This is a genomic window from Pollutibacter soli, from assembly GCA_029269725.1.
In the GTDB taxonomy this organism is placed as follows: Bacteria; Bacteroidota; Bacteroidia; order Chitinophagales; family Chitinophagaceae; genus Pollutibacter; species Pollutibacter soli.
This window is the reverse complement of the sequence record JARJHS010000002.1, coordinates 57672-115342: the sequence shown is the minus strand read 5'-3', so window position 1 is coordinate 115342 and position 57671 is coordinate 57672. Positions and strand designations below refer to the sequence as shown.

Genomic DNA, 57671 nt, shown 5'->3' with positions numbered 1-57671 from the left:
GGAGTTGAAAAAAATTAGTGAAGATCACCTGAAAGAATTAACCGCCGGACTTGAACGGGTTAATCCCGGAACACAGGAGATAACATCAGTTTGCGCACAGGGTATGGTAAATGAAGAATTGGAAGCCGCTGTATCAGATATACATCCTTTCGCTGTTGTAATGGGAACCCGCGGCTCCGGAGGATTAGAAAGAGTTTTCCTGGGAAGTAATACACTAAGCGCTATAAAAACATTGCGATGCCCTGTTATTGTTGTACCTCCCGGTGCGAAATACAGGAAGATAGAAAAAATTGGCCTGGCTGTTGACCTCAAATCTGTAAAAGAAACGCTGCCGGTAAATTATGTAAAAGAAATTTGTACCGTCTTTGGAGCAAAACTATTTGTATTAAATATTGATAAAGAGGAAAAGAATTTTAAACCAGAGACGCTCTCAGAGAATTTTCATCTCCACCAGGCACTTGATCAATTGAATCCTGAATATCATTTTATAGATAATGCCGATTTTGAAAAAGGCATCCATGATTTCGCGGAAAAAAACAACCTGGACCTGATAATTAATATTCCCAAAAAGCATTCTCTCCTGGAAACACTTTTTCAGAAAAGCCATACGGCAGACCTGGTGTTTCACTCACATATACCGATCTGTTCGATTCACGGTTAAATCAGAATTCTGCTTGTTTCGGTGCGCGGGGGAACGCAATTACATCGCGGATATTTGTCATGCCCGTAACAAATTGCACCATACGTTCGAAGCCCAGACCAAAACCAGCGTGCGGTACCGTACCAAATCTGCGCGTATCGAGATACCACCAAAGTTCATCGGCAGGAACGTGCATCTGTTCCATACGTTCCACCAGCTTATCCATACGCTCCTCACGTTGTGAACCACCAACGATCTCTCCGATACCGGGTGCAAGTATATCCATCGCAGCGACGGTTTTTCCGTCATCATTCTGGCGCATATAAAATGCCTTGATATCCTTCGGATAATTTGTAACTATTACTGGCTTCTTAAAATGTTTTTCAACGAGGTAACGTTCATGTTCACTCTGCAAGTCGATACCCCACTTTACTTCATACTGGAATTTTTTCTTTTTATACGCCGGAGAATTGAGGAGAATATCCACGGCTTCTGTATAAGTGATGCGCTCAAAAACATTATCATTTACAAATGCCAGTTTCTCAAGCAAGGTCATCTCGCTTCTTTTATCCTGCGGCAATTGTTTTTCTTCTTCAGTAAGACGCTGAGATAAAAATTCAAGATCCTGGGGATTATTCTTCATTACATAGCTGATCAGGTAATGAATAAATTCCTCTGCAAGATTCATGTTGTCTTCCAGATCAAAAAAAGCCATCTCGGGTTCAATCATCCAGAATTCAGCCAGGTGGCGGGAGGTGTTACTATTCTCTGCACGGAAAGTTGGTCCGAACGTATAAATTTCTCCCAGCGCCGTTGCGCCAAGCTCTCCCTCAAGCTGGCCACTCACCGTAAGGTTGGTGCTCTTGCCAAAAAAATCTTCGGTAAAATTTACTGTTCCGTCTTCATTGCGCGGGGGGTTGTCAAACGGAAGCGTAGTAACCCTGAACATTTCTCCTGCACCTTCGGCATCACTTGCTGTGATGATGGGCGTATGCAGGTACACAAACCCTTTATCATTAAAAAACTGGTGGACGGCAAAGGCAAGAGAATGACGAATGCGAAATACCGAACTGAATGTATTTGTCCTGAATCTGAGGTGAGCTATCTCTCGCAAAAATTCCAGGCTATGTTTTTTAGGTTGCAACGGATATGCTTCACCGTCAGAATCACCCAGCACTTCAATATGATCAGCCTTCAGCTCCATCACTTGTCCCTTACCCAGCGAAGCAACCAGGTGACCCTGTATTTTTAATGATGCACTGGTGGTAAAACGCTTCAATAACTGGTCATCAAATTTTCCTAATTCAGCAAACACCTGAAGGTTCTGATTGGTAGAACCATCATTCAACGCAATGAACTGGTTATTTCTGAATGAGCGAACCCAACCCATGACGGTAACTTCCTGGCCATCTGGCGTCCAGCTAAGTAAATCCTTAATCTTTGTGCGTTTGTTAAACATATCCCGATCTTAAAAAGACCGCAAATATAAACTATCAGGCAGAAATCAGCTGGTTAAACGGCTTTATACACTAATTTGACCATATGAAAATTGCATTCTTCTCCACGCAACCCTATGATCGGCAATATTTTGATAAATACAACCAGAATCATCAACTGGTCTATTTCGACGTATCACTTCAGCCCGATACCGCGGAACTAGCCTCAGGCTCAGACGCAATATGTGTATTTGTAAATGACCAGGTGAACGCCACTGTTGTGCACAAGCTGGAGCGGCTCGGTATAAAACTACTGCTGCTACGTTGTGCCGGATTTAATAACGTAGACATTGCAGCGGCAAATGCTGCAGGTATAAAAACGGCAAGAGTACCCGAGTATTCGCCGTATGCAGTTGCAGAACATACCGTCGCGCTGATCCTTACCTTAAACAGGAAAACGCACAAGGCTTATAACCGTGTCCGTGACGGGAACTTTTCCCTCGTGAATCTTCTCGGCTTCGATCTGCACGGCAAAACAGTCGGCGTTGTGGGTATGGGTAAAATCGGTCAATGTTTTGCAAAAAATATGTTGGGTTTCGGGTGCAGGATTCTTGCATTTGATCTGATAGCAAACCCTGAACTGGAAAATGCTGATCTGAAATTTGTGCCCCTGGATGAGCTGTTTTCTAATTCAGATATTATTTCCCTCCATTGTCCTCTTAACGAAAAAACAAAACACCTGGTCAACAAAGAAAGCATCAAAACAATGAAAACAGGTGTGATGATTGTAAACACCGGGCGCGGTGCGTTAATTGATACTTCCGCAGTTATAGAAGGTTTGAAGAGCGGGCATATTGGCAACCTGGCACTCGATGTTTACGAGCAGGAGGATAAACTTTTTTTCCGTGACCTGTCTGCAGACATCATTTCGGATGATCAGATCATGCGCCTGATGTCCTTTCCAAATGTATTAATCACAGCACACCAGGCCTTTTTTACAGACGAAGCCCTGACGAAAATTGCGCAGGTCACCTTTCAGAATATTGCAGACTATGAAGCAGGGCGCCTTGGTCCGACACTGGTGCAGTAAGGATTATCAGGGCGCAACGCCTCAAAATACAGGTTGGCTGCGGGTTTCAGGCAAAAAATTTTGCTTATTGAAAAAACAAGTATTAATATTGTGACGGAATTTAACTGATAGATCTAAACTCTATTTCCCCAGGCTCATCAGTAACACCCGATTCCAATCAATCTTTAATCAAATTCAAATTTCATTTTTCAAGGCCGTTTCCACTATTGTTGCCTTAACACTTAAGTGATTTTATGTACGACATCCTACAATTGAACGACATGCTCGTTCCCGAACTGCTGGATATTGCTGAACAGCTCAAAATTCCCCATGCTAAGAAATCTGACAAACAGGAGCTCATTTACAAAATCCTCGATAAGCAAGCCCTGATGAACAGCGAAACAGCAGCAGGTAAAAAAGACGAAAAAACCCCGAGAAAAAGGATAGTAAAAACTACTACTTCCAATTCTACAGAAGAAGCTATTGTTGAAGCCGAACCGTCAAGAGAAAAGAAGGGGGCAGTAAAAAAGAAAGCGGCAGTAGCTGAACCGGAGCCAGAAAAAAAACCAGAGCGTAAAATTATTCGCAAGGGCCGTGGAACCGACGAGTTCACTGCCCCTCCTCCGGTTATCGAAGAAAATTATAATGAACAGCCCGAACAGAATTTCAGTGATGAAACAATTGTTTCCGAACCTGCAGTAGCTGTATCCGTTCCACAGGAAATGGAATCAGAGGCAAGCCCCAGGCAATTTCAAAACAGGAAGGAACAATTTTTTAATATCGAATTTGATGGCGTTATCCTTAGCGAAGGCGTTCTGGAAATGATGCCTGACGGGTATGGATTTTTACGCAGCAGTGATTATAACTATCTTTCTTCTCCTGATGATGTTTATGTTTCTCCCTCACAGATAAAACTTTTTGGTTTAAAAACCGGTGACACAGTATACGGTGCAGTGAGGCCTCCCAAAGAAGGTGAAAAGTATTTTGCGCTACTTAAAGTGGAGACCATCAATAACAGGTCTCCGGAAGAAGTTCGTGATCGTGTTCCTTTCGACTACCTGACACCGTTATTTCCATTCGAGAAACTGAATCTTTTTACAAGATCGGACAACTACAGCACAAGGCTTATTGATTTATTTACGCCTATCGGCAAGGGTCAGCGTGGTCTTATCGTAGCGCAGCCTAAAGTTGGTAAGACAATGTTGCTGAAAGAAGTGGCTAATGCGATTGCGGAAAACCATCCTGATTGCTACCTGATGGTTGTACTCATCGATGAGCGTCCTGAAGAGGTTACCGATATGGAAAGAAGCGTTCGCGCAGAAGTAATCGCATCCACATTTGATGAGCCTGCAGAGAAACACGTAAAAGTTTCTTCCATTGCATTGCAGAAAGCAAAGCGCCTCGTAGAATGTGGTCACGATGTAATTATATTGCTTGATTCTATTACACGTCTTGCACGCGCGCATAATACAGTTGCCCCTTCTTCCGGTAAGGTGTTGTCAGGCGGTGTTGAAGCTAACGCGCTACTTAAACCAAAACAGTTCTTTGGTGCTGCCCGTAAAATTGAAAACGGAGGTTCACTGACCATCCTTGCCACGGCCCTTATTGAAACAGGAAGCAAAATGGATGAAGTAATCTTCGAAGAATTTAAAGGTACCGGTAACATGGAGCTTGTACTTGACAGGCGCCTGGCCAACAGACGTATTTTCCCTGCTATCGACCTTACGGGCTCGTCTACCCGCCGCGAAGACCTTTTACTTGAAAAAGAAGTATTGCAGCGTCTTTGGGTACTGCGAAACCATCTTGCTGATATGAACAGCGAAGAAGCACTCAACCTGATCCTGAAACAAATGAGAGGAACAAAAGACAATTATGAGTTCCTGACGAATATGAACAGATAGTAGTAAGTAGGGAGTAGTGAGTAGGAACAGCCCTAAAAGGTAAATCCTGTAAATAAAACCAAATCCCACATTAGCTGGTATAAACTTCTACTGTGGGATTTTTAATATCTGGAACGTTTTAAATCCGGAAATGGGAGAGTATAAAATATTCTGTGTAAATCGAATGAGTAACTGTATCAAAGTCTGCAGCGGTTTTCAAAGATAGTTACAAACTGATGGAGAATGAGACCCCAGTTTTGAGGGATCTGGCTCCATTTTTTTTCGATGTTGGTAATGGCCAGATATACTGCTTTTTGAGCTGCGATGTCATCGGTGAACTGTACTTTGGTTTTGATGTATTTTCTGATTCCGCGATTGAGGTTTTCGATGGTATTGGTAGTGTAAATTATCTTTCTGATCTCCAGGGGAAAATCAAAATAACTGGTGAGATTTTCCCAGTTGTTACGCCAGGATTGAATAGCATGTTTGTATTTTGATCCCCAAGTCAGTTCGAGTTGCTGGAGAGCATCTTCTGCTGTATGGCGATTAACAGCACCGTACATCATCTTCAGATCTGCGCAGAAAGCTTTTCTATCTTTCCATACGACGTATTTGCAGGAGTTGCGGATCTGGTGAACAATGCAAAGTTGTGTGATCGTATCAGGGAAAATGCCCTTAATGCCATCAGTAAATCCTTTGAGATTGTCTGTACATGCAATCAGGATATCTTCCACACCTCTGGCTTTAAGATCTGTGAGCACACTCATCCAGAAAGAAGCAGACTCTGACTCTGCGACCCACATGCCCAACACTTCTTTTAACCCATCATTTTTAAGGCCGATGACCAGATAAATGCATTTGTTGATGTACTTGCCATTCTGCTTTATTTTAAGCACAATGCCATCCATCCACACCGTCAGGTACACTGGTTCCAGCGGACGGTTTTGCCATTCTTTGATATGTTCTACAATCCGGTGGGTGACATTGGATATGGTGCCTTCACTGACTTCAGTCCCATAAATTTCTTTCACGTGATCACAGATATCCGCAGTCGTCATACCGCGACTATACATGCTGATGATGGCCTCTTCGAGCTTGTCGCTCATGCGTGAGCCTTTAGGGATCAGCTGCGGTTCAAAATCACTATTGCGGTCCCTGGGGATGTTTAATACCAGATCACCGAGTGATTCTGTCTTCACCTTTTTGGAATAAGATCCATTGCGGCTGTTGCCTGTGTTGTGCCCTTCTTTACTGTGCTTCTCATACCCCAGGTGTTCATCAAGCTCTGCCTTAAGCATCTCTTCGACACCCTGTTTGTAGAGTTCACTGAAAAATGATTGAAAGTCTTCCTTGCTTTTAAACTTCTTGAAAAAATCTTTCGGGAGATGTGATTGTTGTTCGTCCATAAAACTGTATTTAAAGTTAATAAAAACGGAGGGCAAAATTTGCCGCCGTACCCGTTCAGGTTCCGCTGCGTTCGGCTCCGCTACGCTCCGCCTCACTTCGCTCCACCTGAACGGGTGGATTAACTTCAATACAGTTACTAGTAAAACTATTTACACAAAGAATTAAATACTCCCGGAAATGGATTCCAAACAAATGATGACAGCTCCCCTAGTGGAATGCTGCAAACTAAAAACTTTAAACTCCTACTCACTACTCACTACTTACTAAAGCGTCAATTGCCGCCGCAAGCTTCCGATCCTTCTCCGTTACTACATCTCCCGCATCATGCGTGCTTAGCCAAAACTCCACGGTATTGTACACATTTGTCCACAAGGGATGATGATTCATTTTCTCCGCAATCAGAGCCACGCGGGTCATAAATCCAAAAGCTTCTGAAAAATTCCTGAACTCAAACTTTCTGTACAGTTTATTGTCTTGTTCTGTCCACATACATTCGGTTTTAAAATTTTAGAAAACCAGATGACCCTTATTGCGAATTTTATCGTTTGTCAACTCCATTACGAGTTGAACTGATGGTATGGTCCTGATCGACTGCTGCAACAGATTCAACTCTTCGTCGCCTACCCAATCCCCCTTTGCCAGCCATAGATAGTCCAGGTGTTTGAACTCCGGTAAAAGATATTCCCCGTCAAATTGATTATGGTACAGAAAATAAGTCAGGGCACTGTTCGGAACATTATAATCGTAGATAGAAAAAAAATATTTGCGGTTCTTCTTGTCGAGTTGGATCTCCAGGTCATGATTAATCCTGAAATCGACCTGTAAAATCTGGTTCAATTGCCAGCAGAACTGGTATCCTTTCACGGGAGCGACAATCCCCAGCAGACGCGTTCCTTCAAAAAACTCATCAAACATCAGGCTATTGTCTATCCGTAACTTCATATTTAAAATACAATATCAAATGTTAGTTCTTCCGCGCCTCTTTTCACTTTTACTGTTGTGCTGTCGCCTTTTTTAAATTTGCTCAGTCCCTGCATATAGGTTTCCATTGAATTGATCTTGTGCTCTCCCAGCTGAACTACAACATCTCCTGTTTTTAACCCTGCTTTTTGAGCAGCCCTTCCATCAGTAACCCCGTCCACACGTACACCAGAGCCGCTAAAAGTATAATCCGGCATAATTCCCATGGAAACACTAAACCTGGCCGCTGTCCCGGTTTGCTGTTCTCTCGTTTTTGTGAATGCAAGCTTGCCGAGAGACTTGCTGTTATCAACTACCGCGGTGATGTATTTTATAATCTGTAATTCACCGTTGTAGTTGATCTTATCGGCATCATCACCAGGTTTGTGATAATCAGTATGAAGCCCGGTAAAGAAGAATAACACCGGAATATCCTTTCTGTAGAACGAAGTATGGTCACTCGGCCCGGTACCACTTGAATCATATCTAACAGTGAATGGTAATTTCTTAATCCCGGATAAGATGTTGTTCCAGGCTGGAGATGTTCCATAACCTCCGATAGTCACTGTTTTTGTGCTGTCATTCAATCGACCCACCATATCCATATTGATCATATAATTTACATTGGTCAGATTGATCGTGGGATGTTCAACAAAATATTTAGAGCCAAAGAGTCCGAGTTCCTCTCCTGAAAATGCGATAAACAGGTAATTATTCTGTTTAGATTTTGATTTCTTCATCAGCTTAGCCAACTCCATCAGTGCCGCAGTTCCGCTGGCATTGTCATCAGCTCCATTATGAATTTCTTTCGAACCATTACGCAACATGGAATTTCCATCTTCTCCGTACCCCAGGTGATCAAAATGAGCTCCGAAAACTATCGTTGATGCGGCACCGTTATCGATATAGCCTATGACGTTTGACGCCGTCCTCTTTTTTTCAGCCAGGTCACTTTTCAATGTGATATCATAATCAGCAGAAAGATCTTTTAAATATTTTTCCCTTGCCGTTGACATAAGATAGAAGACAGGAATCGCCGCTGTTTCCATTTTGTCGCGGGGATCAAATTTCACATTATCGGCAAGGTTTGAACTATTGTAGAATATCAGCGCCTTTGCTCCTTTTGTAGCTGCATTTTTTATTATGCTCTGAATCTCGGAATTAATATCAAAGTGAGGATTATCCTTGTTGTTCATTAATACGTCACCCAGGTCTTTAAACCACGGCTGACCGCTTTCAGATAATGACAATGATACTACTGCTTCAATAGAACCAGAATTCGGACTAAACGCGAGTGGGAAGAATTCAGAACCTTTTTTCAACTCCTGTCCGTTTACAGAAAAAATGGCTGATGCCCCTATTTCTTTTCCGTCATTTATTTCGAAACTCTGCTGAAACCCCTCAGCGCCTTTTGGAGAAAGTCCTGCCTGCTGGAATTGACTGGTTATATATGTTATTGCCAGCTTTTCACCAGGGGTACCTGCTCTTCGTCCCTCCAACTTATCATCAGCCAGGTAGGATATGGATGTTTTGAGGTTGGCAACAATAGATTTATCTGCCTTACTAAGTTTCTGTGCGAAGCTGTTTGTGGTCAGAAATAACGAAATAAAAAATAAAAATCTCATAGTGAGGTCATTCATTGCGGACAAAGTTAACCGGTAGATATTGATTGCCCTATCGTTAATAAAACTTTTACAAATTCTGCAGAAATCACACCAGATTGCAATTTTTCTATTATCGTAAACTATACCGGCGGAATGAACCTATTTTTGCACACTTTTATTCTTGCAAAGGCCCCAACATATCGCCCTTCTTGGTAATCCGAACAGTGGAAAGAGTTCGCTTTTTAATGCATTAACAGGTCTTAATCAAAAAGTTGGCAATTTCCCAGGTGTTACCATTGAAAAAAAATCAGGCACCGCCGTACTGCCCGGTAACAAAAAAATTACCGTTTTCGATCTCCCGGGTTCCTATAGTTTATACCCACGTCGGGCAGATGAATGGGTAGCTTATCGTGCCCTCTTACATCCGGAGCAGGATAATATTGAGCTGCTGGTGGTGGTTGCTGATGCAAGCAGCCTTCGAAGAAACCTCCTGTATGTTTCTCAGCTGATGGACCTGGGCAAGCCGATTGTCCTCGCGCTTACAATGGTCGACATGGCAAAAAAGCGGGGAATTAAAGTTGATAATGCAGCCTTATCGAATGCACTTGGCATTCCGGTGATTTCAATTAATCCCCGTACCAATAAGGGAATTGATAAACTTAAAATATCCATTGCTGAAGAATTAGAGAAGACAGAACCCGTGTTGCACAAGCATTTTATATCCCTTCCTTCTTCCGCCGAAGCCGCAGTAAAAAATATCCGCGAACTTTTCCCAACCCTGTCCGAATATCACGCTGTGCATTACCTGATGAACCATGAAAGTTTTGGTTTTGATGATGCAATGCAGGAACAAATCGAAAACATAGAAAAAAATTATGGATTCAATCACACAAGAATCCAGGCGGAGGAAATTCAATCGAGATACTCCAGGATCCGCGAGATTATGCATGACTCAGTAAAAGAGGTTACAAATGAGGAAAGAAAGAGGAATACCGAAAAAATTGATGATATACTTATTCACCGGGTCTGGGGATATTTCATCATGTTCGCTGTTTTGTTTCTTTTATTTCAGAGCGTCTTCCTGCTCGCGGAATATCCTATGACCGGTATTGAATGGGTTTTTGCGGAACTGAGTACATGGTTAACGAATATCCTTCCGGCAAGCTGGTTTTCTGACCTGTTGGTGAACGGTGTGATTGCCGGTCTTGGTGGTATAATCGTTTTTGTTCCGCAGATCATGATTTTATTTGGGCTGATCACCCTTTTAGAAGATACGGGCTATATGGCACGCATCAGTTTCCTATCGGACAAGATCATGCGAAAAGCAGGATTGAATGGAAAAAGCGTGATGCCGATGATCAGCGCATTTGCATGTGCCGTTCCCGCCATCATGAGTGCAAGAAATATTGAAAACAGAAAAGAACGTCTGCTTACGATACTGGTTACCCCCTTCATGAGTTGCAGTGCCCGGCTTCCCGTATATACTATTCTGATTGCGCTGGTAATTCCAAAAAAGCTGATCTGGGGTATTATAAGTATGCAGGGTGTTGTGATGATGGGTTTATACTTACTCGGGATTCTGATGGCGCTTGCAGTTGCTTCTGTTCTGAAATGGATCATTAAAATAAAAGAGAAAAGTTTCTTCATACTGGAACTACCACTCTATCGTCCTCCGCGTTGGAAAAATATTGGAATTTCCATGGTGGAGAAAGCAAAGATTTTTGTTCTGGAAGCTGGAAAAGTAATCATGATCATTTCACTTATCCTTTGGTTACTGAGTTCATACGGACCTGGCGACAAACGTGAAGAGATCAAAAAAGAATACGCTGCAAAAATTAAATCAAATCCGGCCGAAGCTGAATCACTCGAATCAGAAATGAATGCCGGACTTCTGGAACATTCCTATGCAGGAATTCTTGGCCACGCGATAGAACCAGCTATTAAACCATTAGGATACGATTGGAAAATAGGCATTGCCCTCATCACTTCATTTGCAGCACGTGAAGTATTTGTGGGCACGATGGCCACACTTTATAGTGTTGGTGGTGATGCCGATGAAGAAAATCCAACGCTCAGAAAAAAAATGAATGCTGCCGTCAAAGAAGATGGATCGAAAGTTTACACGCTTGGAACAGGCGTTTCACTGATGATATTTTATCTTCTTGCGATGCAATGTATGAGTACCATGGCCATCGTTCGTCGCGAAACCGGCTCCTGGAAATGGCCGTTGATTCAATTCGCATTCATGACAGTGCTTGCTTATGTCTGCAGTCTTATTGCGTACCAGGTACTAAAATAGTGAAGCCTCCGCTAAAGGTTATAAGTTATAGGTATTAAGTTGTACGTAAGTGCGCACTGTTTATAAACGATTACATAACGATGCAGAAAATAAAAGAGCTCTTTAAAACCAGGTGAAATTATTGTACTTCTGAGTAGTTACATTCCTGTCTCTTTCCCGGTCGTTGCTGCACCTGTCGCCAGGCGTTTATAACCGATTACCGGCTACCTCATTTTATAGTCAAATCATTGTAAAAAACATCGCCATAAATACTTTAATGTCCGTTTATCTTACAATACATTTATCTTAACCAATTCGGCACGGAGATCTTCCGGATTTGTGAAATGTATTGCGTACATCCCCAGTTCCTTTGCAGGTACCAGATTTCTTTTATTGTCATCTATAAAAACCGCATACTTCGGATCGAAACTAAATTTATCAAATAGCTTTTGATAAAATTGATGTGTCGGTTTTCTCATTTTTTCTTCACCAGAAACCAATACACCATCAAACCATTGTAAAAATTCAAACTTCTCCAGTGCTATCGGAAATGTTTCGGCGCTCCAGTTGGTCAAAGCATAAAATTTGTACTTTCCTTTTGCCTTCAATTCTTTGAAAATATCAACAGTTCCGTGAATCGGACCATTCAGCATTTCAATCCAACGGCCATAATATGCGCGTATAGAATTTTCATGAGAAGGAAATTTCTGAACCAGTTCTTCTGTTGCTACAGCCAGAGGTCTTCCGGCATCCTGCTCTTCGTTCCAGTCTGATGTACAGATATTTTCTAAAAACCATTTTCTTTCTTTTTCGTCTTCAATAACATTTTTGTACAAATGCTCCGGATGCCAGTCAATCAAAACAGCACCAAGATCAAAAACAATTGTTTTTATATTCATTCCGGCAAATTAATTAAAACTAACTCCTGTCCTTATTCTGCTAAGTAAAAGATTATAAGATTCGCGTATTAAACGATCTGCAATTTCTGATCGTGATGGCGGCGGCATATAGGAATTGTTGATCATATTCCAGTCTGCCGGTGTTAATGCCCGCTGATCTCCACGATAAGTTGCCGTATTATTTGTCCAGTTGTACACACCCGGAAAACTATCGAACATGATATTATTTCCACCCGGCATATCATAGATCCTGCATTGAAGAACTGCGCGGCTTTCCATCACTCTCGTAGTTACAAACACCGTCGCATACACAGTTTTGTAAATAGGCTTTGGTGGATTTGCTTTGTCCGTTCCAACTTGTACCTGTGCAGATCTTTTTATCGTATTTGTATTGGAATAAATCTGACCGATCCGAATCGTTGTGTAATTCAAATCCACAATTCTGTCTCCCTGTATGTGCTGTGCCCGTGCATTCCAGTCTGTATAAAATTTCACATTGTTGAATGTGGATGAATTCAAATCATTGACCATCTGGTTCTGCAGAAAATCGTTCTGAAATCCCCAATAACCAAAACCATAGTTGTTATAGTTCACCGGGTTGACAATCACTTTTATAGTTGCCAGGTTTTGTGCTATTGACATTTGCCTCGTCACATCTTTAAAACCTGGCACCGCAGCATTTGCTTTTGAGAACATATCGTAAGCTTTTGCAGCATACGGTCGGTTATTATAAGCCAGGAACTGAACACCCTCATTGTAATATTCATCAGCTGCTTTTTCTTTTGCTCCTGCAATTGCTGCTGTCGGGTCCCAGGGATTGGGAACAACTTCGCTTGCCGCAGGAGTTTTCTTTATTTCCTCGTATAGTTTTGCCATTACAGCCAGCTGATCAGCAACATCCATATATCTGTCGCCGGGAGGCAAAGTGGTTTTAGCCTGCGTGGTGAGCTGCCGTCGTAAATCGGCAGCTTGCCTGTACATGCCCGGCAGAGTTTCAGCAGCCTCTTTGTCATTTGGATTTTTGCGAAGTCTTTCAATCAGAGCAAATACCTGCTTATCATCCCCTGTGTAATACTGACTTACCTTACTCGCTGTGGAACAGCCAATAATAAAGAGCATAAGAATGCCTGAGAAGGCCATTGACCTGCTGAACTTGTGAACCATACTTTTAGGTTTGCTGAGAGATCAAAGGCCGGCTTTCGCACTGATTTCCAGCATCCGGTCGATGGGGATCCTTGCTTTCAGCCTTAAATCCTCATCCATATGAATTTCTGGTAATTCGTGTTTCAAACAAATATAAAGTTTTTCCAGTGTGTTCAATTTCATGTGTGGACAATCATTGCATGCACAGGCATTATCAGGCGGAGCAGGGATGAAAGTCTTTTCCGGTGAGTCTTTTATCATCTGGTGCAAAATACCCGTCTCCGTGGCCACTATATAAGCTCTGGAGCTATCCTGTTGGGTATACTTCAGCAATTGGGTAGTAGAACCTATAAAATCAGCAATTTTCAGGATAGGATCTTCACATTCGGGGTGAGCGATCAATTTAGCGCCCGGATTTTCCTTTTTGAGGCGGGAAATCTTTTCCAGGCTGAAAATCTCATGGACCATACAGGCTCCATTCCATAGCAGCATATTTCGACCTGTGATTTTGTTGATGTAAGCGCCGAGGTTTTTATCCGGTGCAAAAATGATAGGCTGTTCGGGTGGAAAACTTTCGACGATAATTTTAGCGTTGCTGCTGGTACAAATCACATCGCTGAGAGCTTTTATTCCTGCGCTGCAGTTGATGTAAGAAACCACAACGTGGTCGGGATGTTCCTCGCGGAATTTTTTAAACAATGGTGGCGGACAACTATCGCTGAGAGAACAACCCGCTTTCAGATCCGGAATGATTACCTTTTTTCCGGGGTTCAGAATTTTAGCTGTTTCAGCCATAAAGTGAACACCCGCGAAAAGAATGATATCGGCTTTGGTTTTCTCTGCCTGTTGTGCAAGACCGAGGCTATCGCCAATATAGTCGGCAACATCCTGTATATCTGCTTCCTGGTAATAGTGAGCAAGCAACACCACATTCTTTTCTTTTTTCAACCGTCGGATCTCTTCAAACAAATCCAGCGCGGGATCCACCTGGAGATCGAGAAAGCCGGCTTTGTTCAAATTTTTCTCGGCTGTTGCAATGTGTATATCAGGCATAGTATTTATAGTATTATATTATTTTTAAAATAAACTACTACTATTAGGGCTGTGGATTAGTGGATAGTTTTTATTTTAATTATTTTGAAATTAAAGATACTTCAGTTTATACACCATAATCAACAGTTTATTAAGATGGCTGTTTGCAGGACTGATCAGTATTTAAGTTGATTGTTCACAACTGTGTATAAGAGATCATGATGCAAAAAAATTTCTTATATCATTAATTTAATGTTGTGAGTTAGGTTCTGAAAAAGACTGAATTTTCCTTTCATTCCGGATCAGCTTCTTCCAACAGAATATTTTCCCGCAAAAAATCAACGAAAACCAGACCTGGATTCCGGGGTTTTCCACACAAAACCAGCTTCGTTAACACCGGTATGTTGATATTGTTTTATGACGATTTTTTATGATGGGTTTACGCCATTTTGCCGTAGAGGTTTTTAAAAATAAAATACCTGTGAAAGGCAATATCTGTGCTGATTTTAACTGTTTTCCACAGTTTGTTAATAAGCATTTTTAGTCTATTTTTGCCGTCCATTTTAAAAACATACGATTCTTACTATGTCAATTATTCAGCAAATCCGTGATAAGGCGGCGATTCTGCTAACCGGTGCGATTGCCTTAAGTTTGATTGGGTTCCTGGTGCAGGATGCTTTTGTAGGAAAAAGCAGCGGACTTTTCAATAGTCAGGCCGGCATTGTGGGTTCGGTAAACGGTAATGAAATTGATATTAAAGATTTTAATGCCAAAGTGAATATAGCTGAACAGGGATATCGTCAGCAGGGCATGCAGAGCAGCGAAATGATGACCCAGAATATTATTGATAATATCTGGAACAGCTATATACAGGAAGAGGTGGTAAAATCAGCTGCTGAAAAGCTTGGCCTTTCACTTACTTCGAAAGAACTGGGAAGCGTCCTGTTCAGTGAAGATGCTCCACAGGAATTCAAACAACTTTTTACTGATCAGACTACTGGTCAATATAATATAGATGCTGCTAAGACCTGGTTTAATAACCTGAAGAAAAGTAAAAAATCAGAAGATCTTAAAATGGTTGATCAACAGCTGATCAGCCCGATGCATATCCGCAGCCTGATGGATAAGTACAATGCCATTTTTACCAATGGTGTGTATGTACCCAATTGGCTCATCGAAAAGATGAACAGCGACAACAGTAGTTTTGCTTCTGTTTCTTTTGCCGCTATTCCTTACGCTACCATCAGCGACAGCCTCGCATCATTGAAAGTGTCAGACCAGGAGATCACTGAATATGTAAACAAACACAAAGAAGAGTTCAAACAGGAAAAAACAAGAAGTGTTGCCTACGTTGTATTCGATGCGAATCCTACAGCGGCTGATACCAATGCGTTGATTAATCAGCTGAACGGTCTGAAATCTGAATTTGAAACTACAACAGATGCCAAAGCATTTGTTACAAGAAATAATTCGACCATCCAGTTTTATGACTGGTATACCATCAAATCAAAACTCCAGATGGCAAATAAGGATGCTATCGGAGCAATGCCTTTGAATTCGGTAATCGGTCCATACCTGGATGCAGGTGCTTATGCACTTGCAAAGAAAATTGAAATCAGAAGTATTCCAGATTCTGTAAAATGTCGCCACATACTTATAGGTGTAATTGATCCTCAGACTGGCCAGGAAATTATGCCGGATAGCTCAGCGAAAAAACTGGCTGACAGCTTATTTAATGCTATTAAAGGTGGTGGAAATTTCGGCGCATTGGCTGCACAGTTCAGTACTGATAAAGGAAGTAATATGAATGGCGGTGAATATACTTTTTCATCCACCACCAACCTGGATCCTGCTTTCAGGGATTTTATTTTCCTGAAGAAACCAGGTGACAGGGAAGTGGTCAAATCTAGTTTTGGTTATCATATTATTGAAGTCCTCAGCCAGAAAAACTTTGAAGAGGCATTTAAAATGGCTTATCTCGCAAAACGCATCGTGGCAAGCGAAGAAACTGATAATGCAGCCGAAGCCGCAGCTATTCAGTTTTCCGGAAATGCGCGAAATCAGAAAGCATTTGACGAAGCAATAAAAAAACAAAACCTGATGCGTCGGATGGCTGATAATATCCGTGAAATGGATTTCAGTGTTTCAGGTATGCCAAACCGCGCTCTTGTAAAATGGATCTATGAGAACAAACCAGGTACAGTTTCAGATGTGTTCGATATGGGAGATCAGTATCTGGTTGCGATGGTTACCGGTGAAAATAAAGAAGGAACTCAGAATGCTTTAACGGCAAGGATCATGGTTGAACCCATCCTGAGAAATCAGAAGAAAGCAAAAGAAATAATTAAGAAAGTTGGTACAGCCAATACACTGGAGAATATTGCAACTGCGGGTGGTGGCCAGGTTAACCAGGTAGACACACTTCGTTTCAGCGATCCCTTTGTGCCGGGGCTTGGCAGTGAGCCAAAAGTAATTGGTGCAGCATTTAACAAGGCCAATCTGTCTAAAGTTTCAGCTCCTATTGATGGACAGACCGGAGTATATTACATCAGGGTTAATTCGACCGGCGCTTTGTCAGGGCTGGGCTTTGACGTTAAACAGCAGAAAATGGCTATGGAAGGTCAGTTGAAGCAATTTGCAGCATACAGTACATTCGAAGCATTGCGTAAGTCGGCTAAGATTAAAGATGAAAGAAGACAAGCTGGCTACTAGGAAATAATAACACTCATGAGAAAACTGGCTAAGCCTTCTGCCTTCAACGGCAGGAGGCTTATGTTTTTAGGGCACTTATAAATTGAGTAATTTTACAAACTGAAATCGAAGCGCATGAGTGAAGAACTGATCGTAAATAAAGTTGCAGAAAGCGGACTAATCACGTTGGACCTGGCAGACTACTTGCCGGCGAAAGAGATAAAATCTTTTGACCTGAAGGATTTTCTTTTCATGGGCCTGATCCTGAAAGAAAAAGATTTCCGCCAGGCATTGACAACGCATGACTGGTCGCAGTACCAGGATACGCCTGTTGCGGTATTTTGTTCGGCAGATGCTATCGTTCCGAACTGGGCATATATGCTGGTTGCCAGTTATCTCGATGGTGTTGCCTCTTTTGTATATGCCGGCACAAAAGAAGAAACAGAAAAAGCAGCGATCATTCATAATATTCATTCTATTCCTTCTCCAGAATATGAAGGGAAAAGGCTGGTGATTAAAGGTTGCGGAGATAAATCAATCGAAGCATTTGCATACCTGGAGATAACGGGCCACCTCAAACCGGTCGCAAAATCGATCATGTACGGCGAACCCTGCAGTACGGTGCCCGTGTATAAAAGTAAAAAGGGCTGAACGTGTAAGGTTAAACGTAAAACAGCTGGCCTTCGATAAGCTCAGGCCCTAGGCTATTTAGAAAAAAGATCAAGCTGAATTTCATTCCAGGGTACTCGTCTGCAAGGATTTTTACAGATTTTTTTTGGTTCCTTGCATGTAAATATTCCGTAATTCTTTTGTAATTCAGTATAGATATGAATTATCAAAATTATCACCAGGCCCTATTTAGCGATCAGAAACCCCAGGGACTAACGTAGAACGTTAAACGTATAACGTTTAACCCTTTACTCCACTTCTGCAACCAGCTCGATCTCCACTGCAATATTATTCGGTAGCGCATTGGCGCCAACAGAAGTACGGGCGTGTTTTCCTTTTTCCCCAAATACGGCGACAAGCAGATCCGAACAGCCATTCATTACTTTCGGCTGATCATAATAGTTAGCCGTGCAGTTTACCAGCCCGAATACTTTTACAATTCGTTTTACCTTTTTCAGATCACCGCCCACAGCTGATTTCAATGTTGCGATAAGATCGATAGTACAAGCATTTGCTGCTGCGTATCCCTGTTCTGTGGTAAGGTTATCTCCCAGTTTTCCGGTGATGTTTTCGCCTTTCTCATTCCGGGGACCATGACCCGCAAGAAAAAGCAGGTTGCCTGTGCGAACAAACTTCACATAATTAAAGGCGGGATTAGTAGCAGGTGGAAGTGTGATGTTCAACTGTTTTAATTGCTGCTCCGGATCCTGGCCATACAGAGAAACAGAGACGGAAACAGAAAACAAAAACAATGATAAGAAGAGGGATAGTTTTCTCATTGGCGAACTTTCAATAAAGATAAAAATCAATTGACTAAAACCATCCGCGCTTTTTAAAAATCCATAACATCCATAGTGGGATAAAAAACATTGCACCTACAGCAAAATAAAATCCCCATTTATGGTGTGCATAAGGAATAACATCGAAGTTCATTCCAAAAATTCCACCGATAACAGTTGCCGGGGCAAGTACGCAGGTCACGATCGCCATCACTTTCATCACCTCATTCATTTTGAGGTTTACGTTGTTAATATACAGATCCTGCATGCTCATGATCACATCGCGATAGTTTTCGCAAAGATCATATGCCTGAACGATGTGATCATACACATCCTTGAAATATTTTGTCGTTCTCTCTTCAAGAAGATCGCTCTCGCTCCTGATGATTGCATTCACCAGATCACGTACAGGTGTAATATTTCTTTTGAGGATGATCAGTTCTTTCCTGAGCTGATTGATACGCGCAAGACTTCGCGTATTGCTTCTGCGAATAACTTCTTCTTCAAGAATTTCAATCTGCTCACTCACTTTTTCCATCACCACGAAGTAATTATCGACGATCACATCAAGCATGGCGTAGAGGAGATAATCTGCGCTGCGCTGGCGGACAATACTCTTCGGTAGTTTTAATTTGGTACGTACAGGATCAAAAACATCCCGACGCGAATCTTCCTGGAAAGAAATAACAAAATCGTTACCAAGAACAATACTCACCTGTTCGGCTTCAACTGTTTTTTTGAGATCGTTAAAATAAAGCATGTTGAGCAGGCAGAAGAGAACGCCTTCTACTTCGTCCATTTTCGGGCGCTGATTAATACTCAGGATATCTTCCATCAACAGCGGGTGAATGCCGTAATGATTACTTACTTTTTCAACATCAGACTTCCGAAGTCCATCAATATTTATCCAGCTGATGTGGTTCGATGTTTTGAAATCAAGGCAATCTTCAACCGAACCTGAATGGTGCTCGGTGAGAGACTCGCCATTATAGTCGTAAATAAAAACGGAAACCTCATTTGCTTCCTCACGGAAAGGAATAATCGTTGGATTCACATGCAGGATCTCTTTTGTCCTGTGTGAACCAAAAAGCAATGGAAGCCCCAGCATGCGCAGATATTTGCCGCTTTTCATGTCAGCGTCATTTACGATCGGAAAAATTACGGAATAAAAATAATAAACGCTGCCAATGCAAATCCATAACCATGCCGCGATATATAAAACGACCGGGCTGTTGTGCAGACTCAGGCCACAAGAGCGGCTGCGCCGAATACACCAGCGCTATCGCCAAGAACCGGCCTCACCAAAGCGGTATCAACCCTGTTGTTGAATACCCAGTGCTTTAATGCCTCGTAGCCATCTTTATAGAGACTATCAATATTTCCCACCCCACCACCGATAATAATTACATCGGGATCAAGCAGGTTGATCACGGAGGAAACGGCCTTTCCAAAAAACTGATTCATACGCTCGAGCGTAGCTACTGCAGCTTCATCATTATTTTCTGCAGCGCAGACGATGTCTTTTAATGTCACCTCTTTATTCGTCAGAGATTTATAATAGCGCTGCAGCGATGGACCGGAAAGAATGGTTTCGACACAACCGGTTTTTCCGCAATAGCAACTACCTCCTGAATCATCAAGGAAGTTGTGTCCCCACTCTCCCGCAATACCTTGTTTTCCCGCCCACACTTTTCCATCGTGAATTATTCCACCACCGACACCGGTGCCCATGATAATTCCAAAAACCATTGCTGCGTCCGGATAAGATTTTTTAACGACGCCCCAATGTGTTTCCGCGAGAGCAAAACAATTGGCATCGTTTGCTAAGATCACCGGGATGCCAAGCAACGTTTCGAGATCTTTTTGAAGCGGCATTCCATTGAGTGCCGTTGTATTGCTGTTTTTCATTGTCAGCAAAATTGGATCCAGAACACCTGGTGTACCAATGCCCATCTGATCAGGATGTTTTCCTGTTTCTTTTTCTATATGCTGAATCAGCTTTTTAATCTGGTGCAGGATATGATCATAGCCATGCTCTTTTTCTGTGCTCACACGGGAGCGATGCACCGGTGCAGGATCATTGAGTGAGGGCAGGACAATACCTTCTATTTTGGTACCGCCAAGGTCGATACCCCAAAGGAGCTGGCTCATAATCGTTGATTTAAATCGTTTAAGCAAAGTAAAAAACTTTTTCGATCTCCAAATTTTTTCTTGTAGCTGATTTGATAATTGGTTCCGCTTATGGTAACTTCCTTTTTTAAGCCATTAAATTGCTTGCTATGGGCTATGCCGTTCGAATTGCATTGATTGCCGCGTTGGGCGGCTTTTTATTTGGCTTTGAAACAGCAGTGATCTCCGGCGCGGAACAGACGATTCAAAAACTCTGGGAGCTTTCCGCGAGTCAGCTCGGCCTTACCGTAGCTTCCAGTCTCTTCGGTACAGTACTCGGTTCTATTCTTGCTGGTACACCGGCACAGAAATATGGACGTAAGCCCGTTCTCTTTTTCATCGCATTCCTGTACCTGTTTTCAGCGATCGGATGCGCAAGTTCACAGGGCCTTTTGATGTTTGTCTTTTTCAGGTTTATCGGAGGTGTTGCAGTAGGAGCATCTTCTGTGGTCGGCCCAATGTATATCTCGGAAATTGCGCCGGCAAAGTTGCGTGGCCGGCTCGCAGCGTCATTCCAACTGAATATCGTCCTCGGCATTTTTGTGGCGTATGTATCCAACTATTTGCTGGCAGGTGGCGGAGAAGAATCCTGGCGATGGATGTTAGGCATCATGGTGGTACCTGCGGTGCTTTTTACCATCCTTATCCGTTTCATACCAGAGTCTCCACGCTGGCTGATCCTGAACGGAAAAACAGAAGAGGCGATTCCCATACTGAAACGAATAGGCGAAATGGATGTGAATAAAGAGATCGCAGAAATACAGTCGTCTATCAGCGATCATAAAGAATCTTTGTTTCAAAAGAAATACAGAAAGCCTCTCCTCTATGCCATCATTCTTGCAATGTTCAACCAGCTGTCAGGAATCAACGCAATCATCTATTATGCTAAAAGGATTTTCGCAATGGCAGGCTTTGACGACTCGAGTGCATATCTGCAATCCATTTATATCGGAACCGCCAATCTTGTGTTTACATTAATTGCAATGGCCGTAATCGACAGATTTGGCAGAAAAAAATTGCTGCTGATCGGTTCTGCCGGCATGGTTATATTTTTAACTCTCACTGCGCTTGCTTTCAGAGATACATCCGTTGCCAATCCGAATGTGGTATGGTACCTCATCGGCTTTATCGGCTTCTTTGGATTTTCACAAGGTGCCGTTATCTGGGTTTTTATCTCTGAAATATTTCCAAACTCCGTCAGGTCACAGGGCGGATCAGCGGGAAGTTTTACACACTGGATTATGGCAGCAATTATATCCTATGCCTTTCCCGTTATAGTAAATATGTCACCTCAGGGAGGTTTTTATTCTTTTGTTTTCTACAGCGTAATGATGGCGCTGCAATTTCTTTTTGTCTGGAAATTCCTGCCGGAAACAAAAGGTAAAAGTCTGGAGAAAATTCAAGAGGAATTGGGTATACCGTCCTAATTCGGTGTAGTTCAAAGTCGAAAGTCAAAAGACCAGAAAGCGTAAGACCATAGAGTAATTCTGGAAACAATGAGGCTGAGTTAATCCGGCCTATTTTCGAGCGAAAGCAAGTTTCAGGAGTGAATTATTTATACATCGAAACAGCAGGGCCCGACGACCGGTACACCTCTTCTGATTTCTCTGAATTCCCGGTACTAGCCCGTTGCGGCTGTGCTGTTGGCTTCTGGCCCTGAATTACCGAGTAACGACTTTTGCGTTTTCACCCCGGTCTTCCCGCCCTGGACTTCCGGCTGCGCCAGGTCATTTTTTTCCAGCAGACTGAGAAAAGGTTTTTTCATCAGGTACCCAAAATCTTCATCCCTCTCTTCAGGATAATAGCGATCCAGTCCATATCGGATATCTTCTTTTTTCATCGTTCTGAAAGTACCGAACATACGGTCCCAGATTGAAAAAACTGCGCCATAATTACTGTCTGTAAATGGTTGTTTCCAGTGATGATGAACCTTATGCATGTTGGGTGAAACCATCAGGAAACTCAGGGATTTATCCAGCCAAAGAGGAAGACTGATATTGGCATGTGTAAAAGCAACAAATACGGTAAGGATAGTTTGATAGATCATCACGGCGTAAATCGGAGAGCCACTAACCAAAATACCCATCAGGAAAAACAATCCGCGCCAAACGCTCTCCAATGGATGATGCCTCAAACCAGTGGTGACATCAACATTGGTATCCGAATGATGGATGATATGCATCCGCCAGAACAGCGGAATTTTATGTTCAGTAATATGGGAAAACCAGCCGCCGAAAAAATCCAGCACCAATGCTGAAACGATGATCGTTCCAACGAGAGATAAGTGCAGCCAGTGCACTATACCCCATTTTTCGGTTTTTGTCCAATCAGAAAGCAGTACAATCAGAACGCCGAATCCCGTATGAATGATAAGATGGATAACGGTGAAAGCAAGATTTACCGAAGCGTGCCGGACTTTGCTTTTCCTATATCGAAGCGGCATGAGCGGGATTGCGCCTTCAATCATCCACAGAATTAGCAAACCGCCGACAATAATTGCCAGACGTTCGACTGGTCGTTGTTCCAGCGTGTTAAAATGATCCAGGATGGACTGCCACATACTAGCTGTTGAAATATATAAGTTACGAACTAAAATCCATGAAGCGAAGACTTGCCCGGATTGCGCTATCCAAAAAACCGAAACAGGCCTGCTGATCAAATCAACGGGCCTGTTTACTCTATCTGTATGGATTAGTAACTATTTCCTTAATTATTCAGCATTAGCGGCATTACCAGCATCAGCTGATCTTCTGATTCGTCCTGCTCCAACGGCTTGATAATGCCAGCCTTGGTCGGTGTAGACAATTCCATTTTTACTTCTTCACTCGCAGTACCGTTGAGCATCTCGATAAGAAACTTTGCATTGAATGCGATCTGCATATCTTCCCCGGTGTATTGGCAATTCATGCGCTCGGTACCTTCAAAACTGAAGTCGACATCTTGTGCGGCCAGCTGGAGCTGGTTGCCGCTGATATTCAGCGCCACCTGGTTGGTGCTTTTATTACTGAAGATACTTACACGACGCAGGGCTGATTGGAAATCAGACCTGGAAACTGTCAGGTTGTAAGGATTATCCACGGGGATCACCACTTTATAGTCTGGAAAACGCGCATCAATCAAACGACATACCAGTTGCGTTCCACCATGGTCCACAAACAGATGATTGTTGTTGTAAGAAATTGTCAGCTCGTCCTCGTTATCCGGCAAAGCATTGCGCAAAAGCGTCAATGGTTTTTTAGGCACGATAAAATGATCGGCTTTCGGGCAGCTCACGTCCTTTCTTTTGTATTTCACCAAACGATGTGCATCGGTCGCCACAGCCGTCAGGCTGTTTTTATCAAGCTCAAAAAAAACACCAGTCATGGCAGGACGGAGATCATCGTTGCTTACAGCAAAAATTGTTTTGTTGATAGCAGTTAACAATGCGGAGCTGGTCATCGTAAATGAAACAGCATCATCATTTACCGGTTCTTTGGGGAAATTGTCAGGATTTTCTCCCATCACTTTGTACTTACCATTATCACTGGTGATTTCAATTCCGAAATTCTTATCGATATTGAAAGTCAGTGGCTGATCAGGCAGGTTTTTGAGAGAATCCATAAGGATTTTCGCGGGGATACAAACTTTACCGCTGTCTTTTGCCTCGATTTCCATATGAATCTTCATCACAGACTCCAGGTCAGTGGCAACAACAGTCAATTTATTTTTTTCAATTTCAAAAAGATAATCTTCCAGGATGGGAAGAACGGTATTGGCATTCACAACACCGCTGATCTGTTGTAACTGTTTTAATAGAGCCGAAGAGGAAACAATGAATTTCATGATCTGTGCCGTTGGGATTTCAGCAAATATATGTTTATGCACCCGTTGGAAAAGCGCAATTTCTCAACAGTAAATGTGCATAAGCTCAGTTGCGATGGGGAGATACTGCCATAAGTTGTAGGTAGTTAAGTTGCAGGTAATATGTAAGGGATTTTAATCTGGGATCATCGCGAAGCAATAGAAGTTGTTTTGGGAAGTTTCCGAGGAAAACAACCTCGAAAATCAGAAAATCAACAGGGATTTTCATTCTTTCCATTGTAGTTTGCATAAGTATTGATGTATAAGAAAACACATACGCCACAGACGGCCCTTCCGAAGATCATGCAGTTCTGCGCATACCAGGAACGATCGCATGCTGAAGTGAAAGAAAAATTATACGGTTTCGGTCTTTATAAAAAAGACGTCGAAGAAATCATTTCAAAACTCATTGAGGAGAATTATCTGAATGAATCCCGTTTTGCTGCTGCCTTTGTCCGCGGAAAATTCCGGATGAAGCAATGGGGACGTGTTAAAATTTCATATGAACTAAAGCAAAAGCAGGTGAGCGCTTATAACCTTAAAAAAGCGCTCGAAGAGATTGACGAAGAGCACTACCAGCAAACCATTTTTAAGCTGGCAGACAAAAAGTGGAAGCTGGTCGCCAGGAATACGGCAAGCCAGATGATGATCCGGGCAAAGGTCAGCAGCTGGCTGATCAGCCGGGGTTTTGAATCACCGATTGTTCGTCGCGCTGTGCTTGCATACGAAGAGGAAATAAAGAAGCCGTAATTTTAAAGCATGTCATCACTCACTGTTTCATTGGTACAAACAAATTTATCCTGGGGCGATAAAGCTGCCAACCTGCAGATGCTTGAAGAAAAGATACGCGGTATTGCAGAACGAACTGAACTGGTGGTGTTGCCGGAAATGTTCAGTACAGGCTTTAACATGGATGCAGAAGGCCTTGCGGAAACAATGGATGGATACTCCGTCGAATGGATGAAAAAGCTGTCGATTGAAAAGCGTGTAATCCTTACCGGAAGTCTGATCATACGCGAAGGAGAAGATTATTTTAATCGGCTGATCTGGATGTTGCCCAACGGAGAAAGTGGACATTATGATAAACGACATTGTTTCAGCTTCGCCGGCGAGGATGAACATTACACTCCGGGAGAACGAAGATTTATTGCTTCTGTTAAAGGATGGAGAATCAATTGTTGTATCTGTTATGATCTGCGATTTCCTGTCTGGTCACGACAAAATTTTTCCCCGCAGATGGTAAGTCCTGCCGCCGAATATGATATACTGTTGTACGTGGCCAACTGGCCGGAAAGAAGAAGTCTTGCATGGAAAACATTGTTAAGAGCGCGGGCAATCGAAAACCAATGTTATGTGATTGGAGTTAATCGTGTGGGTGAAGATGGCAATGGAATTTATCACAGCGGCGACAGTATGGTTATAGATCCATTGGGTGAGATATTATATGAAAAAGCACACGCAGAAGAGATTCATACTATTCAACTGGATAAGGAAAATTTATTGCAAGCGAGGGATAAGTTCAGATTCTGGGAGGATGCGGACCGGTTTGTAATTGTTTAGGCGGTTATCAGGACACGGAGATCCCGGCAGTGAAGTAAACCCCAATCCCAAGGCACCGAACAGGCCTTACACATTCAGTTGATACCTGTTGGCTGTTAGAAGTTTCCTTCTGGTATACTATAACGGAATTTCACGAATACCACATCTAAAAAATCCTATTACCTTTTGCAGGAAATCATCTTCTGATCTGGTCATCTTCAGTAGTTAAAAGAGTTTTTTTTAAAGCGGATGTCCTTCTCAATTATCCGATATTCTACTGTTCAAAATCCATGTCAATGAATGATATAGTTGTTTCGCTTGTCAGCAAGGCAAGAAAAATATATCCAGCTTTATCCGGGTATAATGCAGATCCGGACAGCGGATTTATCAAGGTCGCAAAACCAACAGCAAGCAGATCAGCTTATTCAACAATTTGGCCGAGAATAATTTCCCAAATCCGGATTGAGTTTCCAGAGACCCATATTGAGGACAGAAAGATTCACGATATATGATCCGGAGCTAAGAATGCATTTCTATGACAAGGATGATCGCATGAAAATGGTATTTATCAAAAGCCTTCTTGCCCATGTTAACGGTGTATATGTGATTGGCCTCAAGGCACGTCCGTCCTTCAATTCAATTATGTCTGACCATACACTTATACAAATACTAAAAAACACCCTGAACCGCAAATCTATTATAATCGCATATCAGTGTTTTTTCTATCCGGGGCAGGTTCGGTTGCCGTTGATGACATTGTTGCACCGCTTTCAGGTTTTGGCGGCGTCGGCAAGCCGGTAAAACTTTTTTATGTATTTCTCGGCAATAACATATGGCAGTTACCACTATTCAAAGAATTGTACCTTATAATCCTTTCCCGATTTTATAAACTGCAAACAATACAAACAAGGCTAGCACAATTCCAAATATTAAAAAAACAACAGATGCCCATGCACCTTTCACCGTGCTACGCGAAGGATTTTCAGGGAGAAAAAATACCTGGAGTGTTTCGCCATTCTTGTACAGTCCGTGTTTCCCGGTAAGATGACCCGAATATTGTTTGCCTGTTCTTGAATCAACATAGGTGTAGTATACAATTTCAATCGACGATTTGTTTGTCTTAACGACTTTATAAACCCTTGCCACTGTTTCCGTTCCGGTATTCAGTATTCTCTTAACCATATACCTTTTGTACAGGATAATTCCCAGCGGAAGAAAACCTGATATAGCCAGTACCAGAAGCAATACATTTATGCCCGACATTCAAAAATGTTTTGTGTAAAATAGCAATTTCATCATTGTAACAAATTCGTTTTTACCGGTACTAATTGATAATATCTGATAACAATGAAAATAATTTCCCGCAGAAAATTTATTTCCTATAGTGGAATCGGTGCGGCCGCCACTGCACTTCAGGTACAGAACAGCCGCCCGATTATGGATCAAACAAAAAAAATAAATATTGCCTTGGTTGGTTTGGGCCGTTATGCCACTTACCTGGCGGAAGGAATTGACACAGCAAAATATTGTCGTGTAGCTGGTATTGTGACCGGAACACCTTCGAAGGCGGAGACCTGGAAGAAAAAATATAATATCCCGGGTAAGAATATTTACAACTATCAGAATTTTGACAACATTGCTTCCAATAAAGATATTGATCTCATTTATGTCGTTCTTCCCAACGCCATGCACAAGGAATACGTTATCCGCGCGGCCAAAGCGGGCAAACATGTAATTGTGGAGAAGCCCATGGCCATTACGGCTACTGATTGCCGTGAGATGATTGAAGCCTGCAAAAAAGCAGGCGTGCAACTTGCCATGGGATATCGCCTGCATTATGAGCCGTATCACATGGAATTGATGCGGCTCGGTCAGCAAAAGGTTTTCGGAAATGTAAAAGTGATGGAGGCTTCACTTGGCTATAAATCAGAAGATCCGAAACAATGGCGGCATAATAAAACGCTGGCCGGCGGCGGACCGCTGATGAATCTCGGTGTCTATTGTGTGCAGGTGGCTCGGTATGTAACAGGTGAAGAACCTCTTACTGTCACTGCGCAGTTCGGGCCAGTAACAAGGCCAGACCTTTTTGCAGAAGTGGAGGAATCTATTACGTGGCAACTGCAGTTTCCAGGAGGAGCCATGTGCAATTCAATCACAACCTACAATTCTCAGATCGATCGATTTTACGCAGGTGCGGAAAAAGGAAGTTTTGAGTTGAGTCCTGCCATCAGTTACGGGCCTTTCATCGGTAAAACCAGTGATGGTCCATTGAATTTTCCGGCAACAAATCAGCAACAGGTCCAGTGCGATGAAATCTGCAAAAAAATTCTTGCAAAAGAGTCATTGCCATCACACATTACCGGTGAAGAAGGTTGGAAGGATATGAAAGTGCTTGAAGCAATTTATGCATCCGCACTAAGTGGGGGAACGAAGACGCAGATCAATTAGGCTTCGGGTTGAACGTAAAAACGTGGAACGTCGGCCTACGCCGGTGCAACAATTCAATTCAACTTGTAAAACGGAATTTTTTGGATTATTCTATTTACCGTTTCTTCATTACCGCCCTTCTCGTCTTTCCATCAACCTCATATTAAAATCTATGAAATTCCTAACAATAGAAAGTAGACGGTAAGACGGGAAAAACGGAAAGGAACGGGAAAGCACATAAAATATATACATGAATTGGCTCTGAGTTCAACGCATAATACTTAGCACAGCTCATTCATGGCAGTGCTCCTCAAAGCGAGCACCAGCGAAAGGCAATTTTTAAGAAAACATCTGCCTTCCACAACAGCTTACGTTCCACATTATACGTTTAACGTTCAACCTACTTTACGGGTATCCATACCTGGTAGGCCTGCGTCCCGCGGTTACCGATGGCATAAAATGGAATCGCAGTAAATGTCACCGTTTTCGCATTAGCGTCTTTTGCTTCACCTGAAATAATATTTACGCCATTCAGTAGACCAGGTTTGTATTGCATCTTCAGATCAGCAGACTTTGAAAAACTGTAGTTGGTGAGACCAGGATTATCAACAGATTCAAAAGCATACACGATCGGGCCTGCGCTGATAACAGCTTTGCCAGAAATATTTTTGATGTCTGCAGATGGATAAACAACACGAGGCTCAACAGGAAGTACAAGTTCAACCTTATCCCCATTATTCCATTTGCGATTAACTACTGCATAACCATCTTCCATCTGCATATTCACGGCTTTTCCGTTTACCTTCAATTCCGGTTTAGATTTAACCGTTGAGCTGTAAAGATCAAATGGGTTCTCTTTACCAGCTGCCCAACCTGGAATGCGGATATGCAATGGAAATTCCGATGCTGAAGGATTATTTACGGTCAACACAACTTTTCCTTTCCATGGGTATTCCGTTTTCTGCTGAATGGAAACATCTTTATCTTTCAATTGAAATTTTGCATTGCTGCTGATAAACAGATTCACAAATACAGCATCGTTATTTGTCCCATAAATATATCGTGGTAATGCACCTACCATTTTCAAAAACATTGGAGGGCAACACGGACAATCATGCCATACCCAACGCGGATGTGAATTGGTGCTCAGCGGATTTTCATAATGATATTGATCGCCGTTTAATGAAATGCTCGAAAGAAGATTATTATAAAGCACTCTTTCCAATTCATCAACATACTTTCCATCTGCCTCTAATTCATTCATCTGCTGACTGAAAAACCCTGCACCAATAGAAGCACAGGTCTCCAGGTAGGCATTTTCTGGCAGAAAATAATCCGGTCCGAATTTTTCGCCATCAGGAATAGCACCTTGCCCCCCGGTGATAAACAATCGTTGACCAATCATATTGTTCCAGTAATTATTGGCAGTCTGGATATAACCGGCATCATTATCTTCCATTGCCATCGCGGTAACTCCGGTTGCCAGCAAGGTAGCTCTTACAGCATGGCCTTCAATTGTCTTTTGCTCCGTTACCGGAATACTGTCCTGGTTATAAGGTCCCCAGTTGGTACGACTATAGGTACCATCAGGTCTTCCATGATTGCCACGTGTATCGATCCAGAATTTTGCCAGGTCGTAATATTGTTTTTCATTAACCGGCGTTTTCATTTTTGACTTTACTTCCGGATATGCCTGGAAAAACTTGTACAGCCTGAACATGGTTTCTTCCGGACCGCCATGGCCAGGAACGATATTTTGTTTTGGTTCGGGCCCCATAACCCGGTACATGTAGTTTGCCATTTTGGTAGCCACATCCAGCAGTTGTGTTTTGCCGGTGGCATTATAATAGTGAACAGCAGCTTCTGCAAGCATTCCGGCATTGTAAATGTCGTGCTGCCAGTTTTCGTTTCCACCATTCGTGCCAAAACGCTGATGCGATCTCATCAGAGTAGTATATGTGTTGATAAATCCATCGGGATCTGCGTTTTGCGCTGCAGCTATGCGAACGATATAAGCATCAATCTTCTTCTCCAGATTTGGATCCGGATATTCAATCATCAGATCAGCGGCGCCACGGAATGTTTCATACACCAGTCCATCATACCATGGCGGACCATCATGCATATTCAGATCTTTCTTGCCTTGTGCAACAAGGTCAAAATTGTAAAAAGCATTCCTGGTTCTGCCAATTTTTTTTAATTCGTCGGCGATATCTTTTCGATCAGGAACATATTTGCCTTCCAGTTTGTCCAGTACATCATAAACAGTTTTTGTATCCCAGACTTTCAGTTTCGGTGACCAGAACGCATCCTGTATGGTAACTGCTTCCAGGGGCAGGGCAGTTAATTTTGAAGCGGGGGACTGAGCGGAAAGGGTAGACCAGGCAAAAATCAAATACAGTAAAATTCCCTGTGGAAGTATGGCCGACATAAGCAATTGTTTATTATTCCGGAATATGCTGTCAAGGTAAAATTTAATTCCGAAGATTGCTGTCGGCTGTTGAAAACGGTGCTCATAAGTCAGGTTTCGGGGGATCAGGTCTGTTCTGATTTTTGTAGAAAATCAACATTCAAAAGTTCTTTGAGTTTAATTTTATCCGGACCGGAAGAAGTAAAGGAATCTTCCAGCCCGACCTGAATATTGAAGAGCGAAATCAATATGAAACCCTTAAAGGCAGTCATCACAAAAACATACCAGAGTGGATTATCGAATCCGGTTTTATGCAGCAGCGATGCGGGATAGAAAACCGTAAAAATATAAATCGCTAAAAGAACAATCAACCGCACACCATAAGGCGTATGGTGTTTTTTAACAGAGACGAGGAACAGAATGGATTCATCAATTTTCTGAACGTACGATAGCAGCCGGGAATAGATCTTTTCTTTCATCAGGTCTTTATTTCCACTAAAAACCCGGAGAAATGTTTCGGGTAATTTTTCAACTTCCAGGGACGAGCTGTTTTTCGAGGTGAGGTAATCTTCAGTTTTTGCTACGGAATTTCGTAGTGTTTCTGTAAACTGAATAGTTGCCGATGAAGGCAGCTGAAGATTTTCAACAAAAAAGAAACATGCTTTCAAGGTCGCCTTCAGCTCAGTGAGTTCCTTAATGGCCTGCTCCCTTCTTTTGAATGCCAACTTAATCGTAAGGTTCAGAGGAAAAGCGATAATTAAACCAAGGATCAGAAAATCCACATACAAATTCAGCTGCAGCGTCAGTGAAATATAGGCGCTGAGCAATGATACCGCAAGCACGATCCAGGTTTGAGCAGTGAACAGAAACGCTATCTTTTTCATTCCTTTTGTGAATTTATATCACTCCGGATTTCTATTTCTTTGTTTTTTTTGACGGCGGTGTATAACTCGCTTTGTACACAGAATCATAGTGGCCGTGATGGTCGTATACATTATTCTGGATTACATAATTTTCCCAGCCTTTAATTAGCTCGCGGCATATTGCCGGTTCGTTCGCGGATAGATCGGTAGTCTCGCCAGGATCGTTCTCAAGGTCGAATAACTGCCATTTGCCTGTGCTGAACGGAATTGGCTGGCGTAGAATTTTCCATTTGCCTTTTATATATGCTTTCATTTCAAAGAGTTCGTATCCTCTTCCTTCGTCTTTGTAAGCAGCATCCGCTTTGCCCGTTAAGACAGGGAGAATTGATTTTCCGATCATGGGATGGATCTGATTACCCCTGAATTCTGTGGGATACGCTGTCCCGGTAATTTCGAGGATGGTTGGCATTATGTCGGTAACATGTACAAAAGACCTGTTCCATTTGCCATTAACAGTACTTTCTTTCGGCATTTTTATTATCAGCGGCGCTCTTATTCCACCTTCGGAAGCGAAAGTTTTGAATAGATTAAAAGGACCGGTAACCGCCTGCGCCCAGCCGGGCCCCATTTCGACATATGAATTTTTTAATCCGCGATTTTCAAATGCATTATCAAAAGAACCGAGGTATTTTCCATTTTCATTTCCGGGGTAAGTACTTGCCACTGCACCATTGGCGCCGTTATCAGACATAAAAAGGATCAGTGTATTGTCATACATCCCCTGTTTTTTCAGGTACTCAATCACGCGGCCGATACTCATATCCATGTAATCCAGCATTGCAGCGTACACTTCCATATCTCTCGCGAATTCTTTTTGCTTCTCTTTGGGAAGTGTGTTCCACTTTGGAATGGCTGATATCGAAAGCATTTTCATATTTTCCGGTACGATGCCGAGAGCTTTGAGATTATTTGTTCTCAGTACACGAAGAGAATCCCATCCCATGTCAAATTTTCCCTTGTATTTTTTTATGTATTCTTCAGGCGCCTGCAAAGGATCATGTACAGCGGTATAAGAGAGGTATCCAAAGAAAGGTTTTTTATCATCCTTGTTTTTATCAATGAAACTGATCATCGAATCCGTGTAATTCCGCGAAGAATAAAAATCTGCCGGCGGTTCGATTTCCTTTCCATTGTGCGTATAACTCATGTGCTGCAAAGGAGACAAGGCTTTTCTGTCGTTAAAATGACTTCCGCCACCGGTCCCGAGAATAAAACTTTCTTCAAAACCCCTGTCATGCGGATCAAGGCCTGCACCTTCGCCAAGATGCCACTTACCGGTCATGTAGGTATGATAACCAGTTCCTCTCAACAGTTCCGGCAAGGTGACAACCTGGTTACTCAGGTGGCCTGAATAGCCGGGAAGATGAAGATTGTTTAATGCCGGATAATCCATTTCACTCATTATCCCAAGCCCGGCGACATGGTTATCATTTCCGGTAAGCAAACTGGAACGGGTAGGCGAACAGGTAGGCTGAACATGATAGTTGGAAAAAAGCATACTTTCTTTTGAAACCGACTCTATAACGGGAGTAGAAATATTTCCACCGAAAGGTGATATATCAGTAAAACCCATGTCGTCGGCGAGTATGAAAAGTATATTGGGTTTTACTGTAGCTGTATCGGTTGACGTTGTCACTTCATTGTTTTTGGCTGCGTCTGTACCGCATGACAAAAGATATTGACTAGTGACTAGCAACAGGAATAGTCCTTTTTTCATCGAGTTGTATTTGAATATGTTGAGCTTTTACTTTGATCTGTATTGCGGTTGAATAATATCGGAGAATGGATTTTGGGATTCTCTTTAATCAGCCCTGATCAAAAATTTCAAGGCTTCATTTTCAAGTTCTTTGCATAGGTTGATGTACTCCGTTTCCTGCTGTAAATCGTACTCCACATGCTCCCTGATTTTAAGCATCGCCGATCTGCACTGCCAGTAATCAAAACAAAGCGATTTGAAATCTTCATTTCTGCTGAAAAGCTCAAGGATCCGGCCCCTGAATTCAGGAAAATGATCAAGCAGGTTTTGTAATTCTTTTTGCATGGTGGTTAGCCGCCATCGAAACATTTTTTAAAAACGGCGTTTGTGTTTTTGAATACATTTGCAATTTTATATACTGCTATTGATCCGGTAAAGCCCATTACAGTAACATTACGGTAAAACAAGAACACCATTGACCAAAAACGAACTTGTAACTTCAAGGGTTACAGAGGCTTTGAATCAAATACTGGGCAGCGAAATATTCCAAAACTCAAAGGCGCTTTCGCAGTTTCTGAAATTTGTGGTGGAGGAAACGCTCGCTGGGAGGGGCCGGGAATTAAAGGAGTATATTATCGGATTGAAAGTACTTTTTAAGAAGGCAGACTTCAATCCACAGACGGACCCTGTCGTACGCATACATGCGGGAAGGCTTCGCAGGGCCCTGAATGAGTACTACAGCAACCAGGGAAAAAATGACCAAATAGTCATTACGATTCCAAAAGGAACCTATGTTCCGGAGTTTTCGGAAAAAGCTCCATCTGAAAAAAATATTCCGGCATCTTCCCAGCCTGAATCTCTGTTCAGCAACCGGACTACTGTCGCTGTTTTTCCATTCAGAAATATCAGTACCGATCCGGCTGCTGCTTTTTTCCAGGATGGCCTGGCAGATCAGCTGAGTTCAGAACTTGCAGGTTACTCTGAGCTTTCAGTGGTATCCTACTACTCCAGCAGAAGTATTTCGGAGCGAACAACAGATATCAAAGAAGCCGGCCGGTTACTCGACGCTAAATATATGCTGACAGGTACGGTCCAGGGAAATGCTGAAACCATCCGCGTACGCGTTCAATTGATACTCAGCGAAACCAGGGAACAGTTGTGGGCCGAGTCATTTGAAAAGAAAAGTACCATCACCGATCTTTTTGAAATACAGGATGATATCGTAAGGCATGTGGTGAGTCGTATTGCAGGCCACTTCGGCGCGATAGTCAGAAATACCAGCAAGATACCGCCGGCGAAGAATATTGAAGACCTCAAGATTTATGACGCCATATTCTGGTATTACCATTTTGTAAATGATGTGAGCGAAGAGATATTTCGAAAGTCGTTGGCTGCAATGCAACATTCGGTTCGCATCGCTCCGGAATATGCATTGGGATGGGCCGTGCTGGGTGAAATACACATCGGCGGCTACTTCATGGGCTATCGCATTGAAGGAACTCCTGACATGATTGAAGAAGCATATCGCTGCGGAAAAAGGTCAATCAAAATTGATCCCTTTTGTCAACATGCTTATCAAACGCTTGCGTTGGCAAGCCTGTTTAAGAAAAATCGTGCAGAGACTTTAAAAACGATCAATGATTGGAAAAAAATCCCTCACCAATCAGCTGGTATCATGGGCGGCATTGGTTTCTGCCTGATCTGCTGTGGCGAATATGACGAAGGAATGAAATTGATTGACGATTCTGTTCATCTCAATCCCTACTATCAATGGTGGATCAATGGCGGCGCAGCTTTTTATTTTTTCAAAAAAGAGCAATATGATGATGCGATCTATTGGGCGGAGAAAATGAACATGCCGAATGTGCCGTGGGAGTTGATCATCAAAACTACGGCTCTTGCAGAAATGAATTTGCCGGCCGAAGCTTCATATACCAAAGAAAAATTGTTCAACAGGTTTCCGGAGTTAGAGCGATATCTTGAACCTTACATTAATGCTTTTATCCAGGATACTGATCTTACAAGGAAGATCTATCGCCAATTGGTTGAGGTGGGAGCACACTGAGCTACTGATTTTTTTGCTGGATCAGCTCTTTTACAGCCTCCATTTTTCTGTCAACACCTGCACGTATAGCCGAAGCGGTTGGTTCAACCAGTACATCAGGTTTAACGCCCCTTCCATCTTTTTCCCCCGGATTGTGTTGCACTATCCTGAATAGCGGTAAACTCACGCGCATTTTTGTATTGGGCAATGTTACATAAGGAATCATCATCCCGTTGTTACCATAGTCTCCACCGCCGGTTTCTTCACCAACAAGCGTTACATTTTGCTGGTGTTGTACCGTATGACAAAACAGCGTGGATGCTGAAAATGTGGGTCCGCTGATTACGACGTACACGTTCCCGTTATAATGTTTCTTTTTGTAAGGTTTGAATATGTGTTTTTCCCAATAGCGATAGTGTAACTTACCCTCATTATCTTTTTTAGTGAAGGCTTTCATCGTCGTACTGTAGATAAGATTTCGCTGAATATACTTTCCGTATTTGCCAAATCCACGCGCAGCACAAATTGCTGTATCAGCAACTTTGAATGGCTCGTCTTTTATGTACCGCGCAAGGCGTATGAAATTGTTTACTCTTCCGCCACCATTGTTCCGAAGATCAATAGCCAGGTGGGGATATTTTTTACTCCGGATTTCTTTAAAAGAACGGCGGAGAAATTTTTTCAAGCCATAACCATCATCAAAACTGCTGATGGAAATAATTGCGAGTTGATTTGCGGTATCAATGTCAAGTGATCGATAAAACTTAAGACGTTCCTTTCTGGGTGGTCGTTTTTCTTTTTCTTTTTTGACGGTATTTGGCTGTTCGTTTTTCTTAGTGGTGTCTCCTCTTGGATTGAAAACCGGGATCAATAATGTTCTCTCCTGTTGCAGACTATCGAGGTAAGTGACCTGGTAATTCCGACTAAGTCCGAAAATATTTCTGTGATAATATGGGAATGAATTGCTGAGACGTATATAATTCACATTTTGCGCATAGCCATCAGTGGCCATGTATTCGAACATGATGTTGGTGAGCTGCCTTGCCTGCAATCCATTAACGGATTTCACCTGCATGCCACGCTTAATGAGCGAATCTTTACGGTTGAGATTATTCAGTACGATCATCGTATCTCCCCAGATCTTCAGATGCAATGGAAAAGAAGGCGCCGGAACACCGCGGAAGAAGGATGACCAGGATTTTGAGAAATTAAAACTCGTATGACCGCAGCGGATCTTTGTTGTTAACGGAGCGAGAATTCCAAACCCGAATTGTTGCTGCGTCATCGAATCTTTTATTGCAGAGCGATAGAGAGCAAAAAACAGATCCATGCTGTCTTTTGGTGTGTACCAGTAAAGCGAAGGATGATATTTCTCCAGGACATTACGAAGAATATCATAATCCGCTTTCAGATCTTCAACGGGATATTTTTTCAAAACTGAACGACTGTGTTTTGCTGAAGAACAGGAAAACAAAACAAATGAGCAGCCAACGAGAAATATGAGTAAAAATCCTTTTGTGTTTCTTTGGGGTAACATATTAAAAACGGGCTGTCGCACAGTTGTAAACGGCCGGGCTTAAATTTTATTTTTGAATGCATTCCAACCCTGTGCGGTTATATTATGCGAGTTTCCGCCCTTAGTAATAATTGTTTTTCCTTTCTCTGGTTCGGTGATATAACCGATAACACTTATTTTTTCATTTAGTGTTACTTTGTCATAATCTTCCTGGCGTAAAGTAAACAGCAATTCATAATCTTCACCACCGCTTAAAGCGCAGGCAGTAGGATCGATTTCAAATTTAAATGCTGCTTTTCTCGCTTCTTCTGCAACAGGAATTTTTTCTTCATATATCACACATCCACATTCACTCGCTTTTGCAATATGCAATAATTCCGAACTTAAGCCGTCGCTGATATCCATCATCGAAGTGGGAATAATGTTCTGTTCTTCAAAAAACTCTATGATGTCTTTTCGTGCTTCAGGCTTTAATAGTTTCCCAATCACATAAGATTCTCCTTCAAGATCCGGCTGAACGCCAGGACTTTCTAAATAAATCTTCTTTTCTCTTTCAAGAAAAAGTAATCCAATATACGCCCCGCCAAGATCACCGGAACAACAAATCAGATCGCCCTTTTTGGCAGTGCTACGGCGAACAATTTTTTCCGGATTAACTTCTCCCAACGCAGTCACAGAAATAATAAAACCCTTCTGAGATGCCGCAGTATCTCCTCCGACCAGGTCCACGCCATATTTTTCACAGGCTGAATACACTCCTTCGTAAAATTCATCGAGTGCTTCCACACTGAAACGATTGCTGGCTGCAATACTCATGGTTATCTGTGTGGGCGTTGCATTCATTGCATACACATCACTCAGGTTGACAACAACACTTTTATAACCGAGATGTTTTAACGGCGTATACATCAGGTCGAAGTGAACTCCTTCCACAAGCAAATCAGTGGTCACTACTGTTTGTTTTCCAAAATGATCGATCACAGCCGCGTCATCACCTATGCCAATCACTGATGACACATTCTGCAATTCCACATTTTTTGTAAGATGTTCGATCAGGCCAAATTCTCCGAATTCTGAAATTTCAGTGCGACTCATGGGGCAAATGTAAGTAAAAATACAGGCAGGAGTAAGGAGTAGGGAGGCAGGAGCACCAGGGTTTAGTCACTAGCGCCACGCCTATGTTTGTAAAATTCCACTGTTAAATTTTAGGAAAAATTAAATTTAAAAACAATTTCGCTTCGTATTCATTTGAAGAATCCAAAATGCAAACTTAGCCTTTCTCAGAATTCATTTTTTGAGAGAATCATCACCTGATGCTTGTTACTAAACACCAGCTACTACATCTCCTGCCTCCTCACTCCTGCCTCCCAACTATCTCTAAGACCTGCTCAATCCAATCCCGATCGGAGCTCAGCCTGATCTCCGGTTCAACACCAACATCTTCGTACTTAAATAAACCACCAGTGTCACGCATGTCCGTGAGATATACAGCAATACTGCCATTGCCGAGGCGTTCCGTTTTTCCAAAGTTGCTGCCGTATGCAATAGTACCTCGTGTTGTCTGACCCAGGGTCTTTACATTTTTCAGTTCTTTCAACTGAAGCATAAAAATTTCTCCCTGGCTCATCGTTCCATTATTCACCAGCACATACACTTTTTTGTCGTTAGCGAATTGACGGATAAGCGTAAAAAATTTATAAGAAATCCTGTTGGCACCGCCTTCATTGTCCCGCAGATCTACAATCAGGGTTTTTGCAATTAATGAATCTTTTATTTTCTGAAAGAAGGCCGTTGAAATTTTTTCCGACTCTTCCATTGCATCAAAACTTCCGAGCCTCAGTCGCTGTACATCGGACCTCACTCTTTCTAATTCAAAAAGTGGTGCTGTGTTCGGTATCCTGGAATAATCAACTGCTGCTGTATCTTTTTTATAATACAGATCACCGATTACCGAATAGAAATGTGAATTGATCAGTGAGTGGTTGATAAACTTTTCGTTGTTGTAAAGCAATTGATTTTTAAAAAGAGGATGTCCATAAATTGCCCTGAAACGACCCGGGGCCTTTTCGGTTAGTCGCGCCGCAATATCACCTTTATCCCATTGGGGAATGGACGAAGAAAGAATGATTCCCAGCAACTCATTCGGATTGCCTGTTCGCATCACTCCGATTTCTAACATGCAGTCAAAAAAGTAAATTCCTTCGACAGAATCCTTTGATTTATTGTTCAAAACCTGTCGTAGGGAATCCGTATTGATGGAAAGTTTCGGATAGGTTTTTACAGGCCAGAGTTGTTTGTAGACTTTTATTATCGAGTCGTTGGAATAATATTTTTCTTCAAGTACCGCAGATGGAAATTGATAAAAGCCCAGGTGGTTATCGCGAATAGGATACAATAGCCTTGCGAGCCTGAAATAGTAATCATAACCGTCTTTGAAATTTGTTGAGTCATTTCTAACGGCGGTATAAAGACTATCGTAAGCTATCCTTTTTTCTCCTGTAATCTGATCCTGAAAAGAGGGTGTTTGTTTGAGTACACGATAAAGAGCATCAACATCTGCGGTATACGGAGATGTCTGTGAATATCCTGCAAAGGAGAAAAAAAATAACAGCTGAGATAATGCAAATTTTTTCATGAATCAGCAAGGAAATAGCAACCGGATACTATTCGTTGGTGCCGTTCACCCAGGTGAGCAATTCATCATGTATCAGCGAATTAGACGCAACTATATGCGGCTGATATGGAGAATAGTAGTCGCCTTTGAAATCAGTAACCCGACCACCGGCTTCTTCCACGAGTAGAAAACCTGCTGCACTATCCCAGGCATTTAATTTATGTTCGTAGAAACCATCGAAGCGACCTGCTGCAACCCAGGCGAGATCCATGGCTGCAGAACCCAGGCGACGCACGGGTATTCCTTTGCGAATCAATCTTCCAAAAACTTCCAATGGTCCGTTGGGCTCGTCGAGGTAGGTATAAGGAAACCCGGTTACCAGACAGGATTTTATTACTTCGGATTTGTTACTTACGCGAATGGTTTTATCATTCAGGGTTGAACCTTTTCCTTTTTCTGCGAAATAAAATTCATCTATAAAAGGATTATAAATAGAACCAAGAAGCATACTGCCACGATATTCAACACCAATACTAACGCAGCAGATAGGAATTCCGTTGGCAAAATTTACGGTGCCGTCGATAGGGTCGATGATCCATTTGTATTCCGAATCCATCACGATTTCACCTACTTCTTCACTAAGGATAAAATGATCAGGGAAAGATTCCCTGATAATACTCATGATGAGCTTTTCCGAAGCATGATCTACTTCGGTAACGAGGTTATTAATTCCTTCTTTATTATGAACTTTAAATTCCGAATTGATACCTGCTTTCATCAGCAAACCGGCTTCTGTGGCTGCTCTTTTCAATGTATTGATCAACATCCCGCGAAGATAAGTGCTTATATATTGTTTTTCTTCATTTCCCTCACGGCATAATCGACAGCCCTGGCGGTAAGTGCCATAAACGTGAGTGATGGATTCACACTCGCAATCGATGGCATACAGGACCCATCTGTAATGAAAACATTTTTCACCGCATGCATCTGGTTCCATTTATTTAATACCGAAGTTTTCGGATCCTTTCCCATGCGCGCTGTTCCCATTTCATGATTGGCATTGCCGGGGAAAGACATCTCCCCTTCCACACGGATATCTTTCAAGCCGATGCTGTCCATTATTTCCTGCATGGTCGTAATCGCATCTTCACGCATCTTCTTCTCGTTTTCCTTGAAGCTGCAATCCATGGTGAGTGTATTGCGACCATACTTATCTTTGACATCAGTATTCAGTGTAATCCTGTTGTCAGCATAAGGAAGGCATTCGCCAAATGCACCCAATCCAAATCTCCAGCTACCCGCTTCCGTTATACTCTCTTTGAATTCAGCCCCAATTCCACCAACTCCCGAAGAGCGGCCGCGATTCGCACCACCCTGGCAGTTATAACCGCGTAAAAAGTTCGGACTGACTGTTTTTACGTTTCTGAATTTCGGAATGAATATACCCGTGGGTCTTCGGCCATAATAATATTTGTCTTCGAAACCTTCGATTTTTCCTGAAACGTTCCCGCTCTTGTGATGATCCATCATGTAACGGCCAACAATGTCATTATCATTACCCAGCCCGTTGGGGAACCTGTTACTTCTTGAATTCAATAAAATGAAAGTCGTGGCGACAGTGGCAGCATTGAGAAAAATCACTTTCGCAAAATATTCAGTTGTGTTTCCGCTCTCCGTGTCAATAACTTCAACGCCTACTGCTTTCCCTTTCTGCTCATCATAAATCACTTTGTTAACAAGCGAATTTGTTTTTACGGTAAGATTTCCTGTATTCATCGCTGCAGGCAAAGTAGAAGAAAGCGTGCTGAAATATGCACCGAATGGACAACCGCGGTGACAGAGATTTCTGTATTGACAAGCATCGCGACCAGGGAGTTTCTGCGTGAGGTTTGCCACACGCCCTTCGATCATTTTGATGTCGGGATATTTAGACTCGATTTGTTTTTTGACCCAGTCCTCTGCACAATTCATCGGCATTGGCGCCTGGAACAAGCTATCAGGTAAATGAGGAAGCCCTTCTGCTTTACCACTGATACCGACAAATTTTTCGACATACTCATACCAGGGCTGGATCTCACGGTAACGTATAGGCCAGTCAACACCATGACCGTCTTTTGCATTTGCCTCAAAATCAAGATCGCTCCAACGCAAACTCATACGGGCCCATAATAAGGAGCGACCACCGAGAACATCAGCCCTTACCCAGTCGTAGCGTTGCTTTTCTGTGTATGGATTTTCCAGATCGTTGACGTAAAAATGTTTATTGTCTTCATGGATGGAATAATGCCTCACCTGTATATGATGCTTTTTCTTTTCCTCAGGAGTAAGCGATCCTCTATGTGGAAATTCCCATGGATCAAGATTGGCAGTAGTATAATCTTTGCGATGTTCAAGGGGACGGCCACGTTCGATCAATACAGTTTTTAATCCTTTTTCACATAATTCTTTTGCAGCCCAGCCTCCGCTGATTCCGGATCCTACCACGATTGCATCGAATTGATTTGTATCAGGCATGTTAGCGTTTAAAGTTTAAGATTGAAAGTTTAAGATAGTTCATAGTTAATAGTTCAGGAGGCAATAGGCAGCGGGCAGCAGATACATTTGGCCAACGGTAAAAAATGTAATCAGATTTCAATATGGTGTTTGTAAGTTTTAGCATTGACAAATAGCATTTGGTGTCTAAAATTATTTGTTGACTGCCCACTGAAACAAGTTCTTACCGAAAAGCCAACACATCAACATCCGCAACCGCGGGCTGTTTCCTGCTTACTATTTACTTTTTACTACTTACTTGCCTTTCGTCCATCACCTTCTCCAGAAGATCTAACGGCAAAGCTCCATATTTCAATACCTGTCCATGAAACTCTGCGACAGAAAATTTGTCTCCTAATTGCTTCTCATATTTATTTCTCAACTCACGAATCTTCAACGCGCCGATTTTGTATCCCAAAGCCTGTGCCGGCATTGCCATGTACCTTTCAATTTCTGCCGTCGCTCCCTGTTCACTGATGGCTTCATTATCCATCATATATGCGATCGCCTCTTCCCTTGTCATGTTTTTAGAATGAAGGCCAACATCAACCACCAACCGGATCGCCCTGTGAATTTCATCCCCCAACGCACCCATATATTGATACGGGTCTTTATACAAACCAAGTTCTTTTCCTAAGGATTCACAGTACAAAGCCCAGCCTTCCACATAAGCATTGTTGCCGCCATATCTTCTGAACTTCGGTAACAACGTATCCTCCATCTGTAATGAAAGCTGGTAATGATGACCGGGAATCGCTTCGTGAAGAAAAAGGCTTTCCATCCCGGAGCTTGTATTGAATTGAGTAGCATCAATAATGGGCACATAAAATATCCCCGGCCTTGATCCATCGATGGTTCCTGAATTATATTCTGCACTAGCGGATGCAGCTCTGAATGCTTCGGTTTGCCTGATCTCAAATCTCGATTTCGGCACAACGGTAAACATCGTTTTCAACTCAGGTTTCATCCGCTGATGTATATCTTCGAATGCGTCCAGAACCTCTTTCGGAGTTTTGTAAGGAGTGAACTTTTTAGCAGTACGCAGATATTCAAAGAAAGCCTTGCGATCGCCTTCAAAACCAACAGCATCTTTAACACTGTCCATCTGCGCCAATATCCTCTTTACTTCAGCAAGACCGATATTATAGATTTCGTCTGGTGTTCCGGAGGTTGTAGTTTGAACTTTGACAAGAAATTTATAGTAGGCGTCCCCGTTAGGTATTGCATTTATGCCCGAGGTGGTTCTTGCTGCGGGTAGGTATTCATCTTTCATGAATACTGCTAACTTCCGGTATGAAGGAGTAATTTTTTCTGCGATGGCTTTTTCGTACAGTCTCTTGTATTTTGCTGCATCTTCTTTTGAAAAAGAAGCAGGAATATTGGTTACCGGACCATAAAACAAACTTTTTGCCGGATCGCTTACTACCATGGCCTCCAGCTGCGGAATCACTTTAACAACAAGGCTTTTGGGCAGAACCACCTTTTCGGCTATCCCTTTGCGTAAATAGATAATTGCACTGTCAGTCCAGGTAACAAAACCATCCGCCCGTTTCAGCCAGTTATCATAATCTTTTATTGTATTGAAAGGTTGAAATCCGGTTCCGCTTCCGGCCTGGCCAAAATATTGTGGGAGGGAGAAGAACTGGTTGACCGGAAGGTAGTTGCCATTATAAGTCAGGTCTTCCATCTCCAGATCGATCTCATCCTTTAAAAGGTCATAGCTGATTCTGTCGTTAAAGTTGAGTTTGTTCCTGTCAAAAGTTTTCAAAGAATCAAGGTACGCCTGGAAAAATTTATAGCTTTTTTCCCTGTAACTGTCGGTAAAATCTGCCTCAAGTAAATCATTGAAATCGCTGTTGCCGTTTAATGAAGCCATCATCGGAAACAACCTGGATTTACCGTTATAGTAATTTTCCAGGAACCGGTTAAAAACAGAGTCGGTTTTGGCCTCAGAAATTTCTGTGGTTTCTTTTTGTTTGCATGAGTTTAAAAAAATCATCGCTGCAAACAACGCCAGAGCTGCGAATGAAATTGATTTTCTCAGCATCTTTTTAAATATAATTGAAAATGCCTGTCGCATGAACAGGCATTTTTTATCTGAACATCAATGCTGATCAGAGATTTTTCTTTTTCAATTCACTTACAGCGTGGTCAGCAGCACGTGCCGTCATAGCCATGTAAGTGAGAGACGGGTTTACACAGGATGCTGACGTCATGAATGCGCCATCAGTAACAAACACATTTGGTGCATCCCATACCTGGTTCCACTTATTGAGTACTGAATTTTTCGGACTCGTTCCCATACGGGCTGTTCCCATTTCATGAATGCCACGTCCCGGAGTTCCATCTCCGTCGCGACCAGTTACATTTTTTACGCCTGCAGCAGTAAGAATTTCCTTTCCGTCTTCAAGCATATCCTTACGCATTTTCAATTCATTTTCTTTCAGCTCGCAGTCAATAGAAAGGATATTCAGTCCCCAGGCATCTTTTTTGGTTTTATCCAGTGTGACTTTATTATCGTGATATGGAAGAATTTCGCCGAAGCCACCCATTCCTACTGTCCAGTTTCCGGGTTCGGTTAATGCATCTTTTAATTCGGCACCGATGTTCAGTTCAGCCACGTTACGGCTCCAGCCCTGCCGACTTCCGCTACCCTGGTAGCCAAACCCGCGCAGGTAATCTCTTTTATCCGAACCGACATTTCTGAAACGTGGAATATAAAAGCCGTTAGCACGACGACCATAATAGTATTTGTCTTCGTAACCTTCCACAGTACCGTTTGCATATACACCAAGATGATGATCCATCAGGTTATGTCCGAGTTCTCCACTGCTGCTACCCAAACCATCGGGCCATACGTCAGTTGCTGAGTTCAATAAAACCCATGCACTATTGAGTGCAGAAGCATTCAGGAAAATAATTTTTGCTTTGTATTCGTAAGTTTTTTTGTCTTCCGCATCCAGTATCTCTACACCAGTCGCTCTTTTTGTGTCCTTATCATACAGAATCCGGGTAACGATAGAAAACGGACGAAGAGTGAGATTTCCAGTTTTTTGTGCAGCCGGGAGTGTTGAGGATTGCGTGCTGAAATAAGCACCAAACGGACATCCCAGCGAACATTTATTCCGGAACTGGCATTGCGTACGTTGTGGACTGTTTGGATTAGGTGCCGTCATATTTGCCGTACGGCCAATAATCATATTTCTTGATCCCTTGTAATGCTCTTTAATTCTCGCTGCCACATCTTTTTCCACGCAGGTCATATCCATCGGCGGCATAAATTGCCCGTCGGGCAAAACAGCAAGACCATCCCTGGATCCGCTGATACCTGCAAATTTTTCTGCATAGTCATACCAGGGAGCAATATCCTTATAACGTATCGGCCAGTCGGTGCCGATGCCTTCTTTGGCATTCGCTTCAAAATCCAGGTCACTGAAACGATAGCTCTGGCGCCCCCACATCAATGAACGGCCACCGACATGATATCCCCTGAACCAGTCAAATCTTTTTACTTCTGTATAGGGACATTCCCAGTCCTTGACCCAGTAATCGAGATTGGTTTCACTTAGTGGATAATCTCTTTTCAGTACAGGATATTTTGAAATCATTTCCTGTGTGCGACCACCGCGATGCGGAAATTCCCATGGATTTTTATTGGCATTGATATAATCCTTTCCATGCTCGATGTTCCTGCCGCGCTCAAGAACAATTGTTTTTAATCCTTTCTCGCAAAGCTCTTTTGCAGCCCATCCTCCGCTGATTCCGGAGCCGATGACGATTGCGTCATATGTGTTCGTTTCTGGCATAGTATACAGTTAATAGATTCTGAGTTGAAATGAATGATTAAACTAAACGTCGCAAATGGTTACACCTTCTTTCAGTGCAGCTATTTTATCCGGCCAGGTCGGAATAAATTCCTGGGCTACAAAACCTTTGTACCCTGTTTCCAGGATCGCCTTCATGATGGCAGGATAATATAACTCCTGCGTATCGTTAATTTCGTGACGGCCAGGGTTACCACCCGTATGGTAATGTCCGTAATACTGGTGGTTGGTTTTGATATTCCTGATGATGTCGCCTTCATCAATCTGCATATGGTAAATATCATACAGCAGTTTAAAATTGGGTGAGCCTACTCTCTTCACAAGTTCAATACCCCAGGCGGACTTATCACACATATAATCCTTATGATCCACACGGCTGTTGAGCAGTTCCATCTGGATCATCACCTTATTTTTTTCAGCGAGGCTCATTATTTTTTTCAGCCCTTCAACACAATTTTTCATCCCGGTCTCATCATCCATACCGTTACGGTTACCCGAAAAACAAATCAGGTTAGTCCAGCCGGCCTTGGCCACCAACGGAATCATGTCAGAATAGTTCTGGATAAGTTTACTATGAAACTGAGTATTATTCCATCCATCGGGGATACCCAGTTCAGCACCATTACACATGGAGGAAACAAGACCATTTTTCTTCAGTGTATCCCATCCTTTCGGACCGATAAGATCGACAGCCGGCATACCCAGCTGTTTGACGGAAACACAGAATTCTTCCAGCGGAATAGAACCGTAGCACCAATGACAAACAGAATGATTGATATTGCCTTTGAGCTGAAGTGGTTTCATCGCTGAACTTTCATTTTCGGATCTGAACGAACTGAGGGTATTGACTGCAATTGATCCGAGAACAAGACTTTTTATCGCTTTTCGACGCGAAGCATGATTTGGCATAAGCAAATGTTGACGTGTAAATTACACAATCCAAAAAAACTTCCCAACAAAAAATGATTGTTGACGATATTCCTGCCAAGCAGTTCGATTTTAAGATTTTTAAACAAATGTGGAGTCTTAACGCGATACCCGGTCTGAAAGCTTCTGACTTTAACTGCTATTAGCATTCCGGTACTGGTGCCATCGATAAATTAATAAAATGAAGTCCCCGGACTGCTTACGTTGCCTTCCTGTTTATAATCACAAAGTAATCTCTTGTAAATACAAGCTGACGGTTATCCCTGTACGCGGAACCGATCCGGGGTTAGACAAATCCATTCAAAAATAATTTTTCAAACCGGTTCATTTATTTTTAAATCGGTTTAGTTTTACAACCCTACAAAATAAAAGTCAATGAATAGAAAACTCAGAATGGGAATGGTTGGTGGAGGCAAAGATGCTTTCATCGGCGCGATCCACAGACTTGCTGCTAATATGGACGGATTAATTGAACTGAGCTGCGGAGCGCTTAGTATCAATCCCGAAATCGCAAAAGATTCAGCGAAATCATTATTTCTCCCGGAGAGCAGAACTTATCTCACTTATGATGAGATGATTACAAAAGAAAGTAAGCTCCCTGCTGATCAACGAATGGATTTTGTAACAATCGTGACGCCCAATTTCGCCCATTTTGCTCCGGCAATGATGGCGCTGGAAAATGGTTTTCACGTGGTGGTAGAGAAGCCCATCACTTTCACTCTTGACGAAGCCAGGCAGCTGAAAAAGAAAGCCGAAGAAACCGGTCTTATTCTTTGTCTAACACATACCTATTCCGGCTACCCGATGGTGAAACAGGCTAAAGCCATGGTTAAAGCGGGTGAACTTGGAAAGATCCGTAAAGTGTGGGTAGAATACCCGCAGGGTTGGTTGAGTAAACTTTCCGAAAGAGAAGGCAACGCACAGGCGGCCTGGAGAACTGATCCGAAAAAATCAGGAAAAGCAGGGTGTATCGGTGATATCGGTACCCACGCTGCTCATCTTGCAGAATATATTACCGGTTTGAAAATCACTAAGCTTTGTGCAGACCTGAACATATTCGTAGACGGTCGTGCGCTGGATGATGATGGTAATGTATTGCTTGGTTTTGAAAACGGCGCTTCAGGTGTATTGATGGCTTCGCAGGTGGCCGCAGGTGAAGAAAATGCATTGAAGATCCGGGTATATGGTGAAAAAGGTGGTGTAGAATGGGCGCAGCACGAACCCAATACCCTCCTCGTAAAATGGCTGGATCAGCCTGCCCAGATTCTGCGTGCAGGTGCGGGGTATAAACATCTTTCTTCTTTTGCAACTTCAAATTGCCGCACTCCGGGCGGACATCCTGAGGGATATCTGGAAGCTTTTGGAAACATCTATAAAAACTTTGCGCTTACGCTTTCTGCAAGAATCGATGGTACTACTCCTACACCTGAAATGCTCGACTTCCCCGGTGTTGAAGACGGTATCCGTGGAATGGCATTCATCGATAATGTAGTTGCCAGTGGAAGTTCAAAAGAAAAGTGGACCGATCATGTAGTCGGCTGATTGTATTGCAAATGAAAAAACTCAAAAACTGATGACAACTATAAAAGGTCCCGGTATTTTTCTCGCCCAGTTCATGGGCGATACAGCTCCTTTCAACAGTTTAAAATCGATTTGTTTATGGGCAGAATCCCTTGGATTTGTAGGCGTACAGATTCCTACCTGGGATAGCCGATGTATTGATCTTCAGAAAGCTGCTGAAAGCAAAACTTATGCGGATGAGATCAGGGGTACGGTAGAAGATTGCGGCTTGAAGATCACAGAACTATCAACTCACCTCCAGGGTCAGTTGGTGGCTGTGCACCCAGCCTATGATGAATTGTTCGATGGTTTTGCTCCTGCATCTGTTCATGGCAACAGCAAAGCCCGCACAGAATGGGCGGTTCAGCAACTGAAATGGGCGGCAAAAGCATCTGCAAATCTTGGTCTTAATGCACATGCTACTTTCAGTGGTTCCTTGTTATGGCATACGGTGTATCCATGGCCGCAACGCCCCGCAGGGTTGGTTGAAACCGGATTTAAAGAACTGGCTGATCGCTGGCTTCCTATCCTCAATGTGTTTGACGAAAACGGAGTTGACCTTTGTTATGAAATTCATCCCGGAGAGGACCTGCATGATGGAATCACTTATGAAATGTTCCTCGAAAAAGTAAACAATCATGCAAGGGCATGTTTGTTATACGATCCAAGCCATTTCGTACTGCAATGCCTGGACTACCTGAGCTATATTGACCACTATCATGAAAGGATTCGCATGTTCCATGTAAAGGATGCTGAATTTAATCCGAGTGGAAAACAAGGCGTTTATGGTGGTTATCAGAACTGGGTACAACGCGCCGGAAGGTTTCGTTCCCTCGGTGATGGCCAGGTTGATTTTAAAAGCGTTTTCAGCAAACTGACCGGCTATGACTATAAAGGATGGGCCGTAATGGAATGGGAATGTGCGTTGAAACATCCGGAAGATGGTGCAAGAGAGGGTGCCGTTTTCATCCGCAACAATATTATCAGGGTAACTGAAAAAGCTTTTGATGACTTTGCGGGTACGGGAAGCGATGAAGCCTTTAATAAAAAAATACTGGGACTGAGCTAAAAAAATCCCTGTTGCACACCTTAATGCGTAATTTAGTCCGCTCAAATCTTAACCAAACAAAATATGAAAAAAGTATTCTTCGCGTTGGCAATTGCAAGTGCCTGTTATGCTTGCGGTGGTGGTGATACTAAGGAAACCACTCCTGTCAGTACAAATGACTCCAACGCAAATTCTCAGATCGGTGGATCAGATACCGGTTCGGCTTCTACATCAGCTACTCCGGCGGCACCGGCTGTAACGTCTACGCCTTCTGGTTCCGGCCCTGATGGTAAAGCTTTGATTGCTGCTTCTGACTGTCTCACCTGTCATAAAGAAGATGCCAAAGTAATCGGACCTTCTTACCAGGATGTTGCCAAAAAATATGAGAACAATGCAGAGAATGTGAAATTGCTTTCTGAGAAAGTAATGAAAGGCGGACAGGGTGTTTGGGGACAGATTCCAATGTCACCGCATCCAAATCTCAGCCAGACTGATGCTGAAGCAATGGTGAAATACATTCTTTCATTGAAAAAATAAGCGCATGAAGTTCTGGGCCGCAAGCTGCCTTATTCTGATTATTTCATTACAGCAATTTCATTCTGATTCTGCCAGCAAATCCACCCCTGGGGAAGTTCAGAATACTACGGACAAGAATGCCAGACAGGATTGGAAACCATTATTTGATGGCAAGTCAAAAAACGGCTGGCATGTTTGGTTAAATAAAACCGATGGTTCATCCTGGAAAGTGGCTGATGGTCTTTTGTACCTGGACACTACCGGCAGGGCTGCGGGAAAAATGGCTGGTGGCGATTTGCTTACTGACCAGGATTACGAAAATTATCACCTGAGCCTCGAATGGAAAATCTCCAAAAACGGGAACAGCGGGATCATTTTCGGAATTAAAGAAGATGCCAAATATCCCTGGAGCTTTGTTACCGGGTTAGAGATGCAGATCCTTGACAACGATGGGCATTCAGACGGTAAGATCCATAAACATCGCGCAGGTAATTTATATGACCTGGTTGCAATAGACACTGAGCCTGTAAAACCTGTTGGTGAATGGAACACGGCCGAAGTTATCTGGGTGAAAAATAAACTGGAATTGAAACTGAATGGAATTACTGTTGTTTCCACTACAACCAATGATGATAACTGGAAGAAGATGGTGGCGAACAGTAAGTTTAAGAATATGCCGGATTTCGGCAGGTTCACCAAAGGAAAAATCGGGTTACAGGATCATGGAGATCTGGTTTGGTACCGGAATATCAAAATCAAACAGTTGTAATGGTAGTAGGGACATGGTATGCCTTGTCCCTGTATTTTATATGATCACTAAAATCCATTCCGATCTGATCGGAATGGATTTTCAACTTTAAATATCAACCACGCGTCGTATGAAATGTTTTCGGTTATCCCTCGCAGTAGTAGCAATGCTGACTCTCCTGGCCTCCTGTGGCGGACGTTCAGGTAAAGCAAGAGTCCTGGTATTTTCAAAGACGGCCGGCTTCCGGCACGGCTCAATCGGAGCAGGAAAAGCTGCTCTTCTTCAACTCGGCAGTGAAAATAATTTTGTAGTAGACACCACAGAGAATGCAGATTATTTCACGGAAGACTCGCTCAAAAATTACAGCGCTGTGATTTTTCTCAATACCACCGGCGATGTATTGAATCAATACCAGCAGGCAGATTTTGAAAGATATATACAGGCTGGTGGCGGATTTGTTGGCGTTCATGCGGCAACAGATTGTGAGTACAGCTGGCCATGGTATGGTAAACTGGTGGGCGCCTACTTTAAAAGTCACCCAAAAATTCAGCCAGCAAAAATCCTTGTTACGGATAAATCAAATCCGGCGACGGAACACCTCCCGGACGTGTGGGAACGCACAGACGAATGGTACAATTTTCGGGTAGCCCCATCCGATAGCAATGTAAAAATCCTTGCAAGCATCGATGAAAAAAGCTATGAAGGTGGAGAGAACGGTGATAAGCATCCCATGGTATGGTGTCATGAATATGATGGCGGAAGGGCATTCTATACTGAATTTGGACATACCGACGAATCTTATGCTGATCCGATGTACCTGAAACATTTGCTTGGAGCTGTACAATATGCCATAGGTGGTAACAAAGCGCTCGATTACTCCAAAGCCAGTTCCCAACGTCCACCGGAAGAAGACAGGTTCACAAAAAATGTGCTGGCTTCAGGGTTTGATGAACCAACAGAAATGGCAATTCTCCCTGACCTCAGCATTGTTGTCGTACAGCGCAAAGGAGAAATTCTTTATTATGACAACAAATCAAAACAACTATCACCTGCCGGAAAACTTGATGTGTATTTCAAGACAACGGTAAAAGGGGTAAATGCAGAAGAAGGGTTGCTGGGTATCGCTGCAGATCCGGATTATAAAACCAATAATTATATCTACCTGTTTTATTCACCCACGGACACGTCGGTGAACAGACTTTCACGTTTTGTGTTTAAAGATGGCAAACTGGATGTTGCTTCCGAAAAAAGAATTCTTCAGTTCTATTCCCAGCGGGATATCTGCTGCCATACCGGAGGTTCTATTGCATTTGGTCCCGACCGGTTGTTGTATTTATCTACCGGTGATAACTCTACTCCGTTCAATCAGCCCAACACAAAAAATGTTACTAACGGCTTCGGGCCGATGGACGAACGCCCGGGCAATGAACAATATGATGCAAGAAGAAGTTCTGCAAATGCAAATGATCTGCGAGGAAAGATCCTGAGAATAAAACTTGGAGCAGACGGAACTTACAGCATTCCGAACGGCAATCTTTTCCCCCAGGGAACTGAAGGAACAAAACCTGAGATATACGTGATGGGTACCCGAAATCCCTATCGTATTTCAGTTGACCAGAAGACCGGATTTCTTTACTGGGGTGAAGTCGGCCCAGATGCGCGGGAAGACAGTATGGCCACCCGTGGTCCCCGTGGCTATGATGAACTTAACCAGGCACGCAAGGCCGGATTTTTTGGCTGGCCCTTATTTGTGGGTAATAATTATCCGTATCGCGACTACGACTATGCAACCGGCCAAAGCGGTCCTGCATTTGATCCTCAGCATCCGGTTAATGATTCCAGGAACAATACAGGTATAAAAGATCTGCCGGCAGTCAGCAGTGCATTTATATATTATCCATATGCTGCTTCACCTGAATTCCCTGAACTGGGTACAGGAGGAAGAAATGCAATGGCAGGACCTGTTTACTATGCCGATGCATATCCGAAAGACACAAGACTTCCGGATTATTATAATGGCAAATTGCTTTTCTATGAATGGATCCGTGGTTGGATGAAATGGGTTACAATGGATGCCCAGGGAAATTTCGTGAAAACAGAGCCTTTCATGGAACACACGAAAAACAATGCAGCCATCGATATTGAAATGGGGCCTGATGGAAGGTTATATGTGCTGGAATATGGTAGTGGCTGGTTTACAAAAAACCCCGATGCTGCACTTTCAAGAATTGATTACAATGCCGGGAACAGGGCTCCGAAAACAAAACTTGCGATCAGTAAATCAACCGGCTCTTTACCGTTTACGGTTAAAGCAAATGCGGAAGGTTCTGTTGATCCCGATAATGATAAGCTGACTTATGTCTGGCATTTCGGATCGGAGACAAAAGAAACTACGACTCCTGAATCTGAATTCACTTTCACAAAAGCGGGAAGTAATGATGTGTATGTGGAAGTGAAAGATGATAAAGGCGCTACTACAAAAAGCGAAGTGAAGCAGATTTATGCCGGGAACGAAACGCCGGAATTGACTATCACTCTTGATGGAAATCCCCAATACTATATCCCCGGTGTTCCGGTTAAATATCGTGTAGCCGTTACCGATAAGGAAGATGGAAGCTCAGCTTCGGGTGGAATTGATCCAGCGGGTCTTTTTGTAAAAGTCGATTATGTGAGTGGCACTGATAAAGCGCAGGTGGTTGGTCACCAGATGGTGAGCCAGGCATTGGAAGGGAAAAGCATTGCCATGTCACTGGATTGTAAGACATGTCATAAAGAAGCGGAGAAATCCATTGGTCCTTCATTCCAGCAGGTTGCTGCTAAATATGGTAAACAGGCAGATGCACGCAGTTACCTGGTGAAGAAAATTATCAATGGCGGCGGTGGTGTATGGGGCGAAACAGCCATGTCAGCACATCCTGATCTTAAAGAAGGCGACGCAGGAAAAATTGTGGACTGGATACTTTCCATGTCGTCAACAGGAGTGCAGAAGTCGCTACCTGCGGAAGGATCAATAGTGGCTTCATCAAAAGATGCTGAAGGAAATAAATTCATGCAGATCACAGCAACTTACACTGACAAAGGAGGCGCAGGGATCAGTCCATTAACCGGCGCAGCTGTTGTCCTTTTGAAGAGCCCTGTATTGAGTATGGGTGATAATAAAGGACTCGAGAAAACCACGTTGGTTGACTATGGCGGAATGAAACTCGCGATGTTGAGTGGAAGTGGTGAATGGCTCATGTTTGATTCAGTAAACCTGGTCCCTGTAAAACAGATTGAACTGGGGTATGGAATGCAGGATCCTCTGAAAAAGGGTTATGTGGTTGAGCTTGTTGCGGACGACATTAACGGGCCGGTTGTGGCCACTGGCAATATCCCCGCTGGTGGTAAAGCTGGTTTTAATTCCACCATGATGAAAGTTACTAATGCGGGTACTGGTCCCCGTAAGTTGTACCTGAGAGTAAGAAAAGCAGATCCAGGCGAAACCAATGCAGTTGCGTTGGCGACAATGAAGTTGATTTCCGGAAAATAATAAACCGTATGTACTTTTAATGCAAATGCCCCGATGGAGACATCGGGGCATTGCATTTTGTTCTTATCAAAGAGAAAAAAACATTTTTGCGGCAGAATAATCTGTTTCCAAAAAAGATTATTCACTTGTTTTTGCCAACAATCGATTCGAAATTGCCGAAACCTCCCAGGTATCTGATCCGCCGCGGCAGATCGGATACCTGGCGATTTTTTTTATTTACGATTTCTCGAATAAATCCAGTTGATCAGCATCGCAATCGTCAGAATCAATAGACCCCCGAATTCCCGGGTCTCTTCAATCCAGGGCTTGCTTGCTTTCATTGTAGTCACAAGACTTTCAGCATGGTGCTCTTCTGCCCAGGACAACACACCATTTTTATCGAAAAACAAATAAGCGGCATAGGCGAGATAAACCACAATGCCGAGGAGATATGCTTTCGGATGATACTTGCCACGTACAGCAAGCCAACACAAAACAGCAGCATATAAGTAGATCGGAATCCAGATATAAGGATCGGGATCATTGTATTGAAGTCCTGCAGAAATCACAAAGATGATGACAAAGAAGACGTTCAGGATTTTCATGAGTTAAAATTTGGGCTTCATAGTAAAGCAGGTATAACGTATGGATTGTGCCTGCTTTACTATGATAATTTTATGACAGCAGCGGAACAAGGGTTGATTTTATATAACCTATGCTTTTGGTAATGCTATCCAATGGTGGTCCCAGACATACATCCTGCTCAACAAAGAAGTGCTCCATGCCGGATTTCTTTGCATTGCTGAAAATCTTTTTAAAGTCGATCGTACCGTTGCCCACTTCTGTAAAAAATTTCTTGTCGGTATTATCCATATCCTTCACATGCCAGAGCACAACTCTCCCCGGATATTTATTGAAAAGATCCAATGGCTGATAACCTGCTTTTACGGCCCAGTACAAATCTAGTTCGGTCTTCACAAGATTTTTATCTGTTTGCATCAGCAGGTCAAATGGAAGCTGTCCGTCTATAGGCTGAAATTCAAAATCGTGGTTATGATAACAGAGTTGTATACCCGCTTTTTTACAGGTTTCGCCAGCTTTGTTCAGACTTTCGGCGACCTTCTTATAATCATCAATTGTTTTTCTTTCGTTAGGTAGCAGAAATGCAATCACCATATATTTCTGACCGATGGCAGCGGCATCATCAACGGCTTGTTGCCAGTTGGGCATGGCCCCCATCATATAATGTCCACTCACAGCAGAAAGGCCGAGTTTATCTAAATTTTCACGATATACTTTGGGCTCCATTCCAAAAAACTTTCCATTGCCATATCCGAAGTTTTCAACTTCACCATATCCCAATGCAGCTACCTTCTGCAGCGTTTCCAACGGGGTTTTGCCCATATCATTTCGCAGGGTATACAATTGCAATCCTACCTTTTTAGAAGGTGCGATATCTCCGGCAAAGCTATCCTTAACAAGCATCGAGCCGGCAGAAAAAACTGCCAGTTGCTTCAACAGTGTACGACGGGTAATCATATAAAATATTTAAAAGGGGTTCAATTATGCGGTCTGAAATTAAAACTATGTTTTGATTCAGGGGCTTGAAAAATTTCAGACCTAACAGGTTTATAAAACCTGTTAGGTCCGGAATATGGTTAATTGGCTGATAGTGGTTATTTTAATTGTTCAGGACAAAATTTACTTTCATGAAAGTTCTTCTCAGTTTTTTCTTTACGGCATTTTTGTTTTGCACCGCCGCTGACGCTCAATCATTGGATAGTTTACTTCCTGTCCGTGGATTTTGTATTGCTGCTCCTAAACCAGCGCAGCTGGAGAGGTTTATCGGGTTTATTAAAACGGAACTGGCGCCGAGAAATTTAAATACTCTGGTATTACGCGTGGATTGGAATTATCAGTATAAAACGCATCCCGAGCTGAGCGATAAAGATGCTTTATCAGAAAATGATGTTGCGAAACTGGTTAAGGCAGCAAAAGAATCCGGGATACGAGTAATCCCACAGGTAAATCTTTTGGGGCACCAGTCCTGGGCGTCCACTATACATAACTTATTGCGAGAGTATCCTCAGTTTGATGAAACTCCGGCAGTTAAAATGCCAGAAAAATACGCGTGGCCAAATGCTGACAGCCTTTACTGTAAAAGTTATTGTCCCCTGCATCCTGATCTTCATCAGATAGTTTTTGCCATCATGGATGAAATATGCGATGCATTTGAATCCGATGCTTTTCACGCAGGCATGGATGAAGTATTTTATATCGGCGATAAAAACTGCCCGCGTTGCAGCGGCAGGAACAAAGCATTACTTTTTGCAGGTGAGGTGAATAAAATACAGGAACATCTTTCTTTAAAAAACAGAAGCCTCTGGATATGGGGCGACAGACTAATCGATGGTCGTACTACAGGCATCGGCATGTGGGAAGGAAGTTTCAATAATACTTATCCTGCTATTGATCTTATCTCAAAAAAGGTGGTGATCAATGATTGGCATTATGAGCGTCCGGATCCGACAGCGGCTTTGTTCGCATTGAAAGGATTCCAGGTGATCACTTGCCCCTGGCGCAATGCTCCGAATGCTGTACAGCAAACACGCGATATGATTCAGTTTCGGAAATCTGCTACAGACAGCACAAGAAAAAATTACCTGGGGATGATGCAAACTGTTTGGTCAGGTGCAGAACAATTCCTCAACGAATTTTATAGCAATCCGGATAATCCTCAGGCGCCTGGTTTAACCGCTTCCAATTGTTTCAGGACGATGTACGATGAGATCAATGGAAAAAATAAAATAGCACAAAAATAATTTCTGATACATGCCGGTTACTGCTCAGCGTATTCATGCCATTGATGTGTTTCGTGCGATCACGATGCTGTTCATGATTTTTGTAAATGATTTATGGACCCTGAAAGACATTCCGGGTTGGCTTGGGCACACGGCTGCGGATGAAGATGGTATGGGTCTCGCAGATGTTGTCTTTCCATGCTTTCTTTTTATAGCTGGAATGTCAATTCCTCATGCCATTGCAGGTCGTCTTGTAAAAGGTGAAAGTCGCTGGCGGATTTTTCTGCATATTATTTTCAGGACGATTGGTTTGCTGGTGATGGGCGTGTTTATCGTCAACCTTGATAATTTAAATGAAGCCGCTTCGGGTGTAAGCCGATCCTGGTACCAGATACTGATGTTTGCTGGATTTATACTGATCTGGAATGTTTACCCCCGTGACTATAATATAAAACGATATTTATACGCAGCGCTTCGTTTGGTGGGGATCGGGCTTCTTGTTTTTTTGTTTTTAAGATATCGCGGCGACAGCGAAGCTGGTT

General features: G+C 42.8%; 47 protein-coding genes (2 of these 47 cut by a window edge). 19 read left to right on the top strand and 28 right to left on the bottom strand.

Annotated elements, in window-relative coordinates:
- A protein-coding gene (locus tag P2W82_RS05140) for a universal stress protein (RefSeq protein WP_336514779.1) crosses the window boundary here: on the top strand, positions 1–661 show its 3' portion. The gene continues 164 nt to the left of window position 1, outside the view; the window shows 661 of its 825 coding nt (coding positions 165–825); its start codon lies off the left edge, out of view; the stop codon is at positions 659–661.
- A gap of 1 nt (position 662) precedes the next feature.
- Here P2W82_RS05140 and asnS read toward each other — a convergent pair whose 3' ends face one another.
- Positions 663–2099, bottom strand: coding sequence for an asparagine--tRNA ligase (gene asnS, locus P2W82_RS05135; RefSeq protein WP_336514778.1), 1437 nt, complete (start codon positions 2097–2099; stop codon positions 663–665).
- A gap of 83 nt (positions 2100–2182) precedes the next feature.
- On the opposite strand from asnS, the gene P2W82_RS05130 reads away from it, so the two are divergent.
- Both P2W82_RS05130 and rho read left to right on the top strand, forming a co-directional pair.
- Complete coding sequence (locus P2W82_RS05130) at positions 2183–3166, top strand: 2-hydroxyacid dehydrogenase (protein ID WP_336514777.1); 984 nt, start codon at positions 2183–2185, stop codon at positions 3164–3166.
- Positions 3167–3399: 233 nt separating this feature from the next.
- Positions 3400–5046, top strand: coding sequence for a transcription termination factor Rho (rho, locus tag P2W82_RS05125; protein ID WP_336514776.1), 1647 nt, complete (start codon positions 3400–3402; stop codon positions 5044–5046).
- 176 nt (positions 5047–5222) lie between these two features.
- Here the strand turns inward: rho and P2W82_RS05120 are convergent, their stop codons facing one another.
- The 4 genes from P2W82_RS05120 to P2W82_RS05105 form a co-directional block, all read right to left on the bottom strand.
- Positions 5223–6431 (bottom strand): IS256 family transposase, encoded by a 1209-nt coding sequence (locus P2W82_RS05120; protein WP_336514775.1) that lies wholly within the window; start codon positions 6429–6431, stop codon positions 5223–5225.
- A gap of 250 nt (positions 6432–6681) precedes the next feature.
- On the bottom strand, positions 6682–6921 hold the full coding sequence (locus tag P2W82_RS05115) for a 4a-hydroxytetrahydrobiopterin dehydratase (protein WP_336514774.1): 240 nt from the start codon (positions 6919–6921) through the stop codon (positions 6682–6684).
- Between the two features lie 18 nt (positions 6922–6939).
- Complete coding sequence (locus P2W82_RS05110; protein WP_336514773.1) at positions 6940–7374, bottom strand: IPExxxVDY family protein; 435 nt, start codon at positions 7372–7374, stop codon at positions 6940–6942.
- A 2-nt stretch (positions 7375–7376) separates the two neighbouring features.
- Positions 7377–9017 carry a M20/M25/M40 family metallo-hydrolase gene (locus tag P2W82_RS05105; protein ID WP_336514772.1) on the bottom strand — a complete coding sequence of 547 codons (1641 nt, stop codon included), beginning with the start codon at positions 9015–9017 and terminating at the stop codon, positions 7377–7379.
- A 160-nt stretch (positions 9018–9177) separates the two neighbouring features.
- Here P2W82_RS05105 and feoB point away from each other — a divergent pair, with 160 nt between their 5' ends.
- Entirely contained in the window at positions 9178–11295 is a 2118-nt protein-coding gene (gene feoB, locus P2W82_RS05100) for a ferrous iron transport protein B (protein ID WP_336514771.1), read from the top strand.
- Between the two features lie 269 nt (positions 11296–11564).
- On the opposite strand, the gene P2W82_RS05095 is transcribed toward feoB, so the two are convergent.
- Genes P2W82_RS05095 through nadA form a run of 3 tightly spaced genes read right to left on the bottom strand, consistent with a single transcriptional unit; the run spans position 11565 to position 14369 of the window.
- Positions 11565–12173 (bottom strand): HAD family hydrolase, encoded by a 609-nt coding sequence (locus P2W82_RS05095; protein ID WP_336514770.1) that lies wholly within the window; start codon positions 12171–12173, stop codon positions 11565–11567.
- A gap of 9 nt (positions 12174–12182) precedes the next feature.
- Positions 12183–13337: a hypothetical protein gene (locus P2W82_RS05090; RefSeq protein WP_336514769.1), complete on the bottom strand. Its 1155-nt coding sequence runs from the start codon at positions 13335–13337 to the stop codon at positions 12183–12185.
- Between the two features lie 21 nt (positions 13338–13358).
- Entirely contained in the window at positions 13359–14369 is a 1011-nt protein-coding gene (gene nadA, locus P2W82_RS05085) for a quinolinate synthase NadA (protein ID WP_336514768.1), read from the bottom strand.
- Between the two features lie 564 nt (positions 14370–14933).
- On the opposite strand from nadA, the gene P2W82_RS05080 reads away from it, so the two are divergent.
- Positions 14934–17060, top strand: a complete 2127-nt coding sequence (locus P2W82_RS05080; RefSeq protein WP_336514767.1) for a peptidylprolyl isomerase — start codon at positions 14934–14936, stop codon at positions 17058–17060.
- Positions 17061–17174: 114 nt separating this feature from the next.
- Entirely contained in the window at positions 17175–17690 is a 516-nt protein-coding gene (locus P2W82_RS05075; RefSeq protein ID WP_336514766.1) for a DUF2480 family protein, read from the top strand.
- Positions 17691–17956: 266 nt separating this feature from the next.
- On the opposite strand, the gene P2W82_RS05070 is transcribed toward P2W82_RS05075, so the two are convergent.
- The 3 genes from P2W82_RS05070 to P2W82_RS05060 form a co-directional block, all read right to left on the bottom strand.
- Entirely contained in the window at positions 17957–18487 is a 531-nt protein-coding gene (locus P2W82_RS05070; RefSeq protein WP_336514765.1) for a RidA family protein, read from the bottom strand.
- Positions 18488–18521: 34 nt separating this feature from the next.
- Positions 18522–19619 (bottom strand): magnesium/cobalt transporter CorA, encoded by a 1098-nt coding sequence (gene corA, locus P2W82_RS05065; protein ID WP_336514764.1) that lies wholly within the window; start codon positions 19617–19619, stop codon positions 18522–18524.
- 110 nt (positions 19620–19729) lie between these two features.
- Entirely contained in the window at positions 19730–20638 is a 909-nt protein-coding gene (locus P2W82_RS05060; protein ID WP_336514763.1) for an ROK family protein, read from the bottom strand.
- Positions 20639–20766: 128 nt separating this feature from the next.
- Between P2W82_RS05060 and P2W82_RS05055 the strand changes: the two genes are divergently transcribed.
- Complete coding sequence (locus tag P2W82_RS05055) at positions 20767–22083, top strand: sugar porter family MFS transporter (RefSeq protein WP_336514762.1); 1317 nt, start codon at positions 20767–20769, stop codon at positions 22081–22083.
- A 194-nt stretch (positions 22084–22277) separates the two neighbouring features.
- On the opposite strand, the gene P2W82_RS05050 is transcribed toward P2W82_RS05055, so the two are convergent.
- Together P2W82_RS05050 and dnaN are read right to left on the bottom strand one after the other, a co-directional pair.
- Positions 22278–23216, bottom strand: coding sequence for a sterol desaturase family protein (locus P2W82_RS05050; protein ID WP_336514761.1), 939 nt, complete (start codon positions 23214–23216; stop codon positions 22278–22280).
- A 146-nt stretch (positions 23217–23362) separates the two neighbouring features.
- Positions 23363–24478: a DNA polymerase III subunit beta gene (gene dnaN / locus P2W82_RS05045; protein ID WP_336514760.1), complete on the bottom strand. Its 1116-nt coding sequence runs from the start codon at positions 24476–24478 to the stop codon at positions 23363–23365.
- A 276-nt stretch (positions 24479–24754) separates the two neighbouring features.
- Between dnaN and P2W82_RS05040 the strand changes: the two genes are divergently transcribed.
- From P2W82_RS05040 to P2W82_RS05030, 3 genes are all read left to right on the top strand, one after another.
- Positions 24755–25246: a regulatory protein RecX gene (locus P2W82_RS05040; RefSeq protein ID WP_336514759.1), complete on the top strand. Its 492-nt coding sequence runs from the start codon at positions 24755–24757 to the stop codon at positions 25244–25246.
- Between the two features lie 9 nt (positions 25247–25255).
- Positions 25256–26056 (top strand): amidohydrolase, encoded by an 801-nt coding sequence (locus P2W82_RS05035; protein ID WP_336514758.1) that lies wholly within the window; start codon positions 25256–25258, stop codon positions 26054–26056.
- A gap of 275 nt (positions 26057–26331) precedes the next feature.
- A complete protein-coding gene (locus P2W82_RS05030) occupies positions 26332–26547 on the top strand; it encodes a hypothetical protein (RefSeq protein WP_336514757.1) in 216 nt (71 codons plus the stop codon).
- A gap of 352 nt (positions 26548–26899) precedes the next feature.
- Here the strand turns inward: P2W82_RS05030 and P2W82_RS05025 are convergent, their stop codons facing one another.
- Positions 26900–27298, bottom strand: a complete 399-nt coding sequence (locus P2W82_RS05025) for a DUF3592 domain-containing protein (protein ID WP_336514756.1) — start codon at positions 27296–27298, stop codon at positions 26900–26902.
- 84 nt (positions 27299–27382) lie between these two features.
- Here P2W82_RS05025 and P2W82_RS05020 point away from each other — a divergent pair, with 84 nt between their 5' ends.
- Positions 27383–28483, top strand: coding sequence for a Gfo/Idh/MocA family protein (locus P2W82_RS05020; protein ID WP_336514755.1), 1101 nt, complete (start codon positions 27383–27385; stop codon positions 28481–28483).
- A 379-nt stretch (positions 28484–28862) separates the two neighbouring features.
- Here the strand turns inward: P2W82_RS05020 and P2W82_RS05015 are convergent, their stop codons facing one another.
- The 4 genes from P2W82_RS05015 to P2W82_RS05000 form a co-directional block, all read right to left on the bottom strand.
- Positions 28863–30893, bottom strand: a complete 2031-nt coding sequence (locus P2W82_RS05015; RefSeq protein ID WP_336514754.1) for a glycoside hydrolase family 127 protein — start codon at positions 30891–30893, stop codon at positions 28863–28865.
- A 104-nt stretch (positions 30894–30997) separates the two neighbouring features.
- Positions 30998–31756 carry a hypothetical protein gene (locus P2W82_RS05010; protein WP_336514753.1) on the bottom strand — a complete coding sequence of 253 codons (759 nt, stop codon included), beginning with the start codon at positions 31754–31756 and terminating at the stop codon, positions 30998–31000.
- A gap of 31 nt (positions 31757–31787) precedes the next feature.
- On the bottom strand, positions 31788–33512 hold the full coding sequence (locus P2W82_RS05005) for an arylsulfatase (protein ID WP_336514752.1): 1725 nt from the start codon (positions 33510–33512) through the stop codon (positions 31788–31790).
- An 84-nt stretch (positions 33513–33596) separates the two neighbouring features.
- On the bottom strand, positions 33597–33836 hold the full coding sequence (locus P2W82_RS05000; RefSeq protein WP_336514751.1) for a hypothetical protein: 240 nt from the start codon (positions 33834–33836) through the stop codon (positions 33597–33599).
- A 130-nt stretch (positions 33837–33966) separates the two neighbouring features.
- Between P2W82_RS05000 and P2W82_RS04995 the strand changes: the two genes are divergently transcribed.
- A complete protein-coding gene (locus P2W82_RS04995; protein WP_336514750.1) occupies positions 33967–35556 on the top strand; it encodes a tetratricopeptide repeat protein in 1590 nt (529 codons plus the stop codon).
- A 1-nt stretch (position 35557) separates the two neighbouring features.
- On the opposite strand, the gene P2W82_RS04990 is transcribed toward P2W82_RS04995, so the two are convergent.
- The 8 genes from P2W82_RS04990 to P2W82_RS04955 form a co-directional block, all read right to left on the bottom strand.
- On the bottom strand, positions 35558–36970 hold the full coding sequence (locus P2W82_RS04990; protein WP_336514749.1) for a S41 family peptidase: 1413 nt from the start codon (positions 36968–36970) through the stop codon (positions 35558–35560).
- A 141-nt stretch (positions 36971–37111) separates the two neighbouring features.
- Complete coding sequence (gene thiL / locus P2W82_RS04985; protein WP_336514748.1) at positions 37112–38146, bottom strand: thiamine-phosphate kinase; 1035 nt, start codon at positions 38144–38146, stop codon at positions 37112–37114.
- Positions 38147–38405: 259 nt separating this feature from the next.
- Positions 38406–38867: a S41 family peptidase gene (locus tag P2W82_RS24770; protein ID WP_419555710.1), complete on the bottom strand. Its 462-nt coding sequence runs from the start codon at positions 38865–38867 to the stop codon at positions 38406–38408.
- A gap of 847 nt (positions 38868–39714) precedes the next feature.
- Complete coding sequence (locus P2W82_RS04975; RefSeq protein WP_336514746.1) at positions 39715–40491, bottom strand: inositol monophosphatase family protein; 777 nt, start codon at positions 40489–40491, stop codon at positions 39715–39717.
- 17 nt (positions 40492–40508) lie between these two features.
- Positions 40509–42179 (bottom strand): GMC family oxidoreductase, encoded by a 1671-nt coding sequence (locus P2W82_RS04970; protein ID WP_336514745.1) that lies wholly within the window; start codon positions 42177–42179, stop codon positions 40509–40511.
- Positions 42180–42438: 259 nt separating this feature from the next.
- Positions 42439–44277: a DUF885 domain-containing protein gene (locus P2W82_RS04965; RefSeq protein ID WP_336514744.1), complete on the bottom strand. Its 1839-nt coding sequence runs from the start codon at positions 44275–44277 to the stop codon at positions 42439–42441.
- Between the two features lie 34 nt (positions 44278–44311).
- Entirely contained in the window at positions 44312–46003 is a 1692-nt protein-coding gene (locus P2W82_RS04960) for a GMC family oxidoreductase (protein ID WP_336514743.1), read from the bottom strand.
- A 42-nt stretch (positions 46004–46045) separates the two neighbouring features.
- Positions 46046–46930, bottom strand: a complete 885-nt coding sequence (locus tag P2W82_RS04955) for a hydroxypyruvate isomerase family protein (RefSeq protein WP_336514742.1) — start codon at positions 46928–46930, stop codon at positions 46046–46048.
- Between the two features lie 393 nt (positions 46931–47323).
- Here P2W82_RS04955 and P2W82_RS04950 point away from each other — a divergent pair, with 393 nt between their 5' ends.
- From P2W82_RS04950 to P2W82_RS04930, 5 genes are all read left to right on the top strand, one after another.
- Positions 47324–48490: a Gfo/Idh/MocA family protein gene (locus P2W82_RS04950; RefSeq protein ID WP_336514741.1), complete on the top strand. Its 1167-nt coding sequence runs from the start codon at positions 47324–47326 to the stop codon at positions 48488–48490.
- A gap of 31 nt (positions 48491–48521) precedes the next feature.
- A complete protein-coding gene (locus tag P2W82_RS04945; protein ID WP_336514740.1) occupies positions 48522–49577 on the top strand; it encodes a sugar phosphate isomerase/epimerase family protein in 1056 nt (351 codons plus the stop codon).
- A 63-nt stretch (positions 49578–49640) separates the two neighbouring features.
- Positions 49641–50093, top strand: a complete 453-nt coding sequence (locus P2W82_RS04940; protein WP_336514739.1) for a c-type cytochrome — start codon at positions 49641–49643, stop codon at positions 50091–50093.
- Between the two features lie 4 nt (positions 50094–50097).
- Complete coding sequence (locus tag P2W82_RS04935; RefSeq protein WP_336514738.1) at positions 50098–50841, top strand: 3-keto-disaccharide hydrolase; 744 nt, start codon at positions 50098–50100, stop codon at positions 50839–50841.
- 109 nt (positions 50842–50950) lie between these two features.
- Positions 50951–54349 carry a ThuA domain-containing protein gene (locus P2W82_RS04930; protein WP_336514737.1) on the top strand — a complete coding sequence of 1133 codons (3399 nt, stop codon included), beginning with the start codon at positions 50951–50953 and terminating at the stop codon, positions 54347–54349.
- Between the two features lie 212 nt (positions 54350–54561).
- On the opposite strand, the gene P2W82_RS04925 is transcribed toward P2W82_RS04930, so the two are convergent.
- Together P2W82_RS04925 and P2W82_RS04920 are read right to left on the bottom strand one after the other, a co-directional pair.
- The gene (locus P2W82_RS04925) at positions 54562–54933 is read right to left on the bottom strand and encodes a transmembrane 220 family protein (RefSeq protein WP_336514736.1); all 372 of its coding nucleotides are present in this window, start codon (positions 54931–54933) and stop codon (positions 54562–54564) included.
- Positions 54934–55003: 70 nt separating this feature from the next.
- The gene (locus P2W82_RS04920) at positions 55004–55867 is read right to left on the bottom strand and encodes a sugar phosphate isomerase/epimerase family protein (RefSeq protein ID WP_336514735.1); all 864 of its coding nucleotides are present in this window, start codon (positions 55865–55867) and stop codon (positions 55004–55006) included.
- A gap of 170 nt (positions 55868–56037) precedes the next feature.
- Between P2W82_RS04920 and P2W82_RS04915 the strand changes: the two genes are divergently transcribed.
- Positions 56038–57150 carry a family 20 glycosylhydrolase gene (locus P2W82_RS04915; RefSeq protein ID WP_336514734.1) on the top strand — a complete coding sequence of 371 codons (1113 nt, stop codon included), beginning with the start codon at positions 56038–56040 and terminating at the stop codon, positions 57148–57150.
- 10 nt (positions 57151–57160) lie between these two features.
- Positions 57161–57671, top strand: the beginning of a protein-coding gene (locus P2W82_RS04910; protein WP_336514733.1) for a DUF5009 domain-containing protein. Its footprint extends 686 nt past the window's final position; 511 of the gene's 1197 nt are visible here — the first part of the coding sequence; its start codon is at positions 57161–57163; its stop codon lies off the right edge, out of view.

Excerpts from the sequence above, each read along its gene's own strand:
- P2W82_RS05020 (WP_336514755.1), top strand. The coding sequence starts at position 27,383 with ATGAAAATAATTTCCCGCAGAAAATTTATTTCCTATAGTGGAATCGGT.
- P2W82_RS05080 (WP_336514767.1), top strand. The coding sequence starts at position 14,934 with ATGTCAATTATTCAGCAAATCCGTGATAAGGCGGCGATTCTGCTAACC.
- P2W82_RS04965 (WP_336514744.1), bottom strand. The coding sequence starts at position 44,277 with ATGCGACAGGCATTTTCAATTATATTTAAAAAGATGCTGAGAAAATCA.
- P2W82_RS05010 (WP_336514753.1), bottom strand. The coding sequence starts at position 31,756 with ATGAAAAAGATAGCGTTTCTGTTCACTGCTCAAACCTGGATCGTGCTT.
- P2W82_RS05070 (WP_336514765.1), bottom strand. The coding sequence starts at position 18,487 with ATGAGAAAACTATCCCTCTTCTTATCATTGTTTTTGTTTTCTGTTTCC.
- P2W82_RS04970 (WP_336514745.1), bottom strand. The coding sequence starts at position 42,179 with ATGCCTGATACAAATCAATTCGATGCAATCGTGGTAGGATCCGGAATC.
- P2W82_RS04920 (WP_336514735.1), bottom strand. The coding sequence starts at position 55,867 with ATGATTACCCGTCGTACACTGTTGAAGCAACTGGCAGTTTTTTCTGCC.
- P2W82_RS04925 (WP_336514736.1), bottom strand. The coding sequence starts at position 54,933 with ATGAAAATCCTGAACGTCTTCTTTGTCATCATCTTTGTGATTTCTGCA.
- P2W82_RS05120 (WP_336514775.1), bottom strand. The coding sequence starts at position 6,431 with ATGGACGAACAACAATCACATCTCCCGAAAGATTTTTTCAAGAAGTTT.
- nadA (WP_336514768.1), bottom strand. The coding sequence starts at position 14,369 with ATGCCTGATATACACATTGCAACAGCCGAGAAAAATTTGAACAAAGCC.
- P2W82_RS05095 (WP_336514770.1), bottom strand. The coding sequence starts at position 12,173 with ATGAATATAAAAACAATTGTTTTTGATCTTGGTGCTGTTTTGATTGAC.
- P2W82_RS05110 (WP_336514773.1), bottom strand. The coding sequence starts at position 7,374 with ATGAAGTTACGGATAGACAATAGCCTGATGTTTGATGAGTTTTTTGAA.
- P2W82_RS05105 (WP_336514772.1), bottom strand. The coding sequence starts at position 9,017 with ATGAGATTTTTATTTTTTATTTCGTTATTTCTGACCACAAACAGCTTC.
- P2W82_RS05040 (WP_336514759.1), top strand. The coding sequence starts at position 24,755 with ATGTATAAGAAAACACATACGCCACAGACGGCCCTTCCGAAGATCATG.
- P2W82_RS04940 (WP_336514739.1), top strand. The coding sequence starts at position 49,641 with ATGAAAAAAGTATTCTTCGCGTTGGCAATTGCAAGTGCCTGTTATGCT.
- P2W82_RS04935 (WP_336514738.1), top strand. The coding sequence starts at position 50,098 with ATGAAGTTCTGGGCCGCAAGCTGCCTTATTCTGATTATTTCATTACAG.
- P2W82_RS05115 (WP_336514774.1), bottom strand. The coding sequence starts at position 6,921 with ATGTGGACAGAACAAGACAATAAACTGTACAGAAAGTTTGAGTTCAGG.
- P2W82_RS05060 (WP_336514763.1), bottom strand. The coding sequence starts at position 20,638 with ATGAGCCAGCTCCTTTGGGGTATCGACCTTGGCGGTACCAAAATAGAA.
- thiL (WP_336514748.1), bottom strand. The coding sequence starts at position 38,146 with ATGAGTCGCACTGAAATTTCAGAATTCGGAGAATTTGGCCTGATCGAA.
- P2W82_RS05030 (WP_336514757.1), top strand. The coding sequence starts at position 26,332 with ATGAATGATATAGTTGTTTCGCTTGTCAGCAAGGCAAGAAAAATATAT.
- P2W82_RS05015 (WP_336514754.1), bottom strand. The coding sequence starts at position 30,893 with ATGTCGGCCATACTTCCACAGGGAATTTTACTGTATTTGATTTTTGCC.
- P2W82_RS05035 (WP_336514758.1), top strand. The coding sequence starts at position 25,256 with ATGTCATCACTCACTGTTTCATTGGTACAAACAAATTTATCCTGGGGC.
- P2W82_RS05130 (WP_336514777.1), top strand. The coding sequence starts at position 2,183 with ATGAAAATTGCATTCTTCTCCACGCAACCCTATGATCGGCAATATTTT.
- P2W82_RS05000 (WP_336514751.1), bottom strand. The coding sequence starts at position 33,836 with ATGCAAAAAGAATTACAAAACCTGCTTGATCATTTTCCTGAATTCAGG.
- P2W82_RS04960 (WP_336514743.1), bottom strand. The coding sequence starts at position 46,003 with ATGCCAGAAACGAACACATATGACGCAATCGTCATCGGCTCCGGAATC.
- P2W82_RS05075 (WP_336514766.1), top strand. The coding sequence starts at position 17,175 with ATGAGTGAAGAACTGATCGTAAATAAAGTTGCAGAAAGCGGACTAATC.
- asnS (WP_336514778.1), bottom strand. The coding sequence starts at position 2,099 with ATGTTTAACAAACGCACAAAGATTAAGGATTTACTTAGCTGGACGCCA.
- P2W82_RS04930 (WP_336514737.1), top strand. The coding sequence starts at position 50,951 with ATGAAATGTTTTCGGTTATCCCTCGCAGTAGTAGCAATGCTGACTCTC.
- P2W82_RS05025 (WP_336514756.1), bottom strand. The coding sequence starts at position 27,298 with ATGTCGGGCATAAATGTATTGCTTCTGGTACTGGCTATATCAGGTTTT.
- P2W82_RS04945 (WP_336514740.1), top strand. The coding sequence starts at position 48,522 with ATGACAACTATAAAAGGTCCCGGTATTTTTCTCGCCCAGTTCATGGGC.
- P2W82_RS24770 (WP_419555710.1), bottom strand. The coding sequence starts at position 38,867 with ATGGAAGAGTCGGAAAAAATTTCAACGGCCTTCTTTCAGAAAATAAAA.
- P2W82_RS05055 (WP_336514762.1), top strand. The coding sequence starts at position 20,767 with ATGGGCTATGCCGTTCGAATTGCATTGATTGCCGCGTTGGGCGGCTTT.
- P2W82_RS04975 (WP_336514746.1), bottom strand. The coding sequence starts at position 40,491 with ATGTTGATCAATACATTGAAAAGAGCAGCCACAGAAGCCGGTTTGCTG.
- P2W82_RS04955 (WP_336514742.1), bottom strand. The coding sequence starts at position 46,930 with ATGCCAAATCATGCTTCGCGTCGAAAAGCGATAAAAAGTCTTGTTCTC.
- P2W82_RS05005 (WP_336514752.1), bottom strand. The coding sequence starts at position 33,512 with ATGAAAAAAGGACTATTCCTGTTGCTAGTCACTAGTCAATATCTTTTG.
- rho (WP_336514776.1), top strand. The coding sequence starts at position 3,400 with ATGTACGACATCCTACAATTGAACGACATGCTCGTTCCCGAACTGCTG.
- corA (WP_336514764.1), bottom strand. The coding sequence starts at position 19,619 with ATGAAAAGCGGCAAATATCTGCGCATGCTGGGGCTTCCATTGCTTTTT.
- P2W82_RS05090 (WP_336514769.1), bottom strand. The coding sequence starts at position 13,337 with ATGGTTCACAAGTTCAGCAGGTCAATGGCCTTCTCAGGCATTCTTATG.
- P2W82_RS04950 (WP_336514741.1), top strand. The coding sequence starts at position 47,324 with ATGAATAGAAAACTCAGAATGGGAATGGTTGGTGGAGGCAAAGATGCT.
- P2W82_RS04915 (WP_336514734.1), top strand. The coding sequence starts at position 56,038 with ATGAAAGTTCTTCTCAGTTTTTTCTTTACGGCATTTTTGTTTTGCACC.
- dnaN (WP_336514760.1), bottom strand. The coding sequence starts at position 24,478 with ATGAAATTCATTGTTTCCTCTTCGGCTCTATTAAAACAGTTACAACAG.
- P2W82_RS05050 (WP_336514761.1), bottom strand. The coding sequence starts at position 23,216 with ATGTGGCAGTCCATCCTGGATCATTTTAACACGCTGGAACAACGACCA.